This window comes from Pseudomonas sp. FW305-3-2-15-C-LB1 (assembly GCF_058787615.1).
In genome coordinates this window covers 1-57,671 of sequence record NZ_JBYSZX010000013.1, presented here as the reverse complement: position 1 = coordinate 57,671, position 57,671 = coordinate 1, and the positions used below count along the sequence as shown (strand labels likewise).

Sequence of the window (57,671 nt, the reverse complement as noted above, 5' to 3'; positions counted from 1 at the left end):
TCCATGAGAAGGATCTTATGAAGCATTCACCCAGCTTCCCCCTTACCGCCGCCCAGCAGGACATCTGGCTCGACCAACTGCGCGCAGGCGACTCGCCGCTGTACAACATCGGTGGTTATGTGGACTTTGCCGGCGCCATTGACCCCGGCCTGATGCAGCGCGCCGTTGAATGCCTGGTGGCCAGGCACGACGCGTTGCGCACGCAACTGCACAGCGACGCCGACGGCCTGCCTCGCCAGACCTTCGCTGCCACCCTGGCTGTGGACCTGGCGCTGCATGACGTTTCCAAGGCTTGCGACCCGCAGGCCGCGAGCCACGCCCTGATGCAGGCGCAAATGGCCCTGCCTTATGCGATGCAGGGTGCGCCGTTGTTCCGCTTTTTCCTGGTCAAGCTCGACGACGATCATTACCGCCTCGGCACCCAGGCGCATCACCTGATCCTCGATGGCTGGGGCTTCGGCCAGATGCTGCAATCCCTCGCGCAGCTGTACACGGCCCTGGCGCAAGGCCTACAACCGGACTCGCCGGCGCCTTCCTACATCGATTTTATCGACGCAGACCAGCACTACCACGCGTCAGCCCGTTATGCCCGCGACCGCGCCTATTGGCTGGACAAATACCGCTTGATTCCGGAGCCGCTGCTGACCCCACGGCACACGGCCAAGGCCGCGAGCAATACCTTGGCGCAGGCGTTTCCGGTGGCACTGCTCAACCGAATGGAACAGGTGGCCAACCGTTACCAGGCGTCGGCGTTTCATGTACTGCTGGCGGCCCTGTATGTGTATTTCACCCGCACCGCCCAACGCGGGGAATGGGTGGTGGGGGTGCCGATTCTCAACCGTTCCAATGCACGGTTCCGCTCCACCGTCGGGTTGTTCACCCAGGTCAGCGCCGTGCGCTTGCAGTTTGATGAGCAGTCGCCGTTCAGCGGGGTGGTGCGTGGGGTGCGCGACCAGCTCAAGCAGGACTTCCGCCACCAGCGTTTCCCCCTCAGCGAGATGAACCGTGAGTTGGGCCTGCGTCGCAGCGACCGCGGCCAGCTGTTCGACCTGTCGGTGTCCTTCGAGCAGGACGACCATGAACTGCGCTACGGCACGACAGTGGCCCGTGCGGTCAAAGTGTCCAACCACCACGAGCCGCTGCCCCTGGCCCTCCACCTGCGCAGCAATCGCTACCAGGACACCGCTTGCCTGCATTGCGTCTACAACGAGGCGTACTTCCAGCACGATGAAGTGGCGGCCCTGGCGCAGCGCCTGACCTGGCTGCTGGAACAGGGGCTGGAAGACACCGCGCTGACGATCAGCGATTTTTCCCTGGTGACACCCGCCGAGCAGGCGCGGTTGCAGCAATGGAACGCCACCGCCCAGCCTGTCACCCAGCCACACACCCTGCACGCGCGCATCGAAGCCCAGGCCGCGCGCGCACCGGACGCCGTGGCGGCGGTGTACCAGGGGCGGCACCTGAGCTACGCCCAACTCAACCAGCAGGCCAACGCGCTGGCCCATCAACTGCTGGAGCGCGGCGTGCAGCCTGACGACCGGGTGGTGATCCTGGCGCGGCGTGGTCTGGATACGCTGGTGGGTTTGCTGGCGATCCTCAAGTCCGGCGCCTGCTACGTGCCAGTGGACCCGGCCCATCCCGCCGAGCGCCTGAATTACCTGCTGCAAGACAGCGACCCGGTGGTGGTGCTGACCCAGCACGATTTGCTGCATCGTTTGCCTCAGTTGACGGTGCCGGTGATCCAGCTCGACCGCCCGACCTTCCACCTGGGCACCAACCCCCGCGTCGCGGTCAGCCCCTCTCACCTGGCCTACGTGATCTACACCTCCGGCTCCACCGGTTTGCCCAAGGGCGTGATGGTCGAGCACCACAGCGTCTCGAACCTGGTGGACTGGCACTGCCGGGCCTTCGACCTGCATGCCGGCAGCCACACCGCCAGCGTCGCCGGTTTCGGTTTTGATGCGATGGCCTGGGAGGTCTGGCCGGCGTTGTGCGTGGGCGCCACGCTGCACCTGCCGCCCGCCCATGATGGCGCCGAAGACATCGACGCGCTGCTCGGTTGGTGGCGGGCACAGCCGCTGGACGTCTGCTTCCTGCCGACGCCCGTGGCCGAATACGCCTTCAGCCAGGGCCTGCACCACCCGACCCTGCGCACTCTGCTGATCGGCGGCGACCGACTGCGTTCTTTCTCCCAGGCGCAGTCCTTCGCCGTGATCAACAACTACGGCCCTACCGAAGCCACGGTGGTCGCCACCTCCGGCCCCATGGCCGTCGGCCGGCCATTGCATATCGGCGCGCCTGTCGCCAATGCCAGGGTGTATGTGCTGGACGCGCAGCAACGGCCGCTGCCCATCGGGGTGGCAGGGGAGCTGTACGTGGGCGGCCAGGGCATCGCGCGGGGTTACCTCAAGCGTCCCGAGCTCAGTGCCGAGCGATTCCTCGACGACCCCTTTACCCAGGGGCGCATGTACCGCACCGGCGACCTGGTGCGCTGGCTGCCGGACGGCAACCTTGAGTACCTGGGGCGCAATGACGACCAGGTGAAAATCCGTGGCGTGCGCATTGAGTTGGGCGAAATCGAAACGGCCCTGGCCACGCATCCGCGTATTCAGGACGCCGTGGTGCAAGCCCGCGAAGGGCAGTTGCTGGCCTGGTTCGTCCCCCGTGAAGCCGTGCCGATAGAAGCCTTGCGCGCCCACCTGCAAGCATCGCTGCCCGACTACATGCTGCCGGCTGCCTACGTGCAGTTGGACGCGTTGCCCCTGACCGCCAACGGCAAGCTTGATCGCAAGGCGTTGCCCGCACCGACCCAAGAGGCGTTCGTCACTCGCTTGTATGAGGCGCCGCACCTCGGCGTGGAAAGCGTACTGGCGCAGATCTGGGCCGAGCTGTTGCAGGTGCAGCAGGTTGGGCGCCACGACCACTTCTTCGAACTGGGCGGGCATTCGTTGCTGGCCGTGCAATTGGTGCAACGCATGCGCCAGGTCGGGTTGCATGCCGATGTGCAGGTGCTGTTCGGCCAGCCGACCCTGGCGGCCCTGGCGGCGGCAAGTGAGCTCAGCGACGTGGACGCCCCCGACCTGGCCGAACTCGACCCTGCCAGCTTTGATCTGATCGTCGCGAGCATTCCCGGCGGCGTGGCCAACGTGCAGGACATCTACCCGCTGGCGCCGCTGCAGGAAGGTTTGCTCTACCACCACATCACCGATGAGCGCGATCCGTATCAGCAGCAGGCGCTGTTCAGCTTTGCGCAGCGCGAGCAGTTGGACGCGTTTGCCCAGGCCCTGCAACAAGTGATCAACCGCCACGATATCCTGCGCACCAGCCTGGTGTGGGAAGCCCTGGAGCAACCGATGCAAGTGGTGTGGTGCCAGGCGCAATTGCGCGTTGAACCGCTGCGCGAGGACCCCGCGCCGCTGGATTTGCGCCAGGCGCCGCTGATGGCCCTGGACTATGCCGAAGAGCCGCAGCACTCGCGTTGGGTTGCGCGGCTGCGTTTCCATCACCTGGTCAATGACGCCACCTCGACCACCCTCCTGATGCAGGAAATCCGCGCTCACTTGCTCGGCCAACAGGCGCAACTACCGGCGTCGGTGCCGTATCGCAATGTGGTGGTGCAAGCTCGTTCGCCGGCACGTCAAGCGGCGCACGAGGCGTTCTTTCGCGAGCAGTTGGGCGATGTCGACGAGCCAACCCTGGCCTTCGGTCTCCAGGAGCGCCAGGCGGATCGGGCGCACACCGAAGAAGCCGAGCGTGGCTTGAGTGACAGCCTCAATCAACGTTTGCGTGCCCAGGCGCGTGGTATGGGAGTGAGCACCGCCAGTCTGTTCCACCTGGCCTGGGCCCAGGTGCTCAGCCGTATCGCCGGCCGCGATGACGTGGTCTTCGGCACCGTGCTGCTCGGCCGTTTGCAGGCGGGCGAGGGTGCCGATCGCGCCCTGGGCATGTTCATCAACACCCTGCCGCTGCGGGTGCGCCTGGCCGGGCGCACGGTGACCGAAGCCCTCACGCATACCCACGCACGCCTCAGTGCCTTGCTTGCCCATGAACAAGCCTCCCTGGCGCTGGCCCAGCGTTGCAGCGGTGTGTCGCCATTGTTCAACAGCCTGCTCAACTACCGCCACACCGACGCCGAGCGTGACCTGACCCTGGTGCCGGGCATTGCCTTGCTCAGCAGTGAGGACATCCTCAGCTACCCGCTGATGCTGACCGTGGACGACACGGTCAACGGTTTCCGGATCAAGGCCAAGGCGCCGCAGCAAATTGGCGCCGGTCGGCTGCTCGACTACCTCGAAACCACACTGATCAACTTGGCGGACACGCTGGACCAGGCGCCACAGACACCTTTGCGCGACGTTCAGGTACTGCCCGCCGGCGAGTTGAAAACCCTGCTGGTGGACTTCAACGCGACCGACACCGACTACCCTGACACCCTCACGGTGCAGGCGCTGATCGAAGCCCATGCGCGGCATATCCCCCATGCCATCGCCGTGCAGGCCGGCGAGTTGCAACTGACCTACCGCGAACTCAACGAACGCGCCAACCAACTGGCCTTCCATCTGCGTGAGCGCGGTGTGCAGCCGGACGCCCGCGTGGCGCTGTGCGTCGAACGTGGATTGGAGCTGGTGGTGGGCCTGTTGGCCATCCTCAAGGCCGGTGGCGCCTATGTGCCGCTGGACCCGGGTTATCCGCGCGAGCGCCTGGCCTACATGCTCCACGACAGCCAACCGGTGGCGCTGCTGGTACACGCCGCCACCCGTGACGTGCCGGGTGACGTGTCGATCCCGGTGATCGACTTCGACCACTGCGCGTGGAGCCAGGCACCTGTCGGCAACCCGCTGGTGCCAGGGCTGAGCGGGGCCAACCTGGCCTACGTGATGTACACCTCGGGCTCCACCGGTACGCCCAAGGGCGTGATGATCGAACACCGTGGCCTCGGCAACCTGATGCACTGGGGCTCGCAGCTGTGCCCCAATGCCGAGGGCGGCGCGCTGTTGCAGCGGGCGCCGTTCAGCTTCGACGGTTCCGTGTGGGAGCTGTTCTGGCCGCTCACCAACGGCATGCGCCTGGTGTTGGCACGGCCCGATGGTCATCGCGAACCGGCCTATCTGGCGCAGCTGATTCGCGAGCAGAAGATCACGGTGATCAAGTTCGTGCCGGCGATGTTGCAGCAGTTCCTTGAGCTGGAAGAGTCAGCGCTGTGTACCAGCCTCACTGATGTGCTGTGCGGCGGTGGCGAACTCACCGAAGCCCTGGCTCGTGGCGTGCAGGCGCGCTTGCCCAAGGTGCGCCTGCATAACGTCTACGGCCCCACCGAAGCCACGGTGGACAGCAGCGCCTGGACCCTGGAACCCGGCGCGCCGGTGCCGGCATTGCAGTTGCCGATCGGGCGGGCGATCAACAACACGCGCCTGTATGTGCTGGATGAGCACGATGCGCCGGCGCCCATGGGCGTGAGCGGTCAGTTGCACATCGGTGGGGTCGGCGTGGCGCGGGGTTACCTGGGGCTGCAGCAGATGACCGCCGAGCGTTTTATCGACAGCCCGTTCGTGGTCGGTGATCGCCTGTATCGCACTGGCGACCTGGTGCGCTACCTGCCTGACGGCAATCTGGAGTTCCTCGGGCGTAACGACTTCCAGGTCAAACTGCGCGGCGTACGCCTGGAGCTGGGAGAGATCGAGTCACGGCTGCTGGTGCATCCGGCGTTGCGTGAAGTGGCGGTGTTGATTCGCGATGAACGCCTGGTGGCGTACTTCACCGCGCGTGCCGAGGCGCCGAGCCCGGATGCGTTGCGCGCCCATGTGCTGGAGCAATTGCCGGAATACATGGTGCCGGCGGCGTTTGTGCAGCTCGACGAATTACCGCTCAACCCAGCGGGCAAACTCGACCGCAAGGCCTTGCCGGAGCCGGGGTTGGGTGCGGTGGTGAGCCGAGCCTATGCCGCGCCGGTCGGAGCCGTGGAGAGCTTGATGGCCGGGATCTGGGCTGAGGTGCTGAAGTTGGAGCGGGTGGGGCGACACGATCATTTCTTTGAGTTGGGGGGGCATTCGTTGTTGGCGGTGAACCTGGTGGCGCGGATGCGCAAGGCGGGGGTAGAGGTGGATGCGCGGGCGTTGTTCAGTCATCCGACGGTGGCGCAACTGGCTGGGTGTGTGTTGACGCAGGTGCAGCGGGTGGAGGTGCCTCAGGCGGCTATTCCGCAGTTGGGGCGGCGGCGGCGGATTTGACGGGGCGCCTCAGATCAAGAGCGACTCGCTTCGCATCGTAGATACGCTGCTTTTGTAGTCATTACATGGATGAGCGAAGTCGGCGTTAGCGTCGCGCAGAGAGCAGGTCTTTAGCATTATGCAGTGCCGTTTGTCGGGTTATTTTTTTCACGTCTGTAGGAATAAGTTCCGTTTTGCAAGATATACCTGCGGTGGTGTTGGATTTTTCGATTAGTTGGATAATTTCTAAGGTGTTAAATTTACATGGAATGATTTTTTGAAGCACGGTTGGTGAGGGTCCTGATGTTTTTGGCAATGGTTGATCTTCCGAAGTTCGTGAGTGAAATTTCCTAAATCTAGTAGTTATATTTTCCGCATAAGATTTTTATTGTTGTTGCGATATTCTCACGCTGGACTAGATTTGGTTTTATTGCTTGATGAAGGGCAGCTTGAAGTCAATGTGTGCACAAAGCTGGAGATTTGAGATGAATAGTGAAGTGTTCGGAGCGCTTGTTTATAGTTTCGAAAATGAAGAAAGGTTCAACCCGTACGCCGGTAATGCAGGTGCGTCAGGCATTCAAGGCGGGTGCGGTGGTAATGGAGGATGTGGTGGGGCGGCAGGTGTAATGGGGGAGGCGGGGCCTGCCATAACTCAATAATAGAGCCTCCATCGACAGAAAAGTAAATTCAGTATTCACAGAAGCTTGAGTCATCGATGCTCAGCTCTAGACTAGGCATGATGGTCCCGTTTTCGTGAGGTCAATCATGGACTTTTATTTCGTATCGAGGCCGGCTTTGCTAGCGGCGTTATTCATAAAGGAACAACTCAGAGAACCTGTTGCATTATTTTGGACAGTGGTATCTCCAGTGGTTACCTATTATTTGCTTACCTACGCGCGTGCGCCACTGAGTAGTGAGGCTGTGGATTACCTTTCGAAGACTTCATGGTTTTACGCCTTTGTTTCCTCAAATGTTGCACTGTTCGGGCTTGCCTTTTACATAGTTGGTCGAAGGGAAAGTGGTTTTCTTCGGTCTTTTGTTTATACGGATCGTACGAAGGTTGTTTTTTTGATTGGGCAGTTTTCTGCATATTCAGTTGTTTCAATATTGTATTGCTCCGTATTTTATATGCTCACCCGAATTTTTTCAGGGGAGTTTGATGTCGCGGAGTATCTTGTGATCGTAGGGCGATTTTATGTTTGCTTTCTTCTTTTTTCTATACCCGCGCTGTTGCTGACGCTTGTCCCATTAGGCTTTCAAAATACGAGCACCCTCTTTTCAATTTTGTCCCTTACGATGTTGGCTCTCGGGATCATCAGTATGGGGCCAGTCAGTCCCGCCTTAGCTATTGTCGGTTTTTTTAACCCGATGTGGTGGGCGAATAAGATTATGTTGGACGGCGTGGTTGAATGCGGTTTGGTTTTCTGGGTTGTTGCCATTTCACTTGTGTTTTTGTTTTTAGTGATGTGTCGTTATTTATTAATCAATCCTGTTTGGAGTCGTTATTGATGGCAAGGCTTCTCGTAGACTCTCTTGACGTCAGGTATGGAACTCATATCGTGTTTCATAAGGCTTCTCTGACAGTCACTGCCGGCTCCATATCAGGCCTTCTTGGCCCAAACGGCTCCGGCAAAACCACCTTTTTTGATGTGCTGTGCGGCCTGAAGAAAAGAGAGGGTGGTGAAATAAGCAGCGCCTTTTCCAAGCTGCTGTACCTGTCACAGATCATCAGCACACCCTCTGTATTTCGCATGTTCGACATCTTCAAAATGACCATGCTGTTTTGCTCCGACACCAGGGTCACCCAACAACATGCACTCGACAAAATCGAAAAATGGAGCCCCGGCATCGCAGAGCGTTACTGCGAGATCTGGAACAAAAAATCCGCACTCTGCAGCTATGGGGAAAAGCGTTGGTTTTTTACGTTGTCCCTGCTCTGCGCCAACGCGGACCTGGTGATACTGGATGAACCCACGGCGGGTGTGGATCCAGAGTTTCGTTATCACATCTGGCGTTGTCTGGAGGGGGCGGCGGCAGAGGGTGTCGCGGTGTTGGTTTCATCACACAACGTCGATGAAATCGTCGCGCATTGCGATGACTTTTACATGCTGAGCCAAAGGCGATTCAACCGTTTCACTGATGCGCAAGGCTTCATGGGCGCCTACGACGCCCAAAGCCTGGATGAGGCATTTATCCATGCCGCCAGCCTGCCAAAAGGATAAGACCGCTTCTATTCAGGCAAGGGAACGAACGCCACGTTGCCGTCCTGCCGTTTTTGAAACAAACGCTCGCCATTGTCCGGCTGGGTGGTGATGACCTGGTGATCTGCGCCCAGGTACGCCAACGGCGTCGGATCATCCTTGGAATACTGCGCGACGATGATCGTGCGCTGCGGATCGAAGGCCTTGCCGCTGGTTTTTTGCAGCCAGGCCATGAACGCCGCGCTGTCGCCCTGGCGCGGGAAGTCCTGGGTCTCGGCCACGTAGTAGAACGGCTCGCCACTGTTTTGCAGGTACATCGGCACCTTGTTGTCCACTTCCACCAGCACCATTTGCCACTTATCCCAAGGCGCGCTTTTGATTGCTTCGGTGCGCACATCCTCGGCCAGGCGGGTGACGCCGCCATTGCCGTTGCTCCATGGATAGGCCACGCCAATGACCAGCAGCATCAACACGGCGGCGCAGGCGAACCCTTTGTACCAGCGCGGCCGGCTGGCGGGCCTGGCTTGCAGGCGTTCGCTGAGCCACCAGGCGCCGAGCAACTGAGCGAAGGGCACCAGTGGCAACACGTAGTAGCTGCGCCGGCTGCCACTGGCGGTGAAGAACACAAACAACAGGCCCAGGCCCCACACCAGCCATCGCACGTTGGGCGGGGTCTGGCGCCAGTGCCGCAGCGCCAGCCACAGGCCGAGCAGCCAGCACGGCAGCCACGGCAGGGTGTAGGCGGGCAGGTAGATCAGGTAGGTGTAGATCGGCCCCATGTGGTCGAAGGGGTCGAAGAATCGCACCACATTTTCGCGGAATACCAGGGCCAGGCCGCTTTGCCCATAGGTCGGCGCACCGTAGACATGCGACAGCACGAACGGCACGGCATACACCGCGGCGGCGATCAGCAGGGCGAGCACCAGGCGCAGGTTGAGATGCTGCTTGTAGCGCTGCTCGCCGAGCAGGTGCGGCAGCAGGACCAGGCCTGGCAGCACAAAGCCGATCAAGCCCTTGAACAGCGAGGTCACGGCCAGCAACAGGAAAAACACGGTATAGCGACCCAGCCGGGTGTCCTCTGGTCCACGCCAGTACCACCAGACCGCGGCCAGCACGCCACACACCGTCAGCACATCCGCCGTGGCCACCCGCGCCCAGAACAGAAAGTAGAAGGTGGTGGCGAGCATCCAGCCGGCGATCAGCCCGGTGCCTTTGCGCATCAGTTGCTCACCGAGCAGGTAGACCAGCCACACGCTCAGCCAGGCGCCGATCACCGAGGGCAAGCGCAGTGACCACGGCCCGAGGCCACCCATCAGGTGGGCCGTGGCGGTGATCAGCCAGTAGGAGGGCAGGGGCTTGTCGTAATAGGGGGTGCCCTTGAGATAGGGGTCGAAGTAGTCACCGCTTTGCAGCATCTGCAAGGCGATGTTCGCCCAGCGGGTCTCCGGGCCCCACAGGTCGCGTGCGCCGAGGCCGGTGAGCAGCAGCAGCGCGGTGACGCCCAGCAATAGCAGCAGGGCGCCGCGTTCGCTCTTCCACACAGTCGTCATCAGGGCAGGCTCGGATAGATGATCAGCTCGAGATAACCCTTGTAGTAACGTTTACCGCCTGGCGGCAGTTGCCCGGCTTCACGCATTTCACTGGTGCTGTTGACCCGCAGCAGCACGCCCACCGAGCCGTGCTGGCGCGCGTCCTTGAGCCAGGCCTGGACCCCGTCCAGTTCCACTTTGCGCTGCACCGAGCCTGCGTACTGCAAGCCGTAGCGCAGCTCGCCCTCGGTGTCATACAACGCGACTTCCGGTCGTTTCAAGCGCCAGGCCAGGGCGCTGGCACCGCCCAGTTCGTTGCTGAGCAGGGCGTGGGTCTGTTGCAGTTCTTCCAGGTGTTCAAGCACAAACTGGTCGGGCATTTCGTTGTCCGCGATCCATGACGGCATGCTTGCCGGCAGCAGGATCACCAGAACGCCGATACCCATTGCAGGCATCGCCCACAGGGTCAGCGGGCGAATCACTTGCAGCAGGTTGGCGAGAATCCACACCAGCAACACGATGAAGGCCAGGGACAAGCTGAACATCTCGGCGTGGCTGTTGCTGTACAGCGGCCGGGCGATTTGCAGGTAGATCAGGCCGATCATGGCCGCCATGCCGATCATGAAGTTGAACAGGCCATTGAGGCAGATCGTGCGGGCTTTACCCTGCTTGACCAGGTCGATCAGCGTATGGCCCATCAGCAATGCCAGGGGCAGCAGGCACGGCATGATGTAGGTCGGCAGCTTGCCTCTGCTCAAGCTGAACAGGCCCAGGGGCAGCAGCAGCCACAACGCCAGGAACGTGATCGCCGGCTGGCGCTTTTCCTGCCAGGTCTTGCGCAGAGTCGTCGGCAGCAGTCCCGCCCACGGCAGGCTGGACACGGCGATAATCGGCAGGAAGAACCACCAGGGCCGCACATGCTGCGCGTTGTAGGCGCTGAAGCGGCGAATGTGTTCATTCCAGAAAAAGAAGCGCCAGAAGTCGGGTTCCTGAAGGTGGATGGCCAGCGCCCATGGCAGGCACACCAGTACTGCGACCACCATCGCCAACGGGCCATAGCGCAGCAACTCGCCCAGGCGACGCTGCCAGAGCATGTACGGCACGGCAATCAGCACCGGCAGCGCCAAGGCCAGAAAGCCCTTGGTCATGAACCCCATGGCGCAGGCCAGGCCCACGATGACCCAGGCCCAGAGGCGGCCGCGCAGCGTGGCACTATCGAGGGCAAACCACAGGGCTACCAGACTCAGGTTGACCCAAAGCGTGAATTGCGGATCGAGGTTGGAGTACCCCGCCTGCCCGGCGACCAGGCCGAAGCTCAGGTAGAGCAGGGCACAGGCGAAGCTCTTGCGCGGGTCGTTCCACAGGCGACGGGCGATCAGGTAGGCCAGCAGCACGCTCAAGCCGGTGGTCAGCGCCGAGGCGATGCGCACTCCGAACAGGTTTTGACCAAACACCGCCTGGCCCAGGGCAATCAACCAGTAGCCGCCGGCGGGTTTTTCGAAGTAGCGGATGCCCATGAAGTGCGGCACCACCCAGTTACCGCTCTGGAGCATTTCCTGGCTGATCTGGGCGTAGCGGGTTTCGTCCGGGGTCCACAGGCCGTGCAGGCCCAGGGGCAGCAGGTAAAACGCAACGAAGGCCAGCAGTAATACCGTCAGGGATTTTAGTCGGGTCATGCAAACGTCGCTCCCTGACGCTCAGTGATGTAGGTTTCAAGTAATGAATTAATAGTTGGAAAAGTCACAGCGTTCACGCAATTGCAGAAAATATTCATGATGTCCTTATTTAAAAGGCGCAACTAAACATGCCAGAACAGGGCTGTCTTTTTGCTGAACAGGGCGGCGGGTAAGTTAGTGAGTCTGTTTTAGCGCGGCAGGCCAATCCGGGTTGTTGACGATGCCCAGGATCTTCAATTTGCCGTTGGGCAATGCCTGCACGAATAATGCGCTGCCGTATTCGGGGAATGTGGCATGGGGGAAGCCCTGGGTTTTTTCGAAGTCGGCGATGCAACCACTGTGGGTGACGAACACCAGGTTGCGTCCGGGGGTCTTTTGACTGAGCAATTCCTCGCCCATGGCCGTGCCGCAGATGGCCTGTTGGCCCGAGGTCAGCTCGTTTTTGTCGAACATGAAACGCAGGGTCTGCGCCGTGCGGATAGCCGGGCTGGCAAGCACATCGCTGGTGTCCATCCCCATGGATTTAAAGGCGTTGCCGAGCTTTTCGGCCTGTTGGCTGCCGTGCACTGTGAGGCCTTCCACCGGGCCCAGGCACGGGTTGGTGGAGCGGTCGCAGCGCTCTTCATGGCGCACCAGTACGATCAGGTCGCCGTCGCGCCACAGCGGCATCACTTGCGAGGTCAGCAGGCGGTCGCCGATGCCCAGGTCCCGTGGCGACGCCGGCCAGAACAGGCTGCAAACCAGCAGCAGGCCAACCACCGCAAGTCCCAGCCAGAGTCGTTGCAAACGCTTGAAAAAGTCCCGGGGCGAGCGCGGTTTGGTCAGGGTAAGGTCAACCACTTCATTCACCATGGGCATTGTTGGCAGTGTTGTATTAGTTAGGCGCAACGTTTTAGCGAATGTCCTTAGTGGGACCAGAGGCTGTCACACGACGGCTGTCTTTTCGCTGAACACCTTGCATGTAAAAAGTTGTGAAAAAGGGCAACTAACAAGTTGCCGACAAGTGATGCTTGGTGGGTAATTTAAAGAGGCGCGGGTGGGCAGCCGGTGAAATCCATGTGAAAAATTTGCGTGGCCTTGGGCGGTAGCCGTTATTCTCGATGGCCGCCCATCAAACGAGTGTTGTCATGTTGCAGGTGCAAGGTGTGACCAAAAGCTATGCCACCCCCCAGGGGCCTTTGGCAGTGTTGGCCGGTGTCGATCTGCACCTGGGCCGGCGCAGCAGTCTGGCGCTGATGGGCGAGTCGGGCAGCGGCAAGAGCACTTTGCTGCACCTGGTGGCCGGGCTCGACCGTGTGGATGGCGGCAGCATCCAGGTGGGCGAGCAGCGCCTTGACCAACTGAGCGAAGCGCAACTGGCCCATTGGCGACGTACCGAAATCGGTCTGGTGTTCCAGCAGTTCAACCTGATCGGCAGCTTGCGGGTCGAGGATAACCTGGCGTTCCAGGCGCGGCTGGCGGGGCGCTTTGACCCGCAGTGGCAGGCGCAATTGGTCGAGCGCCTGGGCCTTGGGGATTTGCTCAAGCGCTACCCGGAACAACTCTCCGGCGGCCAGCAGCAACGGGTGGCGGTGGGGCGCGCATTGGCGTCACGCCCGGGCCTGTTGTTGGCCGACGAGCCCACCGGCAACCTGGACGAGGCGACCAGCGACGAAGTGCTGCAACTGTTGCTGGACCTCTTGCGCGACAGCCCCACCAGCCTGTTGATGGTCACCCACAGCCCGCGCATCGCTGCACGACTGGACCGCCAGGTGGTGTTGCAGCGTGGGCGCGTCCTAGCCGCAGGCGCCGCCTGAGATGGCGGTATTTCAGTGGACCTTGCGCGCATTGCTCAGCCACTGGCGACGGCATCCCGTGCAGTTTTTCAGCGTGCTCACCGGCCTCTGGCTGGCGACCGCGCTGTTGATCGGCGTGCAAGCCCTCAACAGCCAGGCGCGTGACAGCTATGCCCGCGCCAGCCAATTGATCGGCGGCGAACCCCAGGCCAGCCTCGGTGCGCCGGACGGGGCGAGTTTCCCCCAGGCGGTCTTCGCTCAATTGCGCCGCGCTGGTTGGCCGGTGTCTCCGGTGGTACAGGGGCGGGTACAGCTCAAGGGGCAGGAGGATGTACGCCTGCAGTTGATGGGCATCGATCCGTTGTCGTTGCCCGGCAGCGGCGCCGTGGCAGGGCAGCGCTTGAGCCAGGCGCAGATGCTCGCCTTCCTTGACCCGCCGGGGCGTACCTGGATCGCGCCGCAGACCTTGCAGGCCTTGGGGCTGCGCGAAGGCCAGCAACCGACCACTGTGGGCGGCCGCACACTGCCGCCATTGCAAGCCCAAGCAGACATGGCGCCCGGCCTGTTGCTCACCGACATCGGTTTCGCCCAGCCCGTGCTGCAGATGCCTGAGCGCCTGTCGCGGCTGCTGGTGGACAAGGCGTTCGCGGCCAGCCAACCCACGCCGCCCGCCGGGTTGCAACTCAAGCAAGGCGAGGACAATAACCTCGCTCGCCTCACCGAGAGCTTTCACCTGAACCTCGACGCGCTGGGCTTCCTGTCCTTCGTGGTGGGGCTGTTCATCGTGCATGCCGCCATCGGCCTGGCCCTGGAGCAACGGCGCGGGCTGCTGCGCACGTTGCGCGCGTGTGGGGTCAGCGTGCGCCTGCTGATTGTGAGCTTGAGCGTGGAATTGGGCGTGCTCTCGCTGCTCGGTGGTGTGCTGGGCGTCGCCAGCGGCTACCTGTTGGCCAGTCTGCTATTGCCCGATGTGGCCGCCAGCCTGCGTGGCTTGTATGGCGCTGAAGTACCGGGACAGTTGAGCCTCAGCCCGTGGTGGTGGGGCGCGGGGCTGGGCTTGAGCCTGCTCGGTGCGGTGCTCGCCGGTGCCGGCAGCCTGTGGCGGGCGGCGCGCCTGCCCTTGCTGGCGCTGGCCAACGCCCAGGCCTGGCATGAAGCTCACGGTCGCTGGTTGCGTCGTCAAGCGTGGGTGGCCGCCGCTGCGTTGCTGATCGCCGTGCTGGCGCTGTGGCTGGGTAACAGCCTGGCTGCCGGCTTTGTACTGATGGCGGCATTGCTGCTTGGCGCCGCCCTGGGGTTGCCGGTGCTGCTCAACGGCCTGCTCAAGGCCGTGTTGGGGCGTAGCCGTTCGGTGCTCGGCCAGTGGTTTCTCGCCGACTGCCGCCAGCAGTTGCCGGCCTTGAGCCTGGCCCTGATGGCGCTGCTCTTGGCCCTGGCCGCGAACATCGGCGCAGGCTCCATGACCTCGGGTTTTCGTCATACCTTCAACAACTGGCTGGAGCAGCGCCTGACTGCCGAGTTGTATCTCAACCCACAAAGCCCTGCCCAGGCCGAACAACTCGGCACCTGGCTGACGCAACAGCCGTTAGTGCAGGCCGTGCTGCCCACCTGGCAGGTCGCCGTGCAAGTGCAGGGCTGGCCGGCGGACCTGTTTGGCGTGGTCGACGATCCCACCTACCGTCAGCATTGGCCGCTGCTGGAGGCCACGAGCGAACCCTGGGACCAGTTGCAGAAGGGCGACACCTTGATGCTCAGCGAGCAACTGGCGCGCCGGCTCGGGGTGAAACTGGGCGATGCCGTGAACATCCCCACGCCCCAGGGTGTGTGGTCACCGAAGGTGGTGGGGATTTACGCCGACTACGGCAATCCCAAGGGGCATGTGCTGGTCAGCTCACAACATCTGCTGGCGCACTGGCCGACGCTGTCACCGGCGCGTTTCAACCTGCGGGTGTCACCGTCGGACGTGGCGCCGCTGGTACGTGAGGTGCAGCGCGCCTTTGCCCTGGACGACAACCGTATCGTCGATCAGCAACAACTCAAGGGCTGGTCGAGCCAGGTGTTCGAGCGCACCTTCGCCGCCACCGCTGCCCTGAACAGCCTGACCTTGGGCGTGGCCGGCGTGGCGTTGTTCATCAGCCTGTTGACCCAGAGCCAGAGCCGCCTGGGCCAGCTCGCACCGCTGTGGGCATTGGGCGTCACGCGTCGGCAATTGATGCTGCTCAACCTCGGCCAGACCTGGCTGCTGGCGGTGCTCACGTTGGTGCTGGCCGTACCGCTCGGCCTGCTGTTGGCGTGGTGCCTGGATGCAGTGATCAACGTGCAGGCGTTTGGCTGGCGCCTGCCATTGCAGGTGTTCCCGTGGCAGCTGGCGCAATTGCTAGGGCTGGCGATGCTGGCGACCTTGCTGGCGTCGGCCTGGCCGTTGTGGCAGTTGTACCGCAGCCGTCCTGCGGATTTGTTGAGGACGTTTGCCCATGAAGATTAAGCCCCTGTTGGTGGTGTGTCTGTTACTGGCCGCTTGCGACAAAGTGCCCGCGCCACAGGAAAGCTTTGCCGGCCTGGGCAGCGACGCGGCGGACTTTGCCCAGGTGGTACCGGGCAAGGTGTTCAGCTTCCCCGAGGATCATGGCCCCCATGCGGACTTTCGTATCGAATGGTGGTACGTCACGGCCAATCTCAAGGACGCGCAGGGCAATGTATTTGGCGTGCAATGGACGTTGTTTCGCAATGCACTCAAGGCCGGGCCGGTGCAAGCAGGCTGGCATGACTCCACCGTGTGGCTCGGCCACGCGGCCGTCACGTCCGCCACCCACCATTACGCCGCCGAGCGTTACGCACGCGGTGGCGTCGGCCAGGCCGGAGCCCAGGCAGTGCCGTTCAACGCCTGGATCGATGATTGGAATTTCGCCACCCGTCCGGGTGCAATGGGCGCCTTGTCGGACATGCAACTCAAGGCCAGCGGTGCGCAATTCGCCTACGACCTGCACCTGACATCCAGCCGTCCATTGGTGCTGCAGGGCGACAGCGGTTACAGCCGCAAATCCGACCAGGGCCAGGCCTCGTACTACTACAGCCAACCGTTTTTCAACGCCAGCGGCAGCGTTAGCCTTGATGGCCGGGTGTATCAAGTCAGCGGCCCGGCCTGGCTCGACCGCGAATGGAGCAGCCAACCGCTGACCGCCAGCCAGACCGGCTGGGACTGGTTTTCCCTGCACCTGGACCGGGGCGAGCAATTGATGTTGTTCCGAGTACGGCAAACCGATGGCGCGTCCTACCTGACCGGCACCTGGATTGATCGCGAGGGCCATACACAAACCCTGCACAACGCGGATATCCAACTGACGCCGCTGGAAACGACGGCCATAGAAGGGCGCAAGATCCCCACCCGCTGGTCGCTGAAAATCCCCGGCAAGCAGCTGGATATCACTACGCAAGCAGTCAACCCGAATGCCTGGATGAACCTGAGTATCCCGTACTGGGAAGGCCCGGTGCAGTTCGAGGGCGGGGTGGGTTACCTGGAAATGACCGGGTATTAGGGTTGTTTCCGTAGGCTGTATTTCTTTGCTGCGTAGGCAGCTTCCCAAATGTAAATCGCCCCCCCTGGACGTGTGTCCGGGGCCTAGGCGCTTGCTTATATTTCGACGCCATCTTCATTGCTCACCGGATGTGAGGCATGGCGCAAAGCTTTATCAACGACCGCGCGACGGACTATCAGAGCTTGAAAAACCGACTGATGGGCGGTGCCCCGGGCCGCCAGCGTTCCGCTCATTTTGACGTGCTGAATAGACACCTGCGCCCCGGTTTGGTGGCGCCGGGACAACTGGTGATTATTCCCGACAGCCACAGCGTGAATTGCTCGGTCGAGGAGGCCTGGTTGATGCGGCATGCCGAGGAGGTAAGTCGTCACTTGCAGAGGCGTGCAGCGGTCGGTACGGCGGTGATCGACAACTATGACTTGCTGCAGAGTTTCATGGCGACGGGCTCGATAGGCATCGGCAGTGCGACGTCGGCCTGGGCGCGACATCTGGATGACGTGGCGCAGACGCTGGAGGAGATCGAGCGGTTGCATCAGCGCTTGAAGGACGGTGCGTTGGACAGGACGGCGTTTATCCAGCGGCGCCAGGCGTTGTTCCGGCGGTTGGAGGTGCAACTGCAAGGCGCGGCGCGGTTGGGGACGGGGTTGCAGGGTAATGAGTCGTTGAAAAAGGTGTTGGGCCTGTCGACCAGGAGCTATCTGCATAAAGGTGAAATTGCGGGGTATGCGAAGCGGATGCGGGAGATTGCGCAGATGTCGAAGTGGTTGGGTAAAGGGACTTATGTGGGGCTGGCGCTGGACGTGGGGGTGGCGGGGTTGGAGATCAGGGAGGCATGTGTGGAGGGGCGGGAGGCGCAGTGTAGACGGGCGAAGTATGTGGAGACGGGGAGGTTGGCAGGTGGAGTCTCAGGAGCTGCCTTTTTCGGAAGAATCGGTGCAGGAGCCGCTCGTAGGGCATGCACAATGTTCCTAGGCATTCGCATGAAGGGAACAGGTGAACTCGCCTGCGGAATTATCGGAGGCTCAGCGGGAGGGTATGTGGCAGGTGATAGGGTCGGTAGTGCTGGGGCGCTTTTGGGAGGAAAGATCATGGACGCCGATGGGGATTTGATATTCCTACCTGAGGGAACCTAACCATGGATTTTTTTCTCATCTACTCCATCGTGTTGTTTGTCGGGACGTTTGTTGTCTTGGGACTGATGATTTTTGCGGAATATGCAAAGCTCGATGAGGTGGAAAGTTATTTCCATCAGAACGAAAGGGTCCAAGACAATAAGCGATTTTGGAAGCGAAACCAGTGGATCGACAGGCAATATCGCATGTTGCTTATTTCCGAGTTCTTCTCAGACTCAAAGCGCCATGTGGAGGCCGGTATTGTGACGGAGGCTGAATTAGCGTCAGTTCCTTTGGCGCTCAGGCGTTGGATGGTGTGGCCTTATAAAGTTGGCTATATCTGGGCCTTCGGTACAGCTATCTGGAGCTTCTGGCGCTGGTGGTGCGACATCCCCATTCCATAGAAATTGAAATTTCTTCAAAAAATACTGTACATCCATCCAGTCATATCCTACATTCCATCCCAGGTGACCGGACGTCACCTGAGCTTCACTTTTTAACTATGGATGGATAAAAAATGAAATCGAAAAAAGCCTTTATGCTGGGCGCGGCCATGGCGGCCTCCTGCTTCGTTTCGGCCTTCGCCCTGGCCGAGCAATACCCTCACCTGGCTGCACAAGCCGTTCAAACTGACATCAAGCAAAGCCTCAAAGCCGCCGGTATAGTGCCGGCCACCAAGGCCCCAGCGACGCTCAAGCAGCAACTCAAAGCGGGTGCTCAACTGAAAAAACCGGCGTTCGCCGCCAAGGCCCAGGCCGATTCGGTGGTGGAAGATCATGCCGCTCCGGCGCCGGTAACCCAGGTCAAGAAAGCCGATGCTAAGGCAGCGGCCGCCGTGCAGGCGGCACTGGTCCAGGGCTGTGAAACCACGCTGGATGTGAACCAGTTGTACACCATCAATGGCGTACAGACCGGTGACCTGCTGTGCTACCACTTCAACCTGCCACAGAAGGCGCGCATCAACGCGTTGCTGGTGGGTCAGACCGCAGGCACCGACATGTCGTTGACCCTGTTCCAGGACGATGGTCAAGGCAATCCGCTCCCGCTGGGCACCTCCAATAATCCAGGCACGGGCGATGAAAGCCTGAGCGGGGTGGTGCCTGCCGGTGACTACTACTGGTTCATGGAAGCCAACGCAGCGGTGCAGGGCTCCAGCTTCCAGTTCGGTGTGGCGGTGGATGCCAACATCGATGCCTATGAACCCAATGACACGCCCGACACGGCGTTTCAACTGCCGGATACCCTGAACTACATCAAAGGCAACGCCGACAGCCTAGACGATGTCGACTACTTTGATTTCACGGCGGTCCGTGGCCAGAGCGTAGGCATAGCCCTGACGGCCGACGCGGCCAGTGGCAGCACCCGTAACAAGTGGATCCTTGAGCGTTTCGATGGCAGCCAGTGGGTCACCGTGGGTGCGAATGTCGTGTCGACGTCGATCCCGAACCCGGGTGTCGGTGGGGTAGTCAAGGTGCGTGTTCGTCCGAACCAACACCCGAATGAGCCTTGGAGCGCAACGGGCAAATACAACCTGTCCTTCGGTTCCAACCCTCGGGTCAACAGCCCTGATGTAAAAGGCGAAGGCAACGTGTTGCGCATCCCTTACTCCGCGTCCGACGTGGGGTATGGCTACATGACCACCCAGGCCTATCGCGACCTGACCTGGACCATGGGGCTGTCGGACAGCACCGGCGCACCGCTGGTGGGGCTGCACCCGATCGTCTACCTCGACCAGCACATCAACCCCGACACCGGTGCTATCGTCTACAAAGGGTATTCGGCGGCTACCAACAGTGCCGGTCAGGCGAGTGGCACGATCAACGTGGGCACCTGCTTCGGTGACTTCCAGACCACCTTTGTCGACTACGCCCAGGGCTACAAAAACACTTGGCGTACCGACTTCAACTACGGGGTATGGCGCATGGAAGTGCTGGAATACCCAGGTATCGGCGTGGGTGGTGATAACACTGAGTTCGTCAGCTTTGGCCATCTGTGCAAGCAGACCCTGCTCAGCAGCACCAAGAGCTAAGCGTGTTTAACCAGTAACCACCAGGGCATACAGGCCGCGCGCCTGTATGCCCTTTTTGCGTCAGGGCGCCAACGCCTGTGCCAACGGCAACCGCGCCATGCTCGTGCCCTTCAACGAGCCCAGGTACAACCACTCGCCGTATTCCCGAGCGGTGGTAATGGGCGAGTAATTCCCCGCGCTGCCATCCTGCAAATTGGCAATCACCTTGCCTTGCGTATCCAACCCCAGCACAAAGGCTTTGCGCTCGATCGGCTTGGGCACCACCATCAACGCCCGCACCATCACTTTGCGCAGCAAGGGGTACCCGGCGAAGCTGTCCAGCAAAGGGTTGCGCGGTGAATACAGCGCCACCCAGAAACGGTCCTGGCCGTTGAAACTGAGGTTGTCCGGCAGGCCGGGCAGGTTGTCGATAAACAGGTCATGGCTGCCGGCACGTTCGCCCTTGAGCCAATACCGGCTGATGCGATAGGCGCCGGTCTCATTGACCAGTACGTAATGTTCATCCGGGCCCAGGGCCACGCCATTGGCGAATTGCAGCTGGTCGAGCAGCACCTCGGTGGTGCTGTTGCTGAAGTCATAGCGCAGCAACCGGCCATCGCCACCATGCTCGATCACCGCTTCGCCGTCCTGGCCGTAACCCCAGCGGCTCGATGCATCACTGAAGTAGGCATAACGCCCGCTGGCGTCCACGGTGACGTCATTGGTGAAACCGAAGGGGACGTTATTGGCACCCGTGCTCAAGGTAGTGAGTTGGCGGTTTGCATCCAGGGCGAGCAGGCCCTTGATGCCATCGGCAATGATCAAGCGCCCATCCGGGTGCAGCGCCAGACCCAGGGGCCGCCCGCCGGTGTCGGCCAGCACCTCCAGGCTGCGGCTGTCGGGCGCGGTGCGGATGATGCGCCCGTCATGCAGGCCGCTGATCAGATAACCCTGTGTATCCAGCAGCAACGCCTCTGGCCCGGCGATGTCCTGGGCGCCGATCTTCTGCACGCCCTTGAGACGCTGGTTTTCGGCGTAGGGGCCGTCCTTCATCGAAGGTGGCTTGGGCGGTGTCCAGTTCACCGGTTGCACTTTGGTGGGCATCAGCAGCAAGAAGGCAACCACCAGCAGAAACAGCACAAACAACAGATGACGCAGTTTTTTGGGGCGGGTACTCATGACGATTCCTGGTTGTCGTGGGGGCCCGGCTCCCAGTACAGGGTGCCGAACAGGTAATCCATCAGCGGGAGGACGATATTGAAATTGCGCCCCTGCATCAGCTCGCGGCGGTGGTGCATGGCATGCAACTGGTGCATCTGGCGGATCCACGGCAGGCGCGCCACCGGGTGGTCGGCGGGCAGGTGCTCACAGGCGTGAAACAATTCGTAAAGCAAATACCCGAGGATCATGCACCCGGCGAACAGGCCGGCGACGTTGGGGCTCAGTTGTTTGATCAACCACCACGCGGGCAGTGTGATCGCCAGGCTGTGCAACACGATCAGCCAGGCCGGGAACAGGATGACGCGCCAGTCCCGGGGGCTGTCGTAGGTCATGTGGCCGGGGGTGAAAAAGCTGTGGTGATCGCCAGTATGGCGCGCATAAAACAGACGGGCCAAGGCGTGTTTGTGATGGCCAAGGTGGCGGTGCACCAGGTAGATACACAGGTTGAAGAACACCAGCGTCGCCGGCACGGTCAGCCATTGCAGAGCAGTAATGTGATGTGTCGATGACCAGGCCAGGCTGATGCACACAATGCCGTAGCCGAACACGAAACCGGCGTGGAGCCAGGGGTTGTAGTGGCACGCGACTTGGGCGCGGTAACGGGCGCGAAAGGTCTCGGTGGGATGGGCCATGGCAGGCAGCTCGGTATTTTTTATTGGAGGCTGAGCTTAGTTGGTACTCGAGATTGTGCGAGGTTTTGTGGTGCACACATGAACACGTGTGGGAGGGGGCTTGCCCCCGATGGTGGCGGGTCAGTCACTTACATCGCCAACTGACACTCCGCCATCGGGGGCAAGCCCCCTCCCACATTCCGACCGAAGCCGACCAGTGGCCCCTTGCGTCACCCGAATTTCCTTGTTAGCTTCTCGCAAAATGTTAACGATAACATTTGCTCTAACAATAAAAACAAAACAGAGAACCACGCCATGAAAATGCTCCCGAAAACCCTGTGTTTATTGGCTGTAAGCATCACCCTCGGCACCGCCGCCCCTGCTTTTGCCGACGCCGCCAAGCCGATCCGCATCGGCGCGTCCTTCCAGGAAATCAACAACCCCTATTTCGTCACCATGAAAAACGCCCTGGAAGAAGCCGGGGCGAGCATCGGTGCGAAACTGATCATCACCGACGCCCGCCACGACGTGTCCAAGCAGGTCAGCGACGTCGAAGACATGCTGCAAAAAGGCATCGATATCCTGCTGATCAACCCCACCGATTCGGTCGGCGTGCAATCGGCCGTCAAATCCGCCCATGCCGCCGGTGTGGTGGTTGTCGCGGTCGATGCCCAGGCGGATGGCCCGCTGGATTCCTTTGTCGGTTCGAAAAACTTCGATGCCGGCTTCCAGGCCTGTGAATACCTGGCCAAGAGCATCGGCGACAAAGGCAACATCGCCATCCTCGACGGCATCGCCGTGGTGCCGATCCTGGAGCGTGTGCGCGGTTGCAAGGAAGCCGTGGCCAAGCACCCGGACATCAAGATTGTCAGCATCCAGAACGGCAAGCAGGAGCGCGACCAGGCGCTGACCGTCACCGAAAACATGCTACAGGCGCAACCGACGCTCAAAGGTATTTTCAGCGTGAATGACAACGGCTCCCTCGGCGCACTCTCGGCCATCGAAGCCAGCGGCCTGGACGTGAAACTGGTCAGCGTCGACGGCGCGCCGGAAGCGATCAAGGCGATCCAGAAGCCGGGCAGCAAGTTCATCGCCACCTCGGCGCAATACCCTCGCGACCAGATCCGCCTTGCCCTGGGCATTGCCCTGGCCAAGAAGTGGGGCTCGCAAGTGCCGGCCACCATCCCGGTGGACATCACCTTGATCGACCGGGACAAGGCCAAGGATTTCAGCTGGTAAATCACCCAGGCCCCACGCCATCCGTGGGGCTTGCGGTCTCCTTCTGAATACGAGGTCGGCGGTATGAGCAGTCTTCTGAAGCTGGAAAACATCTGTAAGCGTTACCCGGGCGTACAGGCCCTCAAGTCCATCAACCTGCAGGTCGAGCGCGGCGAGATCCATGCCTTGCTTGGCGAAAATGGCGCGGGCAAATCGACCCTGATGAAGATCCTCGGCGGCGTCGAGCATCAGGACGAAGGCCAGATCCTGATCGATGGCCAGGCCCGGCAGTTCGCCACCTACCGCGATGCAATCGCCGCTGGCATCGGCATCGTGTTCCAGGAATTCAGCCTGATTCCCTACCTCACGGCGGTGGAAAACATCTTCCTCGGCCATGAGCTCAGCAACCGTTTCGGCCTGCTGCGCAAGCGCGAAATGGTCGAGGCCAGCGAGGCCTTGTTTAAGCGCCTGGGCGTGACCATTGACCTGCAATGCGCAGTCAAGCACCTGAGCGTGGCCGAGCAGCAGTTTGTCGAAATCGCCAAGGCCCTGGCCCTGGATGCGCGCCTGCTGGTGCTCGACGAACCCACCGCCACCCTCACGCCCAGCGAAGCCGAGCTGCTGTTCGAGATCATGCGCGAGCTCAAGCGCCAGGACGTGGCAGTGATATTCATCTCCCATCACCTGGAGGAGATTTTCCAGGTGTGCGACCGCATCAGCGTGTTGCGCGACGGCGGCAATGTCGGCGTCACCGAGGTGGCCGACAGTGATATCGACCACCTGGTCGAGATGATGGTCGGGCGGCGCCTGGAATGCAGTTTTCCGCCCAAACCGAGCAGCGCACGCGGGCCGCTGTTGCTGGAGGTCAGGGACATCCAGCTGGTGCGCAACGGGCCCCGCAACAGCTTCCAACTGCACAAGGGCGAGATCCTCGGTTTTGCCGGTCTGGTCGGCTCCGGTCGCACCGAACTGGCGCTGGGCATGATGGGCGCGCTGCCGTCGGTGAGCAAAGACGTGTGGCTGCGCGGTGAGAAAATCACCCTCGATGACCCGGCGCAAGCGCTCGCCCACGGCATCGGCCTGCTGCCGGAAAGCCGCAAGAGCGAAGGGCTGATCACCGATTTCAGCATTCGTGAAAACATCTCGCTGAACAACCTGCCCAAATACCAGAACGCTTCGGGCCTGATCGACAAGGGCAGGGAAAGCGCCAGCGTCGAAGACCTGATGCGTCAGCTGTCGATCAAGGCCCCCAGCGGCGAAAGCCGGGTGTTCAACCTCAGTGGCGGCAACCAGCAGAAGGTGGTGATCGCCCGCTGGATCAACCACCACTGCGACGTGCTGGTGTTCGACGAACCCACCCGTGGCATCGACGTGGGGGCCAAGGCGCAGATCTACGCGCTGATGCGCAGCCTCACCGAACAGGGCTACGCAATCATCATGATTTCCTCCGAGTTGCCGGAAGTCATCGGCATGTGCGACCGCGTCGCCGTGTTTCACAAGGGCGCCATCGTCAAGGTACTCGAAGCGTCCGCCGTCAATCCTCAAGAGGTCATGCGCCATGCAACAGGGGGCTCAAGTGAATACGTCCATTAACACCGTCGACAGCAGTCGGCTGCGCCTGAACCTGGCGCGGCTGGTGCGCTCGCCGGCGTTCTACCCGTTCGTGGGGCTGGTGGTGGTGACCCTGGTGATGATCCTGGCCAGCGACACCTTCCTCTCCGCCAGCAACCTGTCGAACATCGCCCGCCAGGTGTCGATCAACGCGATTATCGCGGTGGGCATGACCTGCGTGATCCTCACGGGCGGCATCGATTTGTCGGTAGGGCCGGTGATGGCGTTGTCCGGCACGCTCACCGCTGGCCTGATGGTCGCGGGCTTGCCGCCGGGCCTGGCGATTGGCGCGGGGATGTTGATCGGCGTGGCCTTCGGCATCGGCAACGGCCTGTTCGTCGCCTACCTGCACATGCCGCCGATCATCGTCACCCTGGCGACCATGGGCATCGCCCGGGGCCTGGGCCTGATGTACACCGACGGCTACCCGATTTCCGGGTTGCCGGAGTGGTTTGGCTTCTTTGGTCGCCAGAGCCTGTTCGGCATCGAAGTGCCGATCCTGATCATGCTGGTCACCTACGCCGCCGCCTATGTGCTGCTGCAACACACGCGCATTGGCCGCTACATCTACGCCATCGGCGGCAATGAAGAAGCGGTGCGCTTGTCCGGCGTGCGCGCCGCGCGCTTCAAGTTGCTGGTGTATGGCATCAGCGGCCTGACGGCGGCGATTGCCGGGCTGGTACTCACCTCACGCCTGATGAGCGGCCAGCCGAATGCCGGCGTGTCGTTCGAGCTGGATGCGATTGCCGCCGTGGTACTCGGCGGCGCGTCGATTGCCGGCGGGCGCGGGGTGATCGTGGGCACTTTGCTCGGCGCCATGCTGCTCGGCGTGCTGAACAACGGCCTGAACATGCTTGGCGTTTCACCCTACGTCCAGAGCGTGATCAAAGGCGGGATCATTTTGCTGGCGATTTTCATCAGCCGTCAGCGCCACAAATAAACTCCTAACAAACACAGGACTCCACACCATGGACAAGCACACCGACATGCAAGCCGTCGTCTGCCACGGCCCCAAGGACTATCGCCTGGAACGCATCGGCAAACCCCAGGCCCGCGTCAACGAACTGGTGATCCGCATCGCCGCCTGTGGCATCTGCGCCAGTGACTGCAAGTGCCACTCGGGCGCCGCGATGTTCTGGGGCGGCGACAACCCCTGGGTCAAGGCGCCGGTGGTACCGGGGCACGAATTTTTTGGCTATGTGGTGGAAGTGGGCGAGGGCGCCGCCGAGCACTTTGAGGTCGCGGTCGGCGACAAAGTGATCGCCGAGCAGATCGTGCCCTGTGGCAAGTGCCGCTTCTGCAAATCCGGCAAGTACTGGATGTGCGAAGTGCATAACATCTTCGGCTTCCAGCGTGAAGTGGCCGAAGGCGGCATGGCCCAGTACATGCGCATTCCCAAGACCGCCATCGTGCACAAAATTCCCGAGTCGGTGTCGCTGGAAGACTCGGCACTGGTGGAACCGATGGCGTGTTCGATCCACACCGTCAACCGTGGCGATATCCAGCTCGACGACGTGGTGGTGATCGCCGGCGCCGGCACCCTCGGCCTGTGCATGGTCCAAGTCGCCGCGCTGAAAACCCCGAAGAAACTGGTGGTGATCGACATGGTCGACGAGCGCCTGGAACTGGCGAAGCAATTTGGCGCCGACGTGGTGATCAACCCGGCCCGCGACAACGCCCGCGAGATCATCAATGGCCTCACCGACAACTACGGTTGCGACGTCTACATCGAAACCACCGGCGTGCCGGCCGGCGTGACCCAGGGCCTGGATTTGATCCGCAAGCTCGGGCGTTTTGTCGAGTTCAGCGTGTTTGGCGCCGAGACCAGCGTCGACTGGTCGATCATCGGCGACCGCAAGGAACTGGACGTCCGCGGCGCGCACCTCGGCCCCTATTGCTACCCGATCGCCATCGACCTGTTCGAGCGCGGCCTGGTCACCTCCAAAGGCATCGTCACCCATGACTTCCCGTTGGACGATTGGGCCGAAGCCTTCGAGCTGGCCAACTCGACCAAGTCGATCAAGGTGCTGTTGAAGCCGGTGGTTTGAGCATGCATTACGTGATGGGGGTCGACATCGGAACCCAGAGCACCAAGGCGCTGTTGGTGGATGGTCACGGCACGATCATCGCCCAGCACAGCCAGGGGTATCGCGTGGATACCCCGAAAGTGCGCTGGGCCGAACAATGGCCGCAGGTCTGGCTGGACGCGGTCGAGATCTGTGTGGCGCAGTGCATGGCCAAGGCCGGCGTGGCCAAGGATCACGTGAAGGCCCTGTGCATCAGCAGCCTGTACGGCGGCTCGGGGATTGCGGTGGATGCGCAGCTCACACCGCTGCACCCGTGCCTGATCTGGATGGACCGCCGCGCCGGCGAGCAGGTGGCCTGGGTGCGTGAGCATGTGGACCTGGAGCGCCTGTTCGAGGTGAGCGGCAACTCGGTGGACAGCTACTACGGTTTCACCAAGATGCTCTGGCTCAAGCAGCACCAGCCCGAGGTGTGGGCGAAAACCCGCTACCTGCTGCCACCGAACAGCTACATCAACTGGTGCTTCACCGGTGAGTTGGCGGTGGACCACAGCAGTGCCGGCAACATCGGTGGCGTCTACGACGTGAAGACGCGTGGCTGGTCTGGCGAAATGCTCGATGCATTGGGCATACCGCCGGCGATGATGCCGGAGCGCCTGGTGTATTCCGGGGAGGTCGTCGGTGGGTTGCTGGAGGGGTGGGCTGCGCGTCTGTGCCTGCAGGCGGGGACACCGATCCTGGCCGGTGGCGTCGATGCGGCCATGGCAACCTTGGCGGCGGGAGTGACTCAGCCAGGCAATCACGTGGCAATGATCGGCACCAGCATGTGCTGGGGGTACCTCAACCAGCAGGTGGATGCACACCATGGCCTGGTGAGCATGCCCCACGTCTACAACGGCCACCGCGACCTGTATATCTTTGGCGGTGCGATCACCGCCGGGGCTTCGGTGAGCTGGTTTCGCGAGCAGTTCTGCCAGGCTGAAGAGCAGCAGGCCAAGGCCAGCGGCCAGGACAGCCTGGCGTTGCTGGAACAGCGTGCGACGCATATCCCGGCGGGCAGCGAAGGGTTGTTGTTCCTGCCCTACCTGATGGGTGAGCGCAGCCCGGTGTGGGACGACCGCGCCAGTGGCAGTTTTGTCGGCTTGAACCTGTATCACAGCAGAATCCACCTGTACCGCGCAGTGCTGGAAGGGGTGAGTCTTGCCCTGCGGCACAACATCGAAGCGGGCACGCGCGGCGCGCATTCCCTGGACCCGCGCTTGATCGTGGTGGGCGGGGCGAGCCATTCGGACCTGTGGATGCAGATCATCGCGGACGTTACGCGGTATCCGGTGTACACCATCGTGCAGGAGGTTGAGGCGGCGTTGGGCGCGGCGTTGCTGGCGGCACATACGGTGGGGTTGGTGAGCGATGGGGAGATGGACAAGGGCTGGGTACAGCTGGAATTGCGAGCCGAGCCCAAGGCGGAAAATGTCGAGGCGTACGACCGTGCGTTCGGCGAATACCTGAAGCTGTATCCGGCCCTGAAACCGATCATGCACAGCCTGCAGGAGAATTGAATGAACGCAGCCTTCGACTTCACCCATCACCGCATCCTCGTCACCGGCGCCAGCAGTGGCATCGGCCGTGAAATCGCCTTGCAACTGATTGCCAGCGGCGCCGATGTGTTTGCCCTCGGCCGCGACGCCCAAGCCTTGGCCGAACTCGGCTGCCATAGCCTCTGCCTGGACATCGCCGACAGCGCCGCCCTCGACAATGCCCTGCAAGACCTGCCGCCGCTGCACGGCCTGGTCAACTGCGCGGGTATCTCGCGCCTGGAGCCCGCCGCCGCCATCAGCGCCGAGGCGTTCGACCAGGTGATGCAGGTCAACGCCCGCGCCGCCGCGCAGGTCGCCAGCCGCGTGGCGGCAAAAATGATCGAAGCGCAGATCGCCGGCAGCATCGTCAACGTCTCCAGCCAGGCGTCATTGGTGGCGCTGGACGATCACCTTGGCTACTGCGCCTCCAAGGCGGCGCTGGATGCGATCACCCGTGTGCAATGCGCCGAGTGGGGCCGCTTCGGCATTCGCGTCAACAGCGTCAATCCCACGGTCACACTCACGCCGATGGCAGCCATGGCGTGGTCCGCGCCGGCCAAGCGCGACCCGGCGCTGGCGGCAATTCCCTTGGGGCGGTTTGCTGAAACTGCGGAAGTGGCCCTGCCGGTGCTGTTCCTGCTGAGCCGCGCGGCCAGCATGATCAGCGGCGTCAGCCTGCCCATCGACGGCGGCTATACCAGCCGCTAGCCGTTTTCCAACTGGCCGGCGATGACCACCTTGTCCCGGGGCTTGCCCGGGTCTTCGAGACGGTCAAGCAGCAGGCGTACCGCGCTGCTGCCGGCCAGCGACGCATCATGGGCCACGCAGGCGATGGGCACGCCGAAGATATCGGCGAAGGGCAGGCGGTCGATGCCGCAGATGGTCAGGCTGTCGTGGGGGATATTGTGCATGCGCAGCGCACGCAGGGCGCCGAGGGTGATCAACTGGTTGAACCCCATGATCGCGTCCGGCGCCGAGTGTTCGGCCAGGTAGTCGAGGGTGTGCAGGTAGGACGGCATCAACGTGTAGTCGCCGGCCTGCACTTCGACCTGCACCTGCGGGTGTTCGGCCAGCACTTCACGCAGGCCTTTGAGGCGCTCCACACTGATGCGTGAATGTTCGGGGCCGGTCAGCACCAGCAGGCGCCTGAGGTCGGGCGTCTGGCGCAGCAGGTAGTGCGCGGCCTGGATGCCGCTGTGGTAGTTGTCGAGCACCACGCGGCTGAACGGGCTGTCGTGGATCGTGCGGTCGAGCAGCACCACCGGGGTCTTGCCGTTGGCCAGGCGTTCCAGGTAGTCGGGCTGGTAGCCCGGCTCATCCGAGACCGGCGACAGGATGATCCCCGCCACGCGGTAGCCCAACAGGGTGTCCACGGCCTTGCTTTCCAGTTCTTCCAGCTCATCGGTGTCCACCAGCATGATGGTGTAGCCGTGCTGCTTGGCCTCGCGGGAAATTGCCTTGATCATTTCGCTGTAGAACGGGTTGTCCACCGAGGCGGTGATCACGCCGATGATCAGGCTTTCGCTGCGCTTGAGGCCGCGGGCGAAGGCGTTGGGCACATAGTCCAGCTCCCGCGCCACTTCGAGGATGCGCGCCAGGGTGGCCGGCTTGACCAGGTCAGGTTTGCTCAGCGCCCGGGACACCGTGATGGTGGTCATGCCGACCTGTTTGGCGATGTCGCTGATGGTGACGGACTTTTTCTTGTTCATCGGTAAGGCTGCAAAAGGAAACACCCGCAGGCTAGCATGCGCGGCGGATATTGTTGCTTCAAATCAGCGGGTCCCAGCGCTGCGACCAGTCGCTTTCGGCCTTGACCACCTCGCGCAGCAACGCCAGTGCCTGTTGCAACACCGCCGAATCCCGCGCCCGTGAATACACCAGGTACGTGGGGAAGCTGAACTCCGGCGCCTTGGGCACGCGTTGCATCACGCCGCTGTCCAGGTAGCTCTGCACCACGCGGGTACGGAAATAACCGGCGCCGCCATTTTCCAGGATGTACTGCAACGCCAGCGGCCCCAGGTTGAAACTCAGTGCGGCGCGGGCCTTGTCGGGCAGGGCGGCGTCGTGTTGTTGACGAAAGCCGGGTCCCCAATCGATGTACACGTAGGGCGCCGGGTTGCTCGCCAGCTGCACCAGGATCAGTTTTTCCTCCAGCACCTGTTCCACTTGCAACCCAGGCCAGTACTGCGGCTGGAACACCAGCGCGGCGTCCAGCACACCCAGTTCCAGTTGGCGCAACAGGTATTCGCCTTCGCGGATTTCGGTGCGCAGGGCATGGCCCGGGATGTTCTGGCGCAGGGCCTGGGCCCAGCCGAGCATCAACGGGTTGCACAGGCTGACCTCGCCGCCGATGTGCAGCACGTTGCGATAGCCATCGGGCAATGGCAGGTCGCGTTTGGCCGCTTCCCAGGTTTGCAGCAACTGGTTGGCGTACACCACGAAGGCCTCGCCGTCGGCGGTCAGCCTGGCGCCGGCGCGGTTGCGGATGAACAGCGTGCTACCCAATTGGCTTTCCAGGCTCTTGACCCGTGCGGTGATGGCGGTCTGGGTGACGTGCAGTTTCTCGGCCGCTGCGGCGAGGCTGCCGCAGCGGGTGATTTCGAGGAAGGTGCGTGCCAGTTCGATGTCCATGAAACCCCCCGGGGATGAATGGGGGACAGTGTAATGGAATGCGCTCGAAACGGTGGGAGAAGGCTTGCTTCCAAGGTCTTTAGGTAGAACTGGCGAAAAGTACCCACAGTTGCAGTGTTCGTCCTTAGCCAGATAAGGCCAGGACCATCGGCGTGTACCCCCTCCCACATGGGGTCCTACGGTGTTCTGATGATTGGCGCTTGCAGGTGCTTGGTCGGGAATGCCTTTGCATACGCCTGGCACACCCTCAACACCTGCTCATCGGCAAACCGCGCGCCCACCACATGCAAACCTACCGGCAAGCCATTCGCAGCCAGCCCGCACGGCACCGATGCCGCCGGTTGCTGGGTCAGGTTGAAGGGGTAGGTGAAGGGCGTCCACTGCGTCCATGCCTGCAAGCCGGAGCCGGGCGGTACGTCGTGCCCGGCTTCGAATGCGGTGATCGGCATCATCGGCGACACCAGCACATCGTAATGCTCATGGAACGCGGCCATGCGCGCCACCAATGCGGCGCGGGCTTCAAGGGCGGCGCTGAAGTCGTCCAGGCTCAACTGTTCGCCGCGTTGTGCAATCCTTGACAGTCCGGGGTCCAGCAGTTGTTTTTGTGTCTCGCTCATGGCGCCGGTCAGGCGTGCCGCGCCGGCTGCCCACAAGGTGCTGAAGACGTCCAGCGGGTCGCTGAAACCGGGGTCGATCTGCTCGACATGGGCGCCCAGTTGTTCCAGGCCTCGCACCGCCTCCGCGACCACCTTGGCCACTTGTGGGTCGACCTTCACGTAACCGAAGTTCGGACTGTAGGCCACACGCAACCCTTTCAAATCCGTACCCGGCGTCAGCCATGGTGTGGTGCGTGGAGCACCGATCAAGCCATCGCGCGTATCCGGCTGGGCGATGGTTTGCAGCATCAGCACACTGTCTTCCACCGTGCGGGTCATCGGCCCCAGGTGCGACAGAATGGTCATGGAGCTGGCCGGCCACTGCGGCACATAACCGAAGGTCGGCTTGATCCCGAAGGTGCCGGTAAACGCGCAGGGAATGCGGATCGAGCCGCCGGCGTCGCTGCCCTGGTGCAACACACCGAGGTTCAACGCCGCCGCTGCGCCCGCGCCGCCGGACGAGCCGCCCGCCGTGGTGCGGGTGTCCCAGGGGTTGCGGGTGATGCCGTACAGCGGGTTGTCGGTGACGCCTTTCCAGCCGAATTCCGGGGTGGTGGTCTTGCCCAGCAGCACCGCGCCGGCCTTGCGCATGAAGGCCGTGAAAGGCGCGTCGACGTCCCAGGGCCCTTCGGCGGATGACGTGCGCGAGCCCTTGCGGGTCGGCATGCCGATGGTCAGCGTCAGGTCCTTGATCGACGCCGGCACGCCGTCCAACGGCCCGCAGGGTTGGCCCTTGAGCCAGCGTTGTTCCGAGGCGCGTGCTGCGTTCAGCGCACCTTCCGGGTCGACGTGGCAATAGGCGTTCACCACCGGGTTGTAGCGCTCGATGCGCAGTAAAGCGTCCTCGGTGACTTCCACCGGCGACAAGGTCTGGTCGCGAAAATGCTGCAGCAGTTGCACCGCTGTCAGTTGGCCGATCTCGCTCATGCCACGTCCCCCTGTGCCGCATTGACCATGGCGCGCAGCAATACCGCGCAGCCGGCTGCCAGGTCATCCGGCGCGGCGTTTTCGATTTCGTTATGACTGATGCCGCCTTCGCACGGCACAAAGATCATGCCGGCCGGGCCGAGTTCGGCGACAAAAATCGCGTCGTGCCCGGCCCCGCTGACGATGTCCATATGGCTCAGGCCCAAGGCTTCGGCGCCGTCACGCACCGCATTGACGCAGGCAGGGGCGAAGTCCAGCGGTGGAAAGTCGGCGGTAGGCGTCAGCTCAAAGGTCAGGCCGTGTCGCTGGGCAGTGGCTTCGATCACGCCGCGCACTTCGTCGACCATGGCTTGCAGCTTGTCCGCGTGCAGGTGGCGCAGGTCGATGGTCATGTGCACCTGGCCGGGAATCACGTTACGCGAGCCAGGGTGCAGGCTCAGGCAACCCACCGTGCCGCAGGCGTGGGGCTGCTGTTGATGGGCGATGCGGTTGACTGCGCTGACCACCTCGGCGGCGCCGACCAGGGCGTCCTTGCGCAGGTGCATCGGCGTCGGGCCGGCGTGGGCCTCTACGCCGGTAAGGGTCAGATCGAACCACTTCTGCCCCAGGCACCCCATGACCACGCCAATGGTAGTGGCCTGGTCTTCCAGTACCGGGCCTTGTTCGATATGTGCTTCGAAGTAGGCACCGACCGGGTGGCCGAGCACGGCGCGGGAACCGGCGTAACCGATGCGCTGCAATTCGGCGCCCACCGACAGGCCCCGGTCATCGACTTTGTCGAGGGTGTCCTGCAAGTCGAACTTACCGGCAAACACCCCGGAGCCCATCATGCACGGTGGAAAACGCGAGCCTTCTTCGTTGGTCCACACCACCACTTCAATCGGCGCTTGGGTTTCGATGTCCAGGTCATTCAGGGTGCGGATCACTTCCAGCCCGGCCATTACCCCGTAGCAGCCGTCGAACTTGCCGCCAGTGGGTTGGGTGTCGATATGGCTACCGGTCATCACCGGGGGCAGGGCGGGGTTGCGCCCGGCGCGGCGGGCAAAGATATTGCCGATGGCGTCGACACTGACGCTGCACCCGGCGGCCTCGCACCACTGCACAAACAGGTCGCGGGCCTGGCGGTCCAGGTCGGTGAGGGCCAGGCGGCACACGCCGCCCTTGGCGGTGGCGCCGAGTCGGGCCAGGTCCATCAGCGATTGCCACAGGCGGTCGCGGTTGATCAATAGGGCGTTGCTCTGGAGCGGTTGCGCAAAACTGTTCATCTGCAATCTCCGGTCAGGCACTCAGGGCCAAATAACGGTTTTTGATCGTAGGGTCGGCGCGGAAGGCTTCGGCGCTGCCTTCGTAGACGACACGGCCCTGTTCAAGCACGTAATGGCGGTCGGCGAGCTTGTCGCAGACCATCAGGTTCTGTTCCACCAGCAGCACCGGCAGGCCGTCGTCCTTGACCTTGCGCAGGATCTTCACCAGTTCGTCGACGATCACCGGGGCCAGGCCTTCGGTGGGCTCATCGAGGATCAGCAGCTTGGGGTCGTTGAGCAGCGCACGGGCGATGGCGAGCATCTGTTGCTCGCCGCCGGACAGCGCGTGGCCGGCGTTTTTGCGGCGCTCCTTGAGGCGCGGGAACATGGCGTACACGTCTTCGAGTTGCCAGCGGCTGGTCTTGCGTGCGGCGATGCGCAGGTTTTCCTCGACGGTGAGCAAGCGGAAAATCCCACGGTTCTCCGGGACCAATGCCAAACCCTGACGGGCGATTTCGAAGATCTTCTGCCCGACCAGCGCCTGGCCGTTGAAGTGGATCTGGCCCTGGCGCGGGCAGATGATGCCGAGGATGCTGCGCAGGGTGGTGGTCTTGCCGGCGCCATTACGCCCCAGCAGCGTTACCAGTTCGCCGGGGTTGACGGTCAGCGATACGCCTTCCAGCACATGGCTCTTGTCGTAGTAGGAATGGATATTCTCGACGATCAGCATCAGGCAGCCTCCCCAAGGTATGCGGTGCGCACACGTTCATCGGCGCGCACGAATTCCGGCGTGCCTTCCACCAGGATCTGGCCGTGGCTCATCACCGTGATGCGTTGGCTGATGGACATGACAATGCTCATGTTGTGTTCGATCAGCAGTACTGTGTGATCGCGGCCGAGGTCGCTGATCAACTGGGTCATGATCGGGATATCGTCGATGCCCATGCCCGAGGTGGGCTCATCCAGCATCAACAGTTTCGGCTTGGAGCAGATCGACATGCCCACCTCCAGTACCCGTTGCTGGCCGTGGGACAACTCGCCGGCCAGGGTGTCGGCGCGGGCGGTGAGTTGCAGGCGTTCGAGCACCTGGTCGGCCATCTCCAGGTGTTCGCGCTGGCTGTCCACGCGACGCCAGAAGTTGAGGGCACGTGCGCCGTCACGGCCCTGGGCGGCCAGGCGCAGGTTCTCGCGCACGCTGAGGTTCTGGAACAGGCTGGTCAGCTGGAACGAACGCGCCATGCCCAGGCCCACACGGCCGTGGGCGGGCTTGCGCATCAGGTTTTTACCGTCGAAATGAATTGCTCCAGCGGTGGCCTGGCGCTCGCCGGTGAGGCAGTGGAACAGGCTGGTCTTGCCGGCACCGTTGGGGCCGATGATGGTGTGGATGGTGCCGGCCTCGACCTTGAGGTTGACGCCATTCACTGCGTGGAACGCGCCGTAGGCCAGTTCCAGGTCCTGGGTTTCCAGCAGGATGCTCATAGCCCTTGCTCCTTGGCGATAACCACGTTCTTGCGGCTGCCGCGTACCTTCTCGAACAGCGATGCCAGGCCGCCCCACAAACCACCGCGCATGAAGATCACCACCAGGATCAGGATCACCCCCAGCAGCATCAGCCAGCGCGGCCACAGGTCGGAGAGGAAATCCCCGAGCAGCACGATGGAACCGGCGCCCAGCAACGAGCCAAACAGCGAACCGGTGCCGCCGACGATGGTCATGATCAGGATGTTCTCGGACATCGCCAGGTCGATGTTCGACAGCGGCACAAAGTGCAGCAGCATGGCGTACAGCGCCCCGGCAATCCCGGTGACGGCGCCGGACAGCACGAACACCAGGATCTTGAAGTGCCGTGTGTCGTAGCCGATGGCCGAGGCGCGGGTTTCGTTTTCGCGGATCGCCATCAGCGTGCTGCCGAACGGCGAGGCGATCACCCGGCGTGCACCGATGAAGATCAGCAGGAACAGCACCGCGACAAAACCGTAGAACGCGCGGGCGTCGGCCAGGGACAGCAGCACGGTGTCGCCGAGGCGGATTTCCGGGCGCGGCACGCTGAGCAGGCCGTTGTCGCCGCCGGTCCAGTCGCTGAGGGTGTAGGCGACAAAATACGCCATCTGGCTGAACGCCAGGGTCAGCATCACGAAATAGATACCGGTACGCCGGATCGCCAGGGCACCCACCAGCAAGGCCAGGAACCCACCCGCAATGGAGGCGCCGAGCAACGCGGTGAACAGGCCCAGTTGCAGGTGGATCATCAGCAGCGCCGCACAGTACGCGCCGGCCCCGAAGAAGATGCCTTGGCCGAACGACAGCAGCCCGGTGTAGCCCAGCAACAGGTTGCAGGCCAGGGCGGCCATGGCAAAGATCAGGATCTCGGTGGCCAGGGTCGCCGACGGCAAGATCAGCGGCAGGCCGATCAATACCGCCAACACCCACAGCAGCATTGCGCGCGATTGCGTCTTGGCAAACGGCAGGGGATTTTTCTCGCTCATGTCAGGCTCTCCCGAACAGGCCGTAGGGACGGACCAGAATCACCACGGCCATCGCGCCGTAGATCATCAGGCTCGCACCCTGGGGCCAGAGTGTGGTCATCAGGCTTTGCACCACGCCCACCAGCAAACCGCCAACCAGCGCACCGCTGAACGAGCCCATGCCGCCGATCACCACCACCACGAAGGCGACGCCGAGGATCTCCGGGCCGACAAAGGGCTGCGCGCCGCGCAACGGTGCGAACAGCACACCGGCGACGCCGGCCAGGGCCACGCCGAGGGCGAAGGTCATGGAGAACAGGCGGAAAATATTGGTGCCCAGCAGCGACACGGTTTCGGTGCTTTCACTGCCGGCGCGCACCAGGGCACCGAAGCGCGTGCGTTCCAGCAGCAACCACAGGCCCAGGCCGACCAGCCCGGAAAACACAATGAGGAACAGGCGGTAGTAGGGGTACACGAAGTCACCCACCACCAGCACGCCGCGCAGCAGTTCCGGTACCGCGACGCTCTTGCCCACCGGGCCCCAGATCATCACGCTGGCCTCCTGGATGATCAGTGCAATCCCCAGGGTCACCAGGATCTGGAACATGTGCGGCAAGTGGTAGATCCGCTGGATCAACAGGCGCTCGATCACCCAGGCCAGTGCAGCCACCACCAGTGGCGCGATCAGCAGCGCCAGCCAGAAGTTGCCGGTGAGGCTCACGGCGGTGTAGCAGATGTAGGCACCCAGCAGAAAGAACGCGCCGTGGGCGAAGTTGACGAAGTTGAGCAGGCCGAAAATGATCGTCAGCCCGACCGCAATGAGGAAGTAGATCATCCCCAGCCCAAGGCCGTTGAGGATCTGGAACAGGTAAAGATTAAGCATGCAGGAACCCTCGGCAGGACGCCGCTTGCGCGGCCCTGCGCTACAAAATTCAGGGGATCAGCCGAGCGTGCAGCCCGTGGCGTCCACCGGCGGGAACGATTGGCCGGCGCTGAGCACCTTGGCCAGGTCGTCCTTGTCGGCCATCTCGCTGCTGGCCTTGCCGATCAGCAGGTAGTAGTCCTTGATCACCTGGTGGTCGCCGGCGCGGATCGATTCCTTGCCGGTGGGCCCTTCGAAACTCAGGCCCTGCATGGCCTTGGCCACGGTCGGCCCGTCGAAGCTGCCGGTGGCGATGATGGTTTCGAGCATGACCCTGGTGCTGATGTAGTCGGCGGCCAGCGGGTAGGTGGGGTTGATGCCGTACTTGGCCTGGGTCAGCTTGACCAGTTCACGGTTGAGCGGGGTGTCGACCTGGTGCCAGTACTGTGCGCCAAGGTACACGCCCTCGAGTACATCGCTGCCCAGTTCCTGGAATTGGTCGAGTCCGGCGGACCACACCAGCAGCACTTTCATGCGCTCCTTGATGCCGAAGTTGACCGCCTGGCGCAGGGTGTTGGACGACTGGCTGCCGAAGTTGAGCAGCACCAGCACGTCGGGTCTGGTCGAGATGGCGTTGGTCAGGTAGCCGGAAAATTCCTGTTCCTGCAGCGAGTGGTAGCTGTTGCCGACGTGTTCCAGGCCGTGTTCTTTGAGCACGTTTTTGGCGCCTTCGAGCAGGGCGTCGCCGAACACGTATTGCGGGGTTATGGTGTACCAGCGCTTGGCGTCGGGCAGCAGTTTGATCAGCGGCACCATGGTTTCGCGGATTGCGCCGTAGGTGGGCACGGACCAGCGGAACGTCGCCTTGTTGCAGTCCTTGCCGGTGACTTCATCGGCGCCCACCGGGGTCATGAACACGCCGCCGACCTTGTCGACTTCCTTGGCCACCGCCAGTGCCGACGAGGACAAGGTGCACCCCTGGAAGAACCGCGCGCCGTCCTGCTGGATGGCTTCCTGGACCTTGCGCACCGCCTTGCCGGCGTTGCCTTCGGTGTCGATGACCTTGTAGTTCAACGGGCGACCCAGCACCTGCGGGTACTGCTCCACCGCCAGGCGCGAACCCATGTCGGCAAACTTGCCATAGCTGGCAAACGCGCCAGACATGGACTTGAGGCCGTAAAAGGTAAAGGGCTCGGCGGCGAATGCCGAGCGCACGCTCAGCGGGAGGCTGAGGGCGGCTGCGGCGGTGAGACTGGCTTTCAACAACGTACGACGCTGCATGGGGTGACTCCCTGGTTTAGTTATTGGCAGGAGTGGCAATGGCGATACGGTGGAGCAAGGGCCTGTGGGCAGGCCTGTTATTGGATGAAACGATGTGTGGTTGAAATGCAGCCCACATGTGGGAGGTGGCTTTCCTCCGATAGCGGTGTGTCAGTCGACATTAATGTTGAATGTGCTGGCGTCATCGGGGGCAAGCCCCCTCCCACATGGGGTCTGTGGTGTTCTTTAAGAGTGATCGAACTCCAGTAGAAAATGCGGGCTGACCTGGCCTTCAAGGGCGGTCATGTGGTGTTCGGCATCGCACATGTGTTCATGCATCAAGCTGCGTACCGCGCTTTCATCCCCGGCACGAAAGGCGATCAGCAACTGCTTGTGATAATCCAGGTTGGCCGCGTCGAACTGCTTGCGCTTGGGCTTGTAGGCTTTTTTCAGCACCACCAGGTCGCGCAGCAGGTCGTTGAGAAACTGCGCCATGAAACTCAGCAGCGGGTTGGGGCAGGCCTTGGCCAGCAGGTTGTGGAACTCCAGCTCCGCCAGGCGTTGTTCGCGCTGGCCGGCCTCGCTGTCTTCCGGGGCGCTGCAGAAGTCCACGTTGTCTTGCAGGGCCTGGTAGTCGTCTTCGCTGAGGCGCCCGAGCACCGACACCGCCAGTTCCACTTCGATGACTTTGCGCAGTTGGTACACCTGTTCGCCGTCCAGGTGCTGGAAGTGCAGGTAGTTGCGCAATGCGCGGCTGGCCGGTTCGGTGCCGGCCTGGTTCAGGTAGGCGCCACCGCTGGGGCCGGTGCGGGTGCTCACCAGGCCTTCCACTTCCAGGGCCTTGAGTGCTTCGCGGGCAGAGCCCTTGGAGCACTGGAAGCTTTCCATCAGCTCACGCTCGGTGGGCAGGCGGTCGCCGGGCTTCAAGGCGTCGGTGACGATTGAGCGCTTGACCGACTCGACAATCACATCGGACAGCTTCTGGCGTTTGCGTCGTAGCGGGCGGCTTAGCATGGGTTCGATTTATCGTATTAATGCGGATAAATAGCACTTAATAACGATCGACCCCCAACGTCAACGCCGGGTGTCGTTTTTGAGGACAACAGGTCGCAAACGGGGGTTACTGTCCTTCGGCGGAATCCAGGCAGCGCGTGGAGCGTGGAGGTTGCTTGCCGTAGATCAGGAAGTCGCCCACCCAGCGGTTGATGCAACTGCTGGCGTCCTGTGTGGAGGAGTCTTTCAGGCGCAGTTGTTCAACGAAGGGCGCCGCCATTTCGCTCGCGTGCGCGTTGACCAGTACCATGCGCGTGACCCGCTCGGGGAACAGCGTGGCGTAGTGGTTGCCCAGGCGTGCGCTGTCGGCATTGCCCAGGTAACGCAATTGAGCTTCACCGAGTTGGGTACGTACGAACTCCAGGTCCTGGGCCGCCTGCTCGATGCCATTGTCGGTACTGAGGTCGCGGGTGCTGAGCTCGATGACGTCATAACGGTCGACCAGCCGGCGATAGGCTGGGTGGGAGTGGGAGCCCCACAGGCTGGCCAGGTGGATGACGAAGGTGCCGACCTGAGTCTTCTTGGCCGCGTCGCCGGCCTGGGCAATGATCACCCCTTCACGGTTCAACGGGTCGCGGGCCCCGACGCGGGTTACGTACAAGCGCAACCTGCCCTGGCGGGGCGCGGCATGATTGCGCGGTACGCTCACGGTGCCGCATTGGGTCCGTTCCAGTACCGCAGGGTCCAGGCGTTCAACGGAGGGCAGGGGACAGTCCAGCAACCAGTCGATGGCAGTGGGTGGGATCAACGGCTGGGCTGTAGCAAGGTTTGCCATCAGCCAGAGGCAGGCGCCCGTCAGGTGTTTTGCAGAAGTCATCGAGAGGTCCCGGGCAACCGTGTGATAGCGGCTTTTTTACCAAGGACCTTGGGTCGAAGAATGTAGGCTGAAAGAACGTCTGTTGTATGAAATTGGAGTTTTGTTTATCGGATCTCTGTCTGCCAGCCACCACCCAGTGCTTTGTACAGGGCGATACTGGCCTGTAGGCGTGACAAGCGCAGTTGCACGTTCTGGTCCTGGGCCGCGTACAGGGTGCGCTGGGTTTCCAGCACGGTGAGCAGGTCTTCGGCGCCGGCCTGGTAGCGGCTTTCGGCAATCTGGAACGCCGTCTGCGCCTGTTGCAGTTCTTCACGCTGCCATTCGCGTTGCTGGTCGAGGCGGGTGATGCTGCTGAGGGCTTTTTCCACATCGGCAAAACCGTTGATGATCGCGCCGCGATAGGTTTGCAGCAGTTCATCCTGGCGGGCGCGGGCCTTGTCGCGTTCAGCGCTTAAACGGCCGTTGTTGAAGATCGGGCCGACCAGGCCGGCGGTCAGCGTGTAGTAGGGGCTGCGCAGGATATCCAGGGCCTTGTAGGCATCCGAGCCCAGGGTTGCGCCCAGGGTGATGGCAGGCAGCATGGCGGCGCGGGCCACGGTGACGTCGGCCTGTGCCGCCGCCAGTTGTGCTTCGGCCTTGGCGAGGTCGGGGCGGCGGCTGAGCAGTTGGCTGGGCATGCCCGCACCGATGGTTGGCCAGGTCAGCGCCTGGAAGCTCTCGGAGCCCAGGTCCAGGCCTTGTACCGGCTGGCCGAGCAGGGCGGCCAGGGTGATCCGCGATTCTTCGCTCAGTTGCTGGATCAGCGGCAATTGGCGTTGCTGGCTGGCCACCAGGCTTTTTTGCTGGGCCAGTTCCAACGCGGTGGCGGAGCCGGCGTCATAGCGGGTCTGCACCAGCGCGAGCACATTGCGCGCATTGGCCAGGTTCAGCTCGGCAATCTGCTCGCGCTGCCGGGCGGCCAGGGTTTGCGCGTAGCGGTCGGCGACGCTGCTGAGCAGGGTCAGTTCCACCGTGGCCTGGTCGAACGCGCTGGCGCGCAGACTCTGTAAGGCGCTGTCGCGGGCGGCGGCGCGGCCACCCCAGAAGTCCACCTCGTAACTGGCGGTGAGGTTGGCGCTGTAGTTATCGACGGTATCATCGCTGCGTGTTGCGTCCAGGTCCGGGCCACCCGGGCCGCGCAGCAATTTCTGGCGGCTGGTGGCGAGGTTGAATTTCACCTCCGGCAGCAGCGGCGCGCCGGCGATCACTGCGCTGGCCTGGGCCTGGCGCACGCGGGCCGTGGCGGCGGCCACGTCGAAGCTGTCCCGGCGGGCCTGGTCGACCAGGCGATTGAGCTGCGGGCTGCCTAACTGGGTCCACCATTGCTGCTGGGTGGCCTGGGCGGCGCTGCGCTCGGTATATTGCCAGGCAGCCGGCGGTGCAATGCCGCTGTCGATGGCAGGCGGGTTGCCGGTGCAGGCGCTGAGCAATACGCAGAGGCCGGGCAGGTAAAGGGATCGTTTATTCACTGGTCAACGCCTTGACCGGATCGAGCCGGGCAGCTTTACGGGCCGGCATAAAGCCGAATACGACGCCGGTGACAAGGGCGCAACCGAATGCACCGAACACCGCCACCAGGGAAAACTGCACCGCCACCTTGGCCAGCACCAGCACGCCGCCCACCAACAGCGCGAGGGCGATGCCGCACAGGCCGCCGACCACCGAAAGCATCACCGCTTCGGTGAGGAACTGACGCAGGATGTCGCGCTGGCGTGCGCCGGTGGCCATGCGGATACCGATTTCACGGGTACGCTCGCGTACAGTCATCAACATGATGTTCATCACGCCAATGCCGCCCACCAACAGGGAAATCGCGGCAATCGAACCGAGCATCAGCGACAGTGTGTTCTGCGTGCGCGCCTCCGCCTGGATCATCGCGGCGTTGTTGGTCAGCTCATAGTCGCGCTTGCCGTTGTGCAGTTTTTGCATCAACTGGTCGATGGCCACCTCGGCCTCGCGGACCTTGCGCGCGTCCGCCGCGGCGATCACCACATACTCGGGGTTGTAGCTGCCGAACAGGCGCACGCTGGCGGCGGTGTAAGGGATGGCAACGCGATCGTCGCTGTCCTTGTTGCCGGAGCTGGCGCCTTTTTCCGCCAGCACGCCGATCACCTGGAATGGCACGTTTTCAATCAGGATGTACTGGCCGATGGGGTCGACCTCGCCCTTGAACAGCTTCTCGCGCACACGATGACCAATTACCGCCACGGTGGCAGCGGCACGCTCGTCGGCGGCAGTGAAATAATTGCCCTCGACCACCGGCCAATTGAAAATCTCCGGGAAGTTGGTGTCGTTGCCGCCCACGTAAGCCATGTAGTCGACATTGCCGAAACGTACCCCGGCTTCGTTGCCGTTGACCGGCATGATGCGCTGCACCTGCGGCAGGGCCGCCAGCGCATGCACGTCATCGAGCGTCACGATCCCCAGCGGCGTGCGCGGATTCGGCGATGAACCGCTGAGGTAGATGATGTTGGAGCCGAACGCCCCCATCTGCGCCATGACCTGGCGCTTGCTGCCTTCGCCCACTGCCAGCATCACCACCACCGACGCCACACCGATGATGATGCCCAGCAGGGTCAGCGCGGTGCGGAAGCGGTTGATCCACATCACACGCCAGGCAGCTTGCACCGCGTCCACCAGTTCGGCTTTCCAGGCGCCATTGTGCTCGGCGCCGTCGGCCAGGCGCTGGCGCAGGTCCACGGCTTGCAGGGCCCCGGTGGTGGCTACGGGCTTGGTGTCGCTGTCGTTGGCCGAGTCACTGATGATCAAGCCATCGCGAATTTCGATGATGCGGTTGGCCCGCGCAGCCACTTCGCGGTCGTGGGTAATCAGGATCACTACGTGGCCCTGGCTGGCCAGTTCGTCCAGCAGGGTCATGACCTCGGCGCCGCTGTGGCTGTCGAGGGCGCCGGTGGGTTCGTCGGCGAGGATGATATGGCCGCCGTTCATCAACGCACGGGCGATGGACACTCGCTGCTGCTGGCCGCCGGACAGCTGGTGCGGACGGTTGCCGGTGCGCTCGGCCAGGCCCAGGCGGGTGAGCAGGGCGTTGGCGCGGGCATGGCGTTCGGCGGCGCTGATGCCGGCGTAGATCGCCGGCATCTCGACGTTTTCCTGGGCCGAGCCCGAGGGGATCAGGTGGTAGCCCTGGAACACAAAACCAAAGGCTTCGCGGCGCAGCCAGGCCAGTTCGTCGCTGTCCAGGTGCGCGACGTTTTCCCCGGCGAACAGGTAGTCGCCGGTGCTGGGGCGGTCAAGGCAACCGAGGATGTTCATCAACGTGGACTTGCCGGAGCCGGAGGCACCGACGATGGCGACGAATTCCCCGGCATGGATCGCCAGGTCGATGCCGCGCAACACGTCGACCTGCGGGCTGTCGCCGCCGCCGTAGGACTTGCGGATGTCCTTGAGTTCGATCAGGGGCGTGTTCACCTCAACCCCCGTTGCCATCGGCCGGGCCGACCAGCAGTTGATCACCTTCGTTCAGGCCGTCGAGTACCTGCACGCGCAAGCGGTCGCTGATGCCGACCTGCACCTGGCGCTGCTCGATACGGCCATTCTTGCCCACCACCCGGGCGATCTGCTGGTTGGCGTTGGCCGTGCCCTGTAGCGCAGCGATCGGCGCCGTCAGCGTATCCTGGGCCTGGCTGGCGACGAAAAATACCTGGGCGGTCATTTCCGCCATCAACGCGTTGTCGCTGTTGTCCACATCCAGCAACACGGTGTACAGCACCACGCGGCCGCTGCCGCTTTTATTCGAACTGTTGGGGCTGCCGCTGCCCTGGGTTTCGTTCAACGGCTTGGGCGGGATCGGCAGGATCTGCCGCACGGTGCTGGTCCAGCGCCGGTTGCCGCCGCTCAGGGTGGTGAAATAGGCGGTCATGCCCGGTTTGACGTGGCCGATATCAGCTTCCGAGACTTGCGCCCAGACGGTCATCGGCGACAGCTTGGCGATCCGCAGGATCAACGGTGTCTGCTGCTGCGCGTTGAGGGTCTGGCCGACCCGTGCGTCCACCGCGACCACGGTGCCGGTCATCGGCGCATAAATCCGCGTGTAGCCCAACTCGGCTTCATCACTGCGCAGGCTGGCCTGGGCTTGCAGGATCTGCGCCTGGAACATATCGACCCGGGCCTGGGTGGCGCTCAGTTCCGCCTTGGCGGTTTGTACGTCTTCCTCGCGGGTGGCGTTGCCGGCGACCAGGCGCTGCTGGCGCTGGTATTTCTGGCGCGCCAGTTCGTGCTGGGCCTTTTGCTCCTGCAACTGGGCCTTGAGGTTTTCGATGGCGTAGCGGCTGGCGTCGAGCTTGGCCTTCTGCGTGGACGGGTCGATCTCCACCAGCAATTGGCCTTCCTGCACCTGGTCGCCGGCCTCGACGTGGATCTTGCGGATCTGCCCCGATGCCTGGGCGCCCACGTCCACATAACGACGCGGTTGCAGGGTGCCCAGGGCGGTCACGCTGTTTTCGATATTGCCGCGGGTGACGCTGACGGTGGTGAGGGTGTCACGCCCCGGCGGCAGCACCTGCCAGGCCGCGACGGCGATAATGGGGATCAGGCACGCGATAACGAGCAAGGCGCGTCGGGCGGGTCGAGGGCGTTTCATGCGTGGGTTTCCAGCCAGGAAAGTTCGGACCGCAGTTGCGGGGAGCTGACAAGTAAACGAGAGAATTGCGCGGGGATTTAGGCGGTTACATAAGCAGTTACAGCTCCCTTGAAGAAAAAAATCGTCCGTTGATGCGAGTCTGCTTTAAAAGTAGATGAGAATTACTATAAATTGCACACACTCAAACTGCCATCACCTGAACGCTGTCTTTTTTGCACCCGGGGACCTAATGCCGCCACCCCGCGGCCGGGAGTCATGTTGGAAAACTACTATCGCGAGCTGGTGTGTTTCCTCAACGCCAAGCTGGGCAACCGTCAGGTGGCCGAGGATGTGGTGCATGACGCGTATGTCCGGGTGCTGGAACGTTCCAGCGACACCCCCATCGAACAACCCCGTGCCTTTTTGTACCGCACCGCGCTTAACCTGGTGATTGACGGCCACCGGCGCAACGCCTTGCGCCAGGTCGAACCGCTGGACGTACTCGATGCCGAAGAACGCTTTGCCAGCAGTTCGCCGCACACCACCCACGACCACGGCCAGCGCCTGGAACTGCTCGAACGCGCCCTGGCCGAGCTGCCGCCGGCCTGTCGCGACAGCTTCCTGCTGCGCAAACTCGACGGCCTGACCCACCTGCAGATCGCCGAACGCCTGTGCATTTCCCGCGCCCTTGTGGAAAAACACATCGTCAACGCCATGAAGCACTGCCGGGTGCGCATGCGCGAGTGGGAAGCGCACTGATCAATGATTGGTTAAATTTTATTTCACTGTCCTCGTTTCCTATCAACACACGGCCAGATGTGCAGGCCTTGAAAGGTATTCCCGCCCCACCGCCAAGGGGCTTATCCAGAGGACACTGGAATGACACAGGCAATTGCTTCGCCCGCGGTTCACGACCTGATCGGTATCGGTTTCGGCCCTTCGAACCTGGCGCTGGCCATCGCCCTGCAGGAGCGCGAAAAGGCCCAGGGCAAACTGGACGTACTGTTCCTGGACAAACAGGCTGACTACCGCTGGCACGGCAATACCCTGGTCACCCAGAGCGAGCTGCAGATCTCGTTCCTCAAGGATCTGGTGACCCTGCGCAACCCCACCAGTCCGTACTCCTTCGTCAATTACCTGAAAGCCCACGACCGCCTGGTGGAGTTCATCAACCTGGGCACCTTCTACCCGTGCCGCATGGAGTACAACGATTACCTGCGCTGGGTCGCCGGCCAGTTCCAGGCCCAGGCGCGCTACGGCGAGGAGGTGCTGGCCATCGAGCCGATCCTGCACCAGCAGCAGGTCGAAGCCCTGCGCGTGATCTCCCGCGATGCACTGGGCGAGCAGCATGTGCGCACCACTCGTTCGGTGGTGGTCAGCGCCGGTGGCACGCCACGTATTCCCGAGGCGTTCAACGCGCTCAAAGGCGACAGCCGGGTGTTCCACCATTCCCAATACCTGGAGCGCATGGCCAGCCAGCCGTGTGTCGACGGCAAGGCCATGCGCATCGCCATCATCGGCGGCGGCCAGAGTGCGGCCGAAGCCTTTATCGACCTGAACGACAGCTTCCCGTCGGTGCAGGTCGACATGATCCTGCGCGGCTCGGCGCTCAAGCCGGCCGATGACAGCCCGTTCGTCAACGAAGTGTTCTCGCCGGCCTTTACCGACCTGGTGTTCCAGCAGGAGGGCGCCGAGCGCGAGCGCCTGGTGGCCGAGTACCAGAACACCAACTATTCGGTGGTGGACCTGGACCTGATCGAGCGCATCTACGGCATTTTCTACCGCCAGAAAGTTTCCGGCATCGCCCGCCAGGCGTTCCGCACCATGACCGTGGTCGAGAAGGCCACGCCGGGCCCGCTGGGCATCGAGTTGGCGCTGCGCAACAACGCCAACGGCGAAACCAGCCTCAACCATTACGACGCGGTGATCCTGGCCACCGGCTACGAGCGCCAGACGCACCGCGCCTTGCTCGCGCCGCTGGAAGACTACCTGGGCGACTTCGATGTGGCGCGCGACTACCGCATCGTCACCGACGAGCGATGCAACGCCGGCATCTACATCCAGGGTTTCAGCCAGGCCAGCCACGGTTTGAGCGACACCTTGCTGTCGGTGCTGCCGATCCGCGCCGATGAAATTGCGGCGTCGTTGTATGCCCTGGACCGTGGGCGCGGCAAGGGGCGCTCGGTGCAGGACCTGTTGTTTGCCACCGCCAGCTGACCAACTGCGCTTGTGACCGGGAGGGCTGCCTGATACTGTACAAAAAACCAGTATCGGTAGCCCTCCATGCAGTTGATCGAAAAACTCAGCATTCTCGCCGACGCCGCCAAGTACGACGCGTCCTGCGCCAGCAGTGGCGCGCCCAAGCGCAGTTCCGAGGGCAAGACGGGGCTGGGTTCCACCGATGGCATGGGCATCTGCCACAGCTATACGCCGGACGGGCGTTGCGTGTCGTTGCTCAAGGTGCTGCTCACCAACTTCTGTCTCTACGACTGCCAGTACTGCGTCAACCGCCGCTCCAGCGACGTGCCACGCGCACGGTTCAGCCCGGAGGAGGTGGTGACCCTGACCCTGGATTTCTATCGGCGCAATTGCGTCAGCGGGCTGTTTCTCAGCTCCGGCATCATCCGTTCGTCCGACTACACCATGGAGCAGTTGGTGCGCGTGGCCAAGCTGCTGCGCGAAGAACACGACTTTCGCGGCTATATCCACCTCAAGACCATTCCCGACGCGGACCCGGCGCTGATCGCCGAGGCCGGGCGCTATGCCGACCGGCTGAGCGTGAACATCGAGCTGCCCACCGAGGCCAGCCTGCAGACCCTGGCGCCGGAAAAAAAGATCGTCTCGATCAAGCAGGCCATGCAGACCATCTACACTGGCGAGCAGACGGTCCGTAACGAACCGCGTGCACCGCGTTTTGCCCCGGCCGGGCAGAGCACGCAACTGATCGTCGGCGCCGACGACACCGATGACAGCACCATCCTCCACGGTGCCGAGGCGTTGTACGGCAACTTCAAGCTGCGTCGCGTGTATTACTCGGCGTTCAGCCCCATCCCCAACAGCCCGAAAAGCGTGCCCCTGGCCGCGCCGCCGCTGATGCGCGAGCACCGCTTGTACCAGGCCGATTTCCTGTTGCGCAGCTATGGGTTCAACGCCAATGAGCTGTTCAAAGGCCCCGGCCACCTGGCCCTGGACATCGACCCCAAGCTGGCCTGGGCCCTGGACAACCGCGATGTGTTCCCTCTGGACCTGAACCGCGCCGAACCGACCTTGATCGCACGCATTCCAGGCATTGGCCTGCGCACCACCCAGCGCCTGGTGGACCTGCGCCGCGAACGCAAGATCCGCTTCGAAGACCTGGCGCGCATGCGCTGCGTGCTGGCCAAGGCCAAGCCGTTTTTCATCACCAGCGACTACCATCCGCAACAGGCCGATAGCACCAGCGTGCTGCTGCGCGAACAACTGCGCGACCGCCCGCAACCCGAGCAGATGGGGTTGTGGGGGTGATCAGCCTGGAATGCGACAACCTGTTCGCCACCTGGCGCGACCAGGCACGCTGGCTGCTCAGCCATCAGGTCGACCCCAGTCAGGTGAGCTGGGGCGAGGCGGAGGTGGCGGACCTGTTTGCCACTGACCAGTCGATTCCCGAGGCGCCCGGGCCTTTCCAGACGCGAGTGCCCAAGGCCCTGCTGGAACTGCTGGAATCGGCTGCCTGCTACCACGGCGACCAACGCTGGAGCCTGCTGTATGAGGTGCTGTGGCGCGTCAGCCATGGCGACCGCACCGCGATGCTGGCCGGGGACAAGCTGGGCAGCGAGTTGCAGCGGCGGATCAAGCAGGTCAGCCGCGAGGCGCACCACCTGCATGCATTTGTGCGGTTTATCGCGCTGCCGGCGGGAGCGGGGCCGGAACTGCCGGAATACGTGGCCTGGCATGAACCGGCCCATGACATCCTGAAATCCGCCAGCCAACATTTTATCGGGCGCATGGGCCGTCATCGCTGGATGATCGCCACGCCGTTGGATGGGGTTTACTACGATGGCGAGCAGTTGATCCACCAGCGTGAGTGCCCCGAGGCGTGGCGGCAGTTGGCGCAGAATGTCGAGGACCCCCATAGCGCGATGTGGCTGACCTATTACAGCCACATCTTCAACCCGGCACGGTTGAACCCCAAGGTGATGGAAGGGCATTTGCCCAGCCGGTTCTGGAAGAACCTGCCGGAGGGCAAGTTGATACCGGGGTTGATCAGCGAGGCAAGGACGGGGAAGCAGAAGGATGGGCAGGCCAGGCTGATTGGCGCCAAGCCTGGCAAGAGAATCTTAAGCGGGCAGGGTTGAATATGTGGGAGGGGGCTTGCCCCCGATGAGGGAGTGTCAGTCACAGATGCATAGACTGACACACTGCTATCGGGGGCAAGCCCCCTCCCACATTCGATCGGCAGTGTTTTGGAGAGATAAGTTCAGGCCAACTCGGTGGCGGTGTTCTTGACCACTGCCAATTCCGGATGCGCCACCAACTTATCGATGTGCAACTCATCATTGTTCAGCCAGGTCTCTGTCAACACCCGGTAATGCTCCATGTCCCGGCAACGCATGCGCAGGCTGTAGTCGAACGGTCCGCTGATCAGCTGGCATTCGAACACCTGCGGGCAGGCCTTCACACAGGCTTCGAAGGCCTTTTGCGCCGAGCGCCCGCTTTGGTTGGACAAGGCCACCAGCACCAGCAATGACAAGCCTGGCGAGACCATCTGCACATCGATGATCGCCCCATACCCACGGATCACCCCGCGCCGCTCCAGCTTGCGCACCCGTTCCAGGCAGGGACGGGGCGTGAGGTGTACCAGCGACGAGAGCTTTTCGTAGGTGATGCGCCCCTGATGGCGCAGCACTTCGATAATGGCTTCATCGATGCGGTCCAGCGCAGGGGAGGAATGGGGTCCGTTGGCCTTGGTATCCATGGGTTTCACTTCAAACGGTTGGAAAGAAATTGCTGCAGGCGCTCACTGCTGGGGTGGTCGAGGATCCTCGCGTCGCCTTGTTCCTCAACCTTGCCCTGGTGCAAGAACAGCACTTGGCTGGACACCTGGCGGGCAAAGCCCATTTCGTGGGTGACCATCAGCATGGTACGACCTTCCTCGGCCAACGTCTGTATGACTTTGAGGACTTCTCCTACAAGTTCTGGGTCGAGCGCGGAAGTCGGCTCATCGAACAGGATGATCTCCGGCTCCATCGCCAAGGCCCGGGCAATCGCCACGCGCTGCTGCTGGCCGCCGGACAGGAACGCCGGATACTGATCCGCCACGCGGCCCGGCAGGCCGACCTTGTCCAGGTACAGGCGTGCGCGCTTTTCCGCCTCGGCGGCGCTCACGCCCAGCACCCTGCGCGGGGCCATGGTGATGTTTTCCAGCACGGTCATGTGGCTCCACAGGTTGAAGTGCTGGAACACCATGGCCAGGCGTGTGCGCAGGTTCTGCAGTTGGGCCTGGTGTGGCGCGCGGGTGCCGGCGCGGCCTTGCTGCATTTCGATGCTGATGCCGTCCAGAGTGATCACCCCGGCGTCCGGCTGTTCGAGGAAGTTGATGCAGCGCAGCATCGTGCTTTTGCCGGAGCCGCTGGCGCCGATCAGGCTGATCACATCGCCATTGCGCGCATTCAGCGATACGCCCTTGAGCACTTCGTGTTCGCCGTAGCGTTTGTGGATGCCTTCGACTTGCAGCTTGATAGCGGTGGTGGCGGGTGTGGCAACGGGTTCTTCAACGGGATAAGTGGCCAGGGCCTGCGCGGACTGATTCATGGGTTAGCCTCGGGTAGGAACAAGAAAACGCATCCAGCGACGTTCGGCCAGTCGGAACAGGCCCACCAGTGCAAAGGACAGCAGCATGTAGAGCAGGGCGGCGATGCCGAAGGCCTGGAACGTCAGGAACGTCTCGGCATTGGCGTCGCGGGCCACCTTGAGGATGTCGGCGACGGTGGCGGTAAACGCCAGGGAGGTTGCGTGCAGCATCAGGATCATTTCATTGCTGTAGGCTGGCAATGCGCGGCGCAAGGCCGCCGGCACCACCACAAACAGGTTCAGCCGCCAGCCATGCAAACCATAGGCGCGGGCCGCTTCGATTTCGCCGTGGGGAATATTGCGGATCGCCCCGGCGAAGATTTCCACGGTGTAGGCGCAGGTGTTGAGCACGAAGGCGAGCAGGGTGCAGTTCAGCGCGTTGCGGAAAAACTGGTTGAGCAAGGCGTTGTCCTGCACCACTTCCAGGCTGTACAGCCCGGTGTAGCAAATCAGCAGTTGGATATACAGCGGCGTCCCGCGGAACAGGTAGGTATAGACCTCTACCGGCCAGCGCAGCCAGAAGTGCTCGGAAACCCTTGCCAGTGCCAGTGGAATCGACAGCACGAAGCCGAACACCACCGAGATGATGAACAGCCACAGGGTCATGGCCACGCCAGACAGCCCCGCGCCATCGCTGAACAGGTAGGCCAGGCCGTATTGCTGGAACAGTTCGATCATCGCGCCATCCCCTTGATGCCGAGGTTGTAGCGCCGTTCGAGGCGCTTGAAGATGCGGTTGGAGAGGGTGGTGATCACCAGGTACACCAGGCCGGCGAGGATCAGGAAGTACAGCGGCTCGTTGGTGGTCTTGCCGGCGTTCTGCGCGGCCTTGACCAGGTCCGACAGGCCGATGATCGACACCAGCGCCGTGGACTTGAGCAACACCAGCCAGTTATTGCCCAGGCCCGGCAGGGCAAAACGCATCAACTGCGGGAACAGCACCAGGTGAAAACGCTGCCAGCGGCTCAGCCCATAGGCGGTCGCCGCTTCCAGTTGGCCGACCGGCACGCTGAGGATCGCGCCCCGGAAATTCTCGGTGAAATACGCGCCGTAGATGAAGCCCAGGGTGACGACGCCTGCGGTAAATGGGTCGATTTCAAAGTAGCCCCAGCCGAACATTTCGCTCAGGTCGTTTAGCCACAGTTGCAGGCTGTAGAAAATCAGCAGGATCAGCACCAGGTCCGGCACGCTGCGGATCAGCGTGGTGTAGAGCGTGGCCGGTACCCGCAGCCATTTGGCGCTGGAGAGCTTGGCGCCGGCGGCGATCAGGCCAAGGGCGAGGCTCAGGGCCAGGGCGAGGAAGGACAGCTTGAGCGTCATCCACGCACCCTGGGCGAGCATCGGGCCGTAGCCCTGCAAGTTGAGGAATTCATTCATGGAAATGATCTCGATGGAGCACAGAGATTGACTGTGGACGCTGCCTTTTGTGGGAGGGGGCTTGCCCCCGATAGAGGTGTATCAGTGCCAAATCAGTTGACTGACCCACCGCTATCGGGGGCAAGCCCCCTCCCACACAAGCAAGTTTCCACAGCGAGGTCAGAGCATCACTCGTGGTAGATATCCTGATCACCGAAGTACTTCTTCTGGATCTGCGCGTAAGTGCCATCCGCCTGCACGGCAGCGATACCCTTGTTGATCAGCGTGCGCAGTTCCTGGTCGTTCTTGCGCAGGCCCATGGCGATGTCCAGGGGCAGGGTCGGGTCCTTGAAGGCCGGGCCGGTCTTGAAGTCGGCACCTTCGGGCTTGGACAGGAAGTTGAGCTGGGCTTCGAGCTTGTCGGTCAGGGTCGCGTCGAGGCGGCCGTTCTGCAGGTCGGCGTAGTTCTGGTCCTGGGACTGGTACGCCTTGATCTGCGCGCCAAGCCTGGCCAGGTGCGCACGGGCATAGGCCTCCTGCAACGAACCTTGCAGTACGCCGACCTGCTTGCCCTTGAGGGATTGCGGGGTGTCGCCGAAGTCAGCGCTCTTGCGGGTGATCACCGAGGTCGGGCTGAGGAACAGCCGGTCACTGAAGTCGATGATTTTTTCACGGGCGGGGGTGACGGCCATGGACGACATGATCGCGTCGAACTTGCGCGCACGCAGGGCCGGGATCATGCCGTCGAATTCGTTGTGGACCCAGGTGCATTTCACTTCGAGCTTGGCGCAGATCGCGTTGCCCAACTCGATATCGAAGCCTTGCAGGCTGCCGTCGGCGGCCACCGATTCGAAGGGTGGGTATTCGGGGAATACGCCGAAGCGGATTTCTTTCCAGTCCTGGGCGTGGGCGGCGCTTGCGCAGAGTGGCAACAGCAGCGCGGCGAAGAGTGATCGCAATGGAGTCATGTGCAGGTCCCTATATTTTGTAATTGATGTCAGGGCAGTGAATAACTGGGAGCAGAGAATGCTTCATGATGGTGCGTTTTTTGTGTCGTTTACCCCGTGCACAAAGCGCGAATTGCGCTGTTAAAACCGGCAATGCAGCGGAATCGGCTGTGACACCCGCTGAATCGGCTTTTCATCCCTGAAAAACCGGCCTGCCATCGACGCAAAGCAGCAGGCCAGAGCGGTCTCAGGCACGCCTTTTCTGCTGTACGCCGGGCTGCCGGGCCAGGCGTGCGAACAGGTCTTTGGGATCGGCCAGGTCCGGCACCAGTTCAAGTGTGCTGCCCACATCCAGCGCTTTTGCGACGTCCATTACGTAGCGCAGTGCCGAGTAGTCTTCGATGGCGAAACCCACCGAGTCGAACAGCGTGACCTGGCGCGCATTCTCGCGGCCTGGCTGCTGGCCGTTGATCACTTGCCACAGCTCGGTCACCGGCGAATCTTCCGGCATGTGCTGGATTTCACCTTCGATACGGCTTTGTGGTTCGTACTCGACGATCACGCGGGCGCGCTCGACGATACGTCGGTCCAGTTCGGTCTTGCCCGGGCAGTCGCCGCCGACGGCGTTGAGGTGCATGCCGGGTTCGATCATGTCGTCGGTGAGGATGGTGGCGTAGGCCTTGTCGGCGGTGACGGTGGTGACGATGTCGGCGCCTTTGACGGCCTCGGCCACGCTGCCGGCCAGGATCACTTTGATTGCCGGGAAGGCCTTGAGGTTGGCCGCCAGCTTGACGGTGGCCTTGGCGTCGATATCGAACAGGCGGATTTCATTGATGCCGAGCATGGCGTGGAAGGCCAGGGCCTGGAATTCGCTCTGCGAGCCGTTGCCGATCAGCGCCATGCTGCGGCTGTTCTCGCGGGCCAGGTAGCGGGCGACCAGCGCCGAGGTGGCGGCGGTGCGGATCGCGGTGGTCAGGGTCATTTCCGCCAGCAGCACCGGCAGGCCGGTATCGACATCGCCCAGCGCACCGAAGGCCATCACGGTGAGCATGCCGGCCAGGGTGTTTTTCGGGTGGCCGTTGACGTACTTGAACGCATACAGCGACGCGTCGGACACCGGCATCAGCTCGATCACGCCGTCCGGCGAGTGGTTGGCCAGGCGCGCGCATTTCTCGAAATCCTGCCAGCGCAGGTAATCGGCGCGGATGTACTCGGCCATCTCGGTGATGCAGGTGGGCAGGCCTTTTTGCGAGACCAGGTAGCAGAGATCGTTGACGTCGATATAGCGGGTCATGGAAAGACTCCTTATTGAAATGAGGGACGGGCGGGCAGGTGCACTTCCGCCAGCATGCAGCGGGCACTGCCGCCGCCGATGCGTTCGATGTTGTCGATGTTCACCACCACCGGCCGGGTGTGGCGTTCTATGTGTTGGCGCTGGGTCGGTTGCAGGGCGCCCCAGGCGCTGGCCGACATCACCAGCAGCGGCTGGCCGTCGCGGTCGTGGACTTCGAGCATGTTGCCGGCGAAGGCTTCCAACTGGTCGAAGTCGAGGGCGACGATGTCCTTGCCAGTGTCGCGCAGGGAGCGCTCCAGGGCCTGGCGCTCATCGGCAATCGGCAGGGCTTGCAGGCACACCACCGAGAGGTCGCGGCCGACGCTCATCATCACGTTGCTGTGGTAGATCGGCGCGTGGTGGCGGTCGACCGCATGGAACACGCAGAGCTGGTAGTCGAGGCGTTCGGCGAACTGGCGCAGGGCGTCGTGGTGAGTGCGCCCGGAGTGGCAGGCGTAGCTGATGCGGTGCTGGCGGTCGAGCACCATGCTGCCGGTGCCTTCGAGGAAGATGTTCTGTTGTTCGAGGTGGCTGAGGTCGATGGTGTCCTTGACCGTAAATCGCTGTTCCAACACTTGCAGCACGCCTTTGTCGCGTTCCAGTCGTCGGTTCTGGCCTTCCATCGGGTACAGCACCAGGCTGCCGTCGGCGTGGCTGCTCCACCAGTTGTTGGGGAAGATCGAGTCGGGGGTGTGCGGCGCTGGGGTGTCCTGCACCACCAGAACCTCCACGCCGTGATTGCGCAGGGTGGTGACATAGCCGTCGAACTCCTCCAGCGCTTTCTGCTGTGCGTGGAGCGGGTCGAGGGGCGGGCGTTGGAAACGGTTGTTGATCGCGGTGTCCGGGTTGAAGGCAAAGCGCGCCGGGCGAATCATCAAGACGGTGTTGGTGGTTTGCATGGGGGCACGACATCCATGGGGTGAGCTGTGGGTGTATTTTGTGGGTTGTGCGGGATGAATCCCGGCTGAAACCGAGGGGTGGGTCAGCCGGGAAAGCTGAAAAGTGGGGTAGGGCAGCCGAATCGGCTACCGGAGTGAAATGCACGTAACCTGTGGGAGGGGGCTTGCCCGCGACAGCGGTGGGTCAGCCAGAAAATCTATATCTGAAAGCATGCTATCGGGGGCAAGCTCCCTCCCACATGGGTAGGGTGGTGTTTGTTGCAGCTGTGTCAGCCAGGAGGAATTATGTCTACCGTCGTTCGTTTAGCCCAAGCCACCGATGCCGAGGGCATCAGCCAGGTCATCCTGGCCGCCCTGCACAGCAGCAACGCGCGGGACTATCCGGCGCATGTGATTGCGCGGGTTGCCGCTAACTTCACGCCGGAGGCGGTGCTGGAACTGCTCAAGCGTCGCGTGGTGCTGGTAGCGATTCAGGATCAGGTGATCGTCGCCACCGCAGCGCTGGATGCGAATGTGGTGCGCTCGGTATTCGTCAACCCGGCGCTGCAAGGGCAGGGCATTGGGCGATTGTTGATGATCGAGATTGAGCTACGCGCCCGCGAAGCCGGGGTGACGGTGCTGAGCGTGCCGTCATCGCTGACCGCCGAGCCGTTCTACACCAAATTGGGGTTTCACACCGTGCGCGACGTTTATCACGGCAGCGAACGTACGTTGGTGATGGAAAAGGCCCTGCTGTCCCGGCATCCCATCGGGCCGTATCGCGACCGTCAGCACCGGGCGCAGGTGGTAGCGTTATGGCAGGAGGCATTCGGCTACGAAACGGCGCACAACCTGCCCGCCCTGGCGATTGATAAGAAGCTGGCGGTCGACGATGGGCTGTTCTTTGTCGCGACGGACAAAAAAACCGTGATCGGGACCATTCTGGCCGGGTACGACGGGCACCGTGGCTGGCTGTATTCAGTGGCGGTGCATGGGGACTATCGGCGGCAGGGTTTGGGATCGTCGCTGGTGCGGCATGCGGAACAGGTATTGACGGCGCTGGGCTGCATGAAGATCAACCTGCAGATCACCAGTGGTAATGAGGGGGTCGTCGGGTTCTACGAGGCATTGGGGTATGGGGTGGAACCCAGGATCAGCATGGGCAAGAAGCTAGTGGTGAATATCCCCGAACAATGAAAAAACCCGCCAGATGGCGGGTTTTTCCAGGTAACTCAGACCTTGACGATCCAGCCTTGCGGCGCTTCGACGTCACCGGTCTGCACACCGGTCAGCTCTTTGTAGAGCTTCTGGGTGATCGGGCCGACTTCGGTCTCGCTGTGGAACACGTGCAGCTTGCCGTTGTACTGGATGCCGCCGATCGGCGAGATCACCGCCGCCGTACCGCAGGCGCCGGCTTCCTTGAACTGGTCCAGTTTGTCGATGAACACTTCGCCCTCGATCACGTCCAGGCCCAGGCGGGTCTTGGCCAGTTCGATCAGCGACAGGCGGGTGATGCCTGGCAGTACCGAAGGCGACTTCGGCGTGATGAACTTATTGTCGTGGGTGATCCCGAAGAAGTTGGCCGAGCCGACTTCTTCGATTTTCGAATGGGTCATCGGGTCCAGGTAGATCGCGTCGGCAAAACCGGCTTTCTTCGCTTCGGAACCCGGCATCAGGCTGGCGGCGTAGTTGCCACCGACCTTGGCGGCACCGGTGCCTTGTGGGGCGGCGCGGTCGAAGGTGGAAATCTGGAAGTTGTGCGGCACCAGGCCGCCCTTGAAGTAGGCGCCGACCGGGATGCAGAACACCGAGAAGACGAACTCCGGCGCGGTGCGCACGCCGATGTTGTCACCGGTGCCGATCACGAACGGGCGCAGGTACAGCGCGCCGCCACTGCCATACGGCGGGATGAAGCGCTCGTTGGCCGCGACCACTTGCTTGCAGGCATCGATGAAGTCTTCGGTCGACACGTGCGGCATCAGCAGGCGTGCACAGCTGCGCTGCATGCGGGCGGCATTCTGGTCCGGGCGGAACAGGTTGATCGAACCGTCCTTGCAACGATAGGCCTTGAGGCCTTCGAAGCACTGCTGGCCGTAGTGCAGGGCGGTGGAGCCCTCGCTGATGTGCAGCACGTTGTCGTCGGTCAGGGTGCCTTCTTGCCATTCGCCGTTTTTCCAGACCTGGAGAAACCGCTTGTCGGTCTTGATGTAGTCAAAACCCAGCTTGTCCCAATTGATGCTTTCGTTACCCATGACACCCTCTATCGTTGGTCAAGTCGGTTTTTTTCTGGATGGGCGCAACAATACTGCATTCTTGGCTTGTGTGGGAGCCACTGGGTGTGACCGATCCACCGCTATCGGGGGCAAGCCCCCTCCCACAAGGGGAATGCATTCCAAATGTGGGAGGGGGCTTGAACTGGTCAAGTAATCTTGGACACCGATTAAGGTTTCACGCCGCCAACTTCTCCCTGGCGACTGGTGACCGATAG

47 protein-coding genes are annotated in these 57,671 nt (G+C 62.4%); 20 read left to right on the top strand and 27 right to left on the bottom strand.

The genetic code is table 11. The features are described 5' to 3' along the window. Positions 1-17 precede the first annotated feature (17 nt). The 3 genes from AC3WP7_RS22405 (at position 18) to AC3WP7_RS22395 (ending at position 8,428) form a co-directional block, all read left to right on the top strand. Positions 18-6,227: a non-ribosomal peptide synthetase gene (locus AC3WP7_RS22405; protein ID WP_102592893.1), complete on the top strand. Its 6,210-nt coding sequence runs from the start codon at positions 18-20 to the stop codon at positions 6,225-6,227. 744 nt (positions 6,228-6,971) lie between these two features. Then, the gene (locus AC3WP7_RS22400) at positions 6,972-7,715 is read left to right on the top strand and encodes an ABC transporter permease (protein WP_102593262.1); all 744 of its coding nucleotides are present in this window, start codon (positions 6,972-6,974) and stop codon (positions 7,713-7,715) included. Then, entirely contained in the window at positions 7,715-8,428 is a 714-nt protein-coding gene (locus AC3WP7_RS22395; RefSeq protein ID WP_102593261.1) for an AAA family ATPase, read from the top strand. Before AC3WP7_RS22400 ends, AC3WP7_RS22395 begins: the two co-directional genes overlap by 1 nt. Before the next feature lie 8 nt (positions 8,429-8,436). On the opposite strand, the gene AC3WP7_RS22390 is transcribed toward AC3WP7_RS22395, so the two are convergent. The 3 genes from AC3WP7_RS22390 to pmrG all read right to left on the bottom strand — a co-directional run bounded on the left by AC3WP7_RS22390 (position 8,437) and on the right by pmrG (position 12,464). After that, positions 8,437-9,957 (bottom strand): ArnT family glycosyltransferase, encoded by a 1,521-nt coding sequence (locus tag AC3WP7_RS22390; RefSeq protein WP_102593260.1) that lies wholly within the window; start codon positions 9,955-9,957, stop codon positions 8,437-8,439. Further along, on the bottom strand, positions 9,957-11,612 hold the full coding sequence (gene arnT, locus AC3WP7_RS22385; protein WP_102593259.1) for a lipid IV(A) 4-amino-4-deoxy-L-arabinosyltransferase: 1,656 nt from the start codon (positions 11,610-11,612) through the stop codon (positions 9,957-9,959). The genes AC3WP7_RS22390 and arnT overlap by 1 nt, the downstream gene beginning before the upstream one ends. Positions 11,613-11,786: 174 nt before the next feature. Continuing rightward, positions 11,787-12,464 (bottom strand): lipopolysaccharide core heptose(II)-phosphate phosphatase PmrG, encoded by a 678-nt coding sequence (gene pmrG, locus AC3WP7_RS22380; protein ID WP_172963369.1) that lies wholly within the window; start codon positions 12,462-12,464, stop codon positions 11,787-11,789. 275 nt (positions 12,465-12,739) lie between these two features. Here pmrG and AC3WP7_RS22375 point away from each other — a divergent pair, with 275 nt between their 5' ends. The 6 genes from AC3WP7_RS22375 to AC3WP7_RS22350 all read left to right on the top strand — a co-directional run bounded on the left by AC3WP7_RS22375 (position 12,740) and on the right by AC3WP7_RS22350 (position 20,064). Further along, positions 12,740-13,408 (top strand): ABC transporter ATP-binding protein, encoded by a 669-nt coding sequence (locus AC3WP7_RS22375; RefSeq protein WP_092244575.1) that lies wholly within the window; start codon positions 12,740-12,742, stop codon positions 13,406-13,408. Position 13,409: 1 nt separating this feature from the next. Next, positions 13,410-15,872 carry an ABC transporter permease gene (locus AC3WP7_RS22370; RefSeq protein ID WP_092244578.1) on the top strand — a complete coding sequence of 821 codons (2,463 nt, stop codon included), beginning with the start codon at positions 13,410-13,412 and terminating at the stop codon, positions 15,870-15,872. Next, a complete protein-coding gene (locus tag AC3WP7_RS22365; RefSeq protein WP_102593258.1) occupies positions 15,862-16,923 on the top strand; it encodes a lipocalin-like domain-containing protein in 1,062 nt (353 codons plus the stop codon). Before AC3WP7_RS22370 ends, AC3WP7_RS22365 begins: the two co-directional genes overlap by 11 nt. 137 nt (positions 16,924-17,060) lie before the next feature. Continuing rightward, positions 17,061-18,056 carry a hypothetical protein gene (locus tag AC3WP7_RS22360; RefSeq protein ID WP_102650447.1) on the top strand — a complete coding sequence of 332 codons (996 nt, stop codon included), beginning with the start codon at positions 17,061-17,063 and terminating at the stop codon, positions 18,054-18,056. 2 nt (positions 18,057-18,058) lie between these two features. Beyond that, positions 18,059-18,439, top strand: a complete 381-nt coding sequence (locus AC3WP7_RS22355; RefSeq protein ID WP_102593097.1) for a hypothetical protein — start codon at positions 18,059-18,061, stop codon at positions 18,437-18,439. A gap of 113 nt (positions 18,440-18,552) precedes the next feature. Beyond that, entirely contained in the window at positions 18,553-20,064 is a 1,512-nt protein-coding gene (locus AC3WP7_RS22350) for a hypothetical protein (protein ID WP_093124393.1), read from the top strand. Between the two features lie 60 nt (positions 20,065-20,124). On the opposite strand, the gene AC3WP7_RS22345 is transcribed toward AC3WP7_RS22350, so the two are convergent. Beyond that, the gene (locus AC3WP7_RS22345; RefSeq protein WP_093528079.1) at positions 20,125-21,222 is read right to left on the bottom strand and encodes an SMP-30/gluconolactonase/LRE family protein; all 1,098 of its coding nucleotides are present in this window, start codon (positions 21,220-21,222) and stop codon (positions 20,125-20,127) included. Then, on the bottom strand, positions 21,219-21,896 hold the full coding sequence (locus AC3WP7_RS22340) for a sterol desaturase family protein (protein WP_102593096.1): 678 nt from the start codon (positions 21,894-21,896) through the stop codon (positions 21,219-21,221). The genes AC3WP7_RS22345 and AC3WP7_RS22340 overlap by 4 nt, the downstream gene beginning before the upstream one ends. 294 nt (positions 21,897-22,190) lie before the next feature. Here AC3WP7_RS22340 and AC3WP7_RS22335 point away from each other — a divergent pair, with 294 nt between their 5' ends. The 6 genes from AC3WP7_RS22335 (at position 22,191) to AC3WP7_RS22310 (ending at position 29,013) form a co-directional block, all read left to right on the top strand. Continuing rightward, positions 22,191-23,114, top strand: coding sequence for a substrate-binding domain-containing protein (locus AC3WP7_RS22335; protein ID WP_092244596.1), 924 nt, complete (start codon positions 22,191-22,193; stop codon positions 23,112-23,114). Between the two features lie 63 nt (positions 23,115-23,177). Then, positions 23,178-24,686, top strand: a complete 1,509-nt coding sequence (locus AC3WP7_RS22330) for a sugar ABC transporter ATP-binding protein (protein ID WP_102593095.1) — start codon at positions 23,178-23,180, stop codon at positions 24,684-24,686. After that, positions 24,652-25,644: an ABC transporter permease gene (locus AC3WP7_RS22325; protein ID WP_093512972.1), complete on the top strand. Its 993-nt coding sequence runs from the start codon at positions 24,652-24,654 to the stop codon at positions 25,642-25,644. The genes AC3WP7_RS22330 and AC3WP7_RS22325 overlap by 35 nt, the downstream gene beginning before the upstream one ends. A 28-nt stretch (positions 25,645-25,672) precedes the next feature. Next, positions 25,673-26,752 (top strand): alcohol dehydrogenase catalytic domain-containing protein, encoded by a 1,080-nt coding sequence (locus AC3WP7_RS22320; protein WP_071492116.1) that lies wholly within the window; start codon positions 25,673-25,675, stop codon positions 26,750-26,752. A gap of 2 nt (positions 26,753-26,754) precedes the next feature. Then, the gene (locus tag AC3WP7_RS22315; RefSeq protein ID WP_102593094.1) at positions 26,755-28,287 is read left to right on the top strand and encodes an FGGY-family carbohydrate kinase; all 1,533 of its coding nucleotides are present in this window, start codon (positions 26,755-26,757) and stop codon (positions 28,285-28,287) included. Next, a complete protein-coding gene (locus tag AC3WP7_RS22310; protein WP_071492114.1) occupies positions 28,288-29,013 on the top strand; it encodes an SDR family oxidoreductase in 726 nt (241 codons plus the stop codon). On the opposite strand, the gene AC3WP7_RS22305 is transcribed toward AC3WP7_RS22310, so the two are convergent. From AC3WP7_RS22305 to AC3WP7_RS22240, 14 genes are all read right to left on the bottom strand, one after another. Further along, positions 29,010-30,014: a LacI family DNA-binding transcriptional regulator gene (locus AC3WP7_RS22305; protein ID WP_102593093.1), complete on the bottom strand. Its 1,005-nt coding sequence runs from the start codon at positions 30,012-30,014 to the stop codon at positions 29,010-29,012. The two genes, AC3WP7_RS22310 and AC3WP7_RS22305, sit on opposite strands and share 4 nt — an antisense overlap. A gap of 58 nt (positions 30,015-30,072) precedes the next feature. After that, positions 30,073-30,936 carry a LysR family transcriptional regulator gene (locus AC3WP7_RS22300; RefSeq protein WP_092244610.1) on the bottom strand — a complete coding sequence of 288 codons (864 nt, stop codon included), beginning with the start codon at positions 30,934-30,936 and terminating at the stop codon, positions 30,073-30,075. Positions 30,937-31,112: 176 nt separating this feature from the next. Further along, positions 31,113-32,519, bottom strand: coding sequence for an amidase (locus AC3WP7_RS22295; RefSeq protein WP_092244613.1), 1,407 nt, complete (start codon positions 32,517-32,519; stop codon positions 31,113-31,115). Beyond that, positions 32,516-33,784, bottom strand: coding sequence for a Zn-dependent hydrolase (locus tag AC3WP7_RS22290; protein WP_092244616.1), 1,269 nt, complete (start codon positions 33,782-33,784; stop codon positions 32,516-32,518). The genes AC3WP7_RS22295 and AC3WP7_RS22290 overlap by 4 nt, the downstream gene beginning before the upstream one ends. A 13-nt stretch (positions 33,785-33,797) precedes the next feature. After that, a complete protein-coding gene (locus AC3WP7_RS22285) occupies positions 33,798-34,493 on the bottom strand; it encodes an ABC transporter ATP-binding protein (protein ID WP_028617000.1) in 696 nt (231 codons plus the stop codon). Continuing rightward, the gene (locus AC3WP7_RS22280) at positions 34,493-35,242 is read right to left on the bottom strand and encodes an ABC transporter ATP-binding protein (protein ID WP_071492108.1); all 750 of its coding nucleotides are present in this window, start codon (positions 35,240-35,242) and stop codon (positions 34,493-34,495) included. Before AC3WP7_RS22280 ends, AC3WP7_RS22285 begins: the two co-directional genes overlap by 1 nt. After that, on the bottom strand, positions 35,239-36,249 hold the full coding sequence (locus AC3WP7_RS22275) for a branched-chain amino acid ABC transporter permease (protein ID WP_102593092.1): 1,011 nt from the start codon (positions 36,247-36,249) through the stop codon (positions 35,239-35,241). Before AC3WP7_RS22275 ends, AC3WP7_RS22280 begins: the two co-directional genes overlap by 4 nt. 1 nt (position 36,250) lies before the next feature. Further along, positions 36,251-37,111, bottom strand: a complete 861-nt coding sequence (locus AC3WP7_RS22270; RefSeq protein ID WP_015884776.1) for a branched-chain amino acid ABC transporter permease — start codon at positions 37,109-37,111, stop codon at positions 36,251-36,253. 57 nt (positions 37,112-37,168) lie between these two features. Next, positions 37,169-38,371, bottom strand: coding sequence for an ABC transporter substrate-binding protein (locus AC3WP7_RS22265; protein ID WP_102593091.1), 1,203 nt, complete (start codon positions 38,369-38,371; stop codon positions 37,169-37,171). 225 nt (positions 38,372-38,596) lie between these two features. Then, positions 38,597-39,364 (bottom strand): FadR/GntR family transcriptional regulator, encoded by a 768-nt coding sequence (locus tag AC3WP7_RS22260; protein ID WP_015884774.1) that lies wholly within the window; start codon positions 39,362-39,364, stop codon positions 38,597-38,599. A 106-nt stretch (positions 39,365-39,470) separates the two neighbouring features. Further along, positions 39,471-40,220, bottom strand: a complete 750-nt coding sequence (locus AC3WP7_RS22255) for an alpha/beta fold hydrolase (protein ID WP_102593090.1) — start codon at positions 40,218-40,220, stop codon at positions 39,471-39,473. Positions 40,221-40,324: 104 nt separating this feature from the next. Then, positions 40,325-41,728, bottom strand: a complete 1,404-nt coding sequence (locus AC3WP7_RS22250) for an efflux transporter outer membrane subunit (RefSeq protein WP_102593089.1) — start codon at positions 41,726-41,728, stop codon at positions 40,325-40,327. Continuing rightward, a complete protein-coding gene (locus AC3WP7_RS22245) occupies positions 41,721-43,709 on the bottom strand; it encodes a MacB family efflux pump subunit (protein ID WP_146012715.1) in 1,989 nt (662 codons plus the stop codon). The genes AC3WP7_RS22250 and AC3WP7_RS22245 overlap by 8 nt, the downstream gene beginning before the upstream one ends. Next, positions 43,693-44,862, bottom strand: a complete 1,170-nt coding sequence (locus AC3WP7_RS22240; RefSeq protein ID WP_092244633.1) for an efflux RND transporter periplasmic adaptor subunit — start codon at positions 44,860-44,862, stop codon at positions 43,693-43,695. The genes AC3WP7_RS22245 and AC3WP7_RS22240 overlap by 17 nt, the downstream gene beginning before the upstream one ends. 255 nt (positions 44,863-45,117) lie before the next feature. Here AC3WP7_RS22240 and AC3WP7_RS22235 point away from each other — a divergent pair, with 255 nt between their 5' ends. The 4 genes from AC3WP7_RS22235 to AC3WP7_RS22220 all read left to right on the top strand — a co-directional run bounded on the left by AC3WP7_RS22235 (position 45,118) and on the right by AC3WP7_RS22220 (position 49,175). After that, a complete protein-coding gene (locus AC3WP7_RS22235) occupies positions 45,118-45,600 on the top strand; it encodes a sigma-70 family RNA polymerase sigma factor (protein ID WP_071492100.1) in 483 nt (160 codons plus the stop codon). Between the two features lie 120 nt (positions 45,601-45,720). After that, complete coding sequence (locus tag AC3WP7_RS22230; protein ID WP_102593087.1) at positions 45,721-47,058, top strand: lysine N(6)-hydroxylase/L-ornithine N(5)-oxygenase family protein; 1,338 nt, start codon at positions 45,721-45,723, stop codon at positions 47,056-47,058. A 66-nt stretch (positions 47,059-47,124) separates the two neighbouring features. Beyond that, complete coding sequence (locus AC3WP7_RS22225) at positions 47,125-48,345, top strand: putative DNA modification/repair radical SAM protein (RefSeq protein ID WP_092244638.1); 1,221 nt, start codon at positions 47,125-47,127, stop codon at positions 48,343-48,345. Continuing rightward, positions 48,342-49,175 (top strand): TIGR03915 family putative DNA repair protein, encoded by an 834-nt coding sequence (locus AC3WP7_RS22220; protein ID WP_102593086.1) that lies wholly within the window; start codon positions 48,342-48,344, stop codon positions 49,173-49,175. Before AC3WP7_RS22225 ends, AC3WP7_RS22220 begins: the two co-directional genes overlap by 4 nt. Before the next feature lie 122 nt (positions 49,176-49,297). Here the strand turns inward: AC3WP7_RS22220 and AC3WP7_RS22215 are convergent, their stop codons facing one another. From AC3WP7_RS22215 to ctlX, 7 genes are all read right to left on the bottom strand, one after another. After that, complete coding sequence (locus tag AC3WP7_RS22215) at positions 49,298-49,795, bottom strand: Lrp/AsnC family transcriptional regulator (protein ID WP_016974875.1); 498 nt, start codon at positions 49,793-49,795, stop codon at positions 49,298-49,300. 5 nt (positions 49,796-49,800) lie between these two features. Next, positions 49,801-50,631 carry an ABC transporter ATP-binding protein gene (locus AC3WP7_RS22210; RefSeq protein ID WP_256579965.1) on the bottom strand — a complete coding sequence of 277 codons (831 nt, stop codon included), beginning with the start codon at positions 50,629-50,631 and terminating at the stop codon, positions 49,801-49,803. Between the two features lie 3 nt (positions 50,632-50,634). Then, positions 50,635-51,348 carry an ABC transporter permease gene (locus AC3WP7_RS22205; RefSeq protein WP_065903984.1) on the bottom strand — a complete coding sequence of 238 codons (714 nt, stop codon included), beginning with the start codon at positions 51,346-51,348 and terminating at the stop codon, positions 50,635-50,637. Further along, positions 51,345-52,046: an ABC transporter permease gene (locus tag AC3WP7_RS22200; protein ID WP_071492097.1), complete on the bottom strand. Its 702-nt coding sequence runs from the start codon at positions 52,044-52,046 to the stop codon at positions 51,345-51,347. The genes AC3WP7_RS22205 and AC3WP7_RS22200 overlap by 4 nt, the downstream gene beginning before the upstream one ends. Positions 52,047-52,213: 167 nt before the next feature. Continuing rightward, positions 52,214-52,993 carry an ABC transporter substrate-binding protein gene (locus tag AC3WP7_RS22195; protein ID WP_092244644.1) on the bottom strand — a complete coding sequence of 260 codons (780 nt, stop codon included), beginning with the start codon at positions 52,991-52,993 and terminating at the stop codon, positions 52,214-52,216. 226 nt (positions 52,994-53,219) lie between these two features. Next, the gene (gene ocd, locus AC3WP7_RS22190; RefSeq protein ID WP_093512956.1) at positions 53,220-54,266 is read right to left on the bottom strand and encodes an ornithine cyclodeaminase; all 1,047 of its coding nucleotides are present in this window, start codon (positions 54,264-54,266) and stop codon (positions 53,220-53,222) included. An 11-nt stretch (positions 54,267-54,277) separates the two neighbouring features. Continuing rightward, on the bottom strand, positions 54,278-55,204 hold the full coding sequence (ctlX, locus tag AC3WP7_RS22185) for a citrulline utilization hydrolase CtlX (protein ID WP_092244650.1): 927 nt from the start codon (positions 55,202-55,204) through the stop codon (positions 54,278-54,280). Between the two features lie 285 nt (positions 55,205-55,489). On the opposite strand from ctlX, the gene AC3WP7_RS22180 reads away from it, so the two are divergent. Continuing rightward, entirely contained in the window at positions 55,490-56,380 is an 891-nt protein-coding gene (locus AC3WP7_RS22180) for a GNAT family acetyltransferase (RefSeq protein ID WP_102593085.1), read from the top strand. Between the two features lie 35 nt (positions 56,381-56,415). Here AC3WP7_RS22180 and AC3WP7_RS22175 read toward each other — a convergent pair whose 3' ends face one another. After that, positions 56,416-57,435: a branched-chain amino acid aminotransferase gene (locus AC3WP7_RS22175; RefSeq protein WP_093124323.1), complete on the bottom strand. Its 1,020-nt coding sequence runs from the start codon at positions 57,433-57,435 to the stop codon at positions 56,416-56,418. Positions 57,436-57,671 lie beyond the last annotated feature (236 nt).

Bases quoted from the DNA above. Each gene is read 5' to 3' on its own strand.
- AC3WP7_RS22365 (WP_102593258.1), top strand. From the start codon at position 15,862: ATGAAGATTAAGCCCCTGTTGGTGGTGTGTCTGTTACTGGCCGCTTGC.
- AC3WP7_RS22245 (WP_146012715.1), bottom strand. From the start codon at position 43,709: ATGGCAACGGGGGTTGAGGTGAACACGCCCCTGATCGAACTCAAGGAC.
- AC3WP7_RS22195 (WP_092244644.1), bottom strand. From the start codon at position 52,993: ATGACTCCATTGCGATCACTCTTCGCCGCGCTGCTGTTGCCACTCTGC.
- AC3WP7_RS22265 (WP_102593091.1), bottom strand. From the start codon at position 38,371: ATGCAGCGTCGTACGTTGTTGAAAGCCAGTCTCACCGCCGCAGCCGCC.
- AC3WP7_RS22180 (WP_102593085.1), top strand. From the start codon at position 55,490: ATGTCTACCGTCGTTCGTTTAGCCCAAGCCACCGATGCCGAGGGCATC.
- AC3WP7_RS22300 (WP_092244610.1), bottom strand. From the start codon at position 30,936: ATGGACATCGAACTGGCACGCACCTTCCTCGAAATCACCCGCTGCGGC.
- AC3WP7_RS22400 (WP_102593262.1), top strand. From the start codon at position 6,972: ATGGACTTTTATTTCGTATCGAGGCCGGCTTTGCTAGCGGCGTTATTC.
- AC3WP7_RS22275 (WP_102593092.1), bottom strand. From the start codon at position 36,249: ATGAGCGAGAAAAATCCCCTGCCGTTTGCCAAGACGCAATCGCGCGCA.
- AC3WP7_RS22270 (WP_015884776.1), bottom strand. From the start codon at position 37,111: ATGCTTAATCTTTACCTGTTCCAGATCCTCAACGGCCTTGGGCTGGGG.
- ctlX (WP_092244650.1), bottom strand. From the start codon at position 55,204: ATGCAAACCACCAACACCGTCTTGATGATTCGCCCGGCGCGCTTTGCC.
- AC3WP7_RS22315 (WP_102593094.1), top strand. From the start codon at position 26,755: ATGCATTACGTGATGGGGGTCGACATCGGAACCCAGAGCACCAAGGCG.
- AC3WP7_RS22200 (WP_071492097.1), bottom strand. From the start codon at position 52,046: ATGAATGAATTCCTCAACTTGCAGGGCTACGGCCCGATGCTCGCCCAG.
- AC3WP7_RS22345 (WP_093528079.1), bottom strand. From the start codon at position 21,222: ATGAGTACCCGCCCCAAAAAACTGCGTCATCTGTTGTTTGTGCTGTTT.
- AC3WP7_RS22320 (WP_071492116.1), top strand. From the start codon at position 25,673: ATGGACAAGCACACCGACATGCAAGCCGTCGTCTGCCACGGCCCCAAG.
- AC3WP7_RS22205 (WP_065903984.1), bottom strand. From the start codon at position 51,348: ATGATCGAACTGTTCCAGCAATACGGCCTGGCCTACCTGTTCAGCGAT.
- AC3WP7_RS22390 (WP_102593260.1), bottom strand. From the start codon at position 9,957: ATGACGACTGTGTGGAAGAGCGAACGCGGCGCCCTGCTGCTATTGCTG.
- AC3WP7_RS22340 (WP_102593096.1), bottom strand. From the start codon at position 21,896: ATGGCCCATCCCACCGAGACCTTTCGCGCCCGTTACCGCGCCCAAGTC.
- AC3WP7_RS22350 (WP_093124393.1), top strand. From the start codon at position 18,553: ATGAAATCGAAAAAAGCCTTTATGCTGGGCGCGGCCATGGCGGCCTCC.
- AC3WP7_RS22260 (WP_015884774.1), bottom strand. From the start codon at position 39,364: ATGCTAAGCCGCCCGCTACGACGCAAACGCCAGAAGCTGTCCGATGTG.
- AC3WP7_RS22370 (WP_092244578.1), top strand. From the start codon at position 13,410: ATGGCGGTATTTCAGTGGACCTTGCGCGCATTGCTCAGCCACTGGCGA.
- AC3WP7_RS22355 (WP_102593097.1), top strand. From the start codon at position 18,059: ATGGATTTTTTTCTCATCTACTCCATCGTGTTGTTTGTCGGGACGTTT.
- AC3WP7_RS22225 (WP_092244638.1), top strand. From the start codon at position 47,125: ATGCAGTTGATCGAAAAACTCAGCATTCTCGCCGACGCCGCCAAGTAC.
- AC3WP7_RS22325 (WP_093512972.1), top strand. From the start codon at position 24,652: ATGCAACAGGGGGCTCAAGTGAATACGTCCATTAACACCGTCGACAGC.
- AC3WP7_RS22285 (WP_028617000.1), bottom strand. From the start codon at position 34,493: ATGCTGATCGTCGAGAATATCCATTCCTACTACGACAAGAGCCATGTG.
- AC3WP7_RS22335 (WP_092244596.1), top strand. From the start codon at position 22,191: ATGAAAATGCTCCCGAAAACCCTGTGTTTATTGGCTGTAAGCATCACC.
- AC3WP7_RS22360 (WP_102650447.1), top strand. From the start codon at position 17,061: ATGGCGCAAAGCTTTATCAACGACCGCGCGACGGACTATCAGAGCTTG.
- AC3WP7_RS22290 (WP_092244616.1), bottom strand. From the start codon at position 33,784: ATGAACAGTTTTGCGCAACCGCTCCAGAGCAACGCCCTATTGATCAAC.
- AC3WP7_RS22235 (WP_071492100.1), top strand. From the start codon at position 45,118: ATGTTGGAAAACTACTATCGCGAGCTGGTGTGTTTCCTCAACGCCAAG.
- AC3WP7_RS22230 (WP_102593087.1), top strand. From the start codon at position 45,721: ATGACACAGGCAATTGCTTCGCCCGCGGTTCACGACCTGATCGGTATC.
- AC3WP7_RS22175 (WP_093124323.1), bottom strand. From the start codon at position 57,435: ATGGGTAACGAAAGCATCAATTGGGACAAGCTGGGTTTTGACTACATC.
- AC3WP7_RS22405 (WP_102592893.1), top strand. From the start codon at position 18: ATGAAGCATTCACCCAGCTTCCCCCTTACCGCCGCCCAGCAGGACATC.
- AC3WP7_RS22210 (WP_256579965.1), bottom strand. From the start codon at position 50,631: ATGAATCAGTCCGCGCAGGCCCTGGCCACTTATCCCGTTGAAGAACCC.
- AC3WP7_RS22395 (WP_102593261.1), top strand. From the start codon at position 7,715: ATGGCAAGGCTTCTCGTAGACTCTCTTGACGTCAGGTATGGAACTCAT.
- AC3WP7_RS22280 (WP_071492108.1), bottom strand. From the start codon at position 35,242: ATGAGCATCCTGCTGGAAACCCAGGACCTGGAACTGGCCTACGGCGCG.
- pmrG (WP_172963369.1), bottom strand. From the start codon at position 12,464: ATGGTGAATGAAGTGGTTGACCTTACCCTGACCAAACCGCGCTCGCCC.
- AC3WP7_RS22310 (WP_071492114.1), top strand. From the start codon at position 28,288: ATGAACGCAGCCTTCGACTTCACCCATCACCGCATCCTCGTCACCGGC.
- AC3WP7_RS22215 (WP_016974875.1), bottom strand. From the start codon at position 49,795: ATGGATACCAAGGCCAACGGACCCCATTCCTCCCCTGCGCTGGACCGC.
- AC3WP7_RS22305 (WP_102593093.1), bottom strand. From the start codon at position 30,014: ATGAACAAGAAAAAGTCCGTCACCATCAGCGACATCGCCAAACAGGTC.
- AC3WP7_RS22255 (WP_102593090.1), bottom strand. From the start codon at position 40,220: ATGACTTCTGCAAAACACCTGACGGGCGCCTGCCTCTGGCTGATGGCA.
- AC3WP7_RS22295 (WP_092244613.1), bottom strand. From the start codon at position 32,519: ATGAGCGAGATCGGCCAACTGACAGCGGTGCAACTGCTGCAGCATTTT.
- arnT (WP_102593259.1), bottom strand. From the start codon at position 11,612: ATGACCCGACTAAAATCCCTGACGGTATTACTGCTGGCCTTCGTTGCG.
- AC3WP7_RS22240 (WP_092244633.1), bottom strand. From the start codon at position 44,862: ATGAAACGCCCTCGACCCGCCCGACGCGCCTTGCTCGTTATCGCGTGC.
- AC3WP7_RS22330 (WP_102593095.1), top strand. From the start codon at position 23,178: ATGAGCAGTCTTCTGAAGCTGGAAAACATCTGTAAGCGTTACCCGGGC.
- AC3WP7_RS22375 (WP_092244575.1), top strand. From the start codon at position 12,740: ATGTTGCAGGTGCAAGGTGTGACCAAAAGCTATGCCACCCCCCAGGGG.
- ocd (WP_093512956.1), bottom strand. From the start codon at position 54,266: ATGACCCGCTATATCGACGTCAACGATCTCTGCTACCTGGTCTCGCAA.